Below are 57,671 nucleotides of genomic sequence, written 5' to 3'. Positions count from 1 at the left end.
CATTGACTCGGCGGGACGCCACCAGGCTGGAAAGAGCTGACTCACTTTGCGGTCGGCGAATCGATCGTCGATCAGCATCACCACACCGCGATCACTCTGACTGCGAATGACCCGCCCGGCTGCCTGTATGACCTTCTGCACGCCGGGGTACAGGTAGGTGTAATCGTAGCCAGCGCCGAACAATGCCGCCATGCGCTGCTTGAACTGTTCATTGACCGGATTAAGTTGAGGCAACCCCAGCGTGGCGATGAACGCTCCGATCAGGCGTGCGCCGGGCAGATCGATGCCTTCTCCAAAGGCACCGCCCAGCACGGCAAAACCGATGCCTTGACTGTCTGGCGTAAAGCGATCGAGGAACACCTGCCGCTCGCTCTCGTCCATACCCCGTGCCTGTTGCCAAAGCGTGATGTGCGGATGGGTGAGCGCCATGAGTTCGGCGACCTGTTGCAGATAATCGAAGCTACTGAAAAACGCCAGGTAATTGCCCGGCCGCGCCTGAAACTGCCTGGCCATCAACTCGACGATCGGCGCCAGCGAGGCCTGACGATGGGTGTAGCGGGTGGAGATGCGGCTCACAATATGCACCTCCAGCTGTTCGTGGTGAAACGGTGATTCCACGTCGATCCACACCGTGTTGTCCGCAAGACCGAGCAGATCACGGTAGTAATGGCCCGGGGTGAGCGTGGCGGAAAACAGCACGGTACTGCGTGCCGCCGTGAGCCGCGGCTGAATGAAGCGCGCCGGAACCACGTTTCGCAGGCTCAGACGCGACAGACTGCCTTTGCGACCCGCCTCACGCTTGGCAACATCGAACAGAAAGTGCTCGTCGAACAGCTCGGCGATCCGGACGAACCCGATGGCTTCCAGATAGAAGCTCTGCAACGCCACATCGATAGCATGCGGGTGCTCGTTGAAATGATCGCCAATGGCCGACACGCAGAGGTTGAGGCTTTTCAGAAACTTGTCCGGCAAACGAAGGTAAGCCTGATAGACGCCCGCCTGCTCCTTGTGCAGTGCGCTCCATTGCCGATTCAGCCGCTGAAGAGCTTTTTTCACCGGCTCCGGTACCGTCTGGACCAGCGTCTTTACGGTGTTCTGGTCGAGGCTGGCGCTGTACATCTGCCGCGCACGCTCGACCATGTTGTGCGCCTCATCGACCAGCGTCGCCACGCGCCACTGGTTCAACTGGGCGAGACCGAACAGCAACGCGCTCAAATCGAAGTAATAGTTGTAGTCGGCGACCACCACGTCAGCCCAGCGCGCCAGCTCTTGACTCAGGTAATAAGGGCAGACTTGATGCTGCAGAGCGACCTTCCGCACGCCAGCCTGATCCAGCCAGGGCGTGGTGAGTGCAGCCGAACGGGCTTGGGGCAGACGGTCATAAAAGCCTTTGGCCAAGGGACAGGAATCGCCATTGCAGGCTTTGTCGAGATGCTCGCAGGCCTTGTCGCGTGCCACCAGCTCCAAAACCCGCAACGCTAGAGTCGGCGCGCTGGCGCCGATGACCTGCAAGGCGTTGAGCGCAAGTCTGCGACCGGGTGTCTTGGCGGTAAGAAAAAAGACCTTGTCGAGTTTCTGCACAGGCAGCGCCTTGAGCAATGGAAACAGGGTGCCGACGGTCTTGCCAATACCGGTCGGCGCCTGGGCCATCAGACAACGCCCGGTGCTTACGGCCTTGTAGACTGACTCCGCCAGCATCCGCTGCCCGGTGCGAAAGGCTGCATGAGGAAACGCCAGCATGGTCAGCGACTGATGCAGCGTCTGGGTGTGGCTCAGTTCCTGGCGCGCCCAGCTGAGAAACACCGCGCATTGCTGCTCGAAAAAAAGCTGCAATGCCTCAGCACTGAAGCGTTCGTGAATCAAGGTTTCCTGCTCGCTGACAATGTTGAAGTACACCAGCGCCAGCGTGACGTCTTGCAGATCAAGCTGGCGGCAGAGCAGCCAGCCATAAACCTTCACCTGCGCCCAGTGCAATTGCCGATGGTTGGCAGGCAGGGCGTCCAGCTCGCCGCGATAAGTCTTCACTTCTTCCAGTTGGTTACGAACCGCGTCATAGCCGTCCGCCCTGCCCCTGACCGTCAGTTCGTGGTAGTCACCACTCAACGCCAGCTCGGCCTGATAATCAGCACCGCGACGGGATGCCACGGTGCGATGACCCGCGATACCCTCCTGAGCGGTCGGCGACGGAGTGAAACGCAGGTCGAGATCGCCGACCTTGGCCGTGAACTCGCACAGCGCACGCACCGCCACCGTATAACGGGCAGGTAACGGGCTTTCAGACGTGGGCGATAACGCAGGTGTCGCGGGAGATATCGGGGTCACTGCGGGAGAGAGCCGTTGGTTACGAATACTGGACAGGCGTACAGATAACAGCCTATTGCCGGGTATGGCAAATACAAATGGATCGACGGACGCTTGAGTGTTCGTTGTCAGCCCGTTACTTCTTCAAGTGTTTCTCGCAACGCGATCAGCATTCGGTCGATATCCAGGCCTCGATCGAGGGTGCAACTGATACGCAGGAATTGCCGGTGCCAGCCCTGGGTGCTGAACAGTTCTCCGGGAGAGATCACAATGCGCTTTCGCCGCAGAAGATCGAATACGCGACGCATATTCACCGGGTTAACGCTCTCAGCCCAGATTCCGCTGCCCCCAGCTGCTCTTTCATAGCGCAATGTCTGTCCCAGATGACGGTCAAGTGCCTCGCTCACCTGCTGCATTCGCTCGACGAGCCCAGTAACGGTGTGAGTCAAATGCGCGCTCAGGCGTCCGCTGGCGTACAGCCTGGCAATCGCCTTTTGGCGCAACGGCGACAATTCGAACGCCCGCAATAGAAAATGATGCTGCCATTGAGACCGGGCGGCCTTGCACAGCAGGTAGCCGTAAGGCGCATTCGGTCCGAGGACTGGTGCGAATGACCCCATGGTGATAAGACGCTCGGGATCGACCAGATCGCGCAGCCGGACAGGCGCGCAATCAAACAGCAGGTCGCCGTGACTGTCGTTTTCCAGTACCCAGATGCCCTGCCGATTCAGCCGCTCGGCAACCAAGCGCGTGTTGCTCAAAGGCCTGGCGCTGCCTCGAATCGGGTTCAACGCCGACGACAACAGTGCCAGGCTGACGCGTTGCCCGGTTAACGCTCGATCCAGAAGTTGCATATCGATGCCACCCGTTTCGTCCAGCGGCACTTCGACGATCCTGATATCGAACGCCTGAAACCGTTGCAGCAGCGACCATGGACAGGGGGACTCCACCAGCACAGTCTTAGCACGCAGGCACAGGGTTTCGATCACCGAGTCGAGCATCGCCGCAAGATCGGGACCGATGCACACGTCGTCGGCAAACCAGCCATGCTCGGCATCCCGGGTATAGCGAGCGGACAACGCTGCCCGCAGTTCGGGATCGCCCAGCGGCTGAAAGCCGCCATTGCCTGGAAGCGGATAAAGCCGCGCCAGCACTCGCTCCATCGCCAACACGGCGCTTTCCTGCCCCGGCAAAACCGCCGGCTCATCGCTTCCCAGCCAGCACATTCCTGGACGAAGACGGCTGCGGCAGAATACTTCGAGCAATTGACTGTCATCCCCGCCCGCGATGTCGTCATCGCAGTGGGTGTCAGGCATCGAGTAATAGCCCGACTTGGGCACCGAACATACTCGCCCTTCTTTCTCCAGCAGGGAATAGGCACTTTGCACGGTGGAGATCGATACCTGAAGACGTTGCGCCAGGTGGCGCAGCGACGGCAGTCTGCGGGGTGACGCGGCCTGCGCCTCATTGACCAGACGCATTAGATAGCGATACACCGCCTGATAGGCGAAGTCGGTTTTGCATTTCATGGAAGGTGTACCCGGATCAGCCAAAGAGAGGTGCCAGGCCGTCACGGCCGCGACACTGTCGGACGCTGGCCTTGCGCATGCCAGCAAACAGCCTCATCGGCCAGACACAATCTGTACCACCGACTTGCCCGTTGCAGGGTCGACCGTCGTGATCCGGCGTTTGTCAGGGTCGGCGGCGCGTATTCTGGCGATGATCGAGCGCTCATCGTCGAAGTCCACGCGGTGCTTGCTATAGAGACTGCGCAAGCCTTCGATGGTCAGACCGCTGTTGTCGGTCAGCCAGTGCATCACTTGATCCGACGCGGTCGCGCCGGACAGCACCCGGTGCAGGTCGGGCAACGCGATCAGCATTCCAGGATGATTGCGGCGCAGAAAATCTTCCAGACCCCGCCCCTCATCGACAAAGGGCGAAAACAGCATGCAGATCAGCTGTGTTTCGTTGAGGCCATAGCCTTCCTGCGCAAAGGTCGCTGCCAGTTGACGGCGGCTTTCGATGCGCTCATGCCCGGCATAGGCGCTCAGGGCCTGGTCGATCAGACGACCCGGCATCTGCCTGGCGCGCATCAGCGATGTCGCCAGCCCCAAATACTCGCTGATTCCGTCCGCATAGCTGCGATTCTGTACGTACTGCGCGCCAAGCCCGCGCATGTGCGCCATCAATAACGGGTTGGCGCAGTCTGACTCGCTGAAGTTGAACGACAGATCATCGAAGCGAAAGTCCAGAAACTCGGTCAGCAATGCCCAGTGCTCGTCAGCCTTGCAACTGACAAGGTCTGCGATACCGATCAGCGCCGGCAGGCTGGACTTTATCGGCGAAATCGAAGGTTTGGCAGGCTTGTCACCCGCTTCTTCCTCGCCATACAACTCCTGATGAAACGCGTTAGCGAGAGTGTCGAGGGTTCTGAGCGCGCCGTTGAAACTCTGGTTGTTCCACGGCCCGCTCTTCTGCGCCGTGGTCTGCCCTGCCTGCTGACGAGCGTCCGGGCCGGTGTTCCGGGCCAGGCGCATGAGCCAGGTCATGTACTGTTTCTGCTCCTTGCGGGAGTCTCCGCTGACCAGCGCATCCACGCCTTTGCCCCAGGAGGAAGCCCGCCCAATGAAGTCAGCCAGCCCCAGGTAGCAACTGTTGCAGAACGTGGTGCGCGCATCGCCCGCCGACAGGTGACCGGCCAACAGCATGTCGGAGCGATTCTGCTCACGACCGGCGCTGGAAAATGGCAGGTCCGGCTCGAAGGGCTGGATGTACTTGTTGTCGAACACCAGCATCTCGACTCGGGGATCGTCGTAGAGGAACAGTGCACCATAACTGCGGTTGATGTTCTCCATGACCGCAGGCGTCATACCGGCATGCCGTCGGCTGGCCACTCGCAGGTTGAAGGTGCCGGGGGCCCGACAGGCGATACTCAGTTGCGCCGCCCGCACGAACGCCAGGGTGTAGGCACTGTCCTTGCCGCCGCCAAACGCCACCAGCACCTTGAAGCTGGAAATCCGCTCGATGCCCCCCGCCGCCACGATCAGTCGCTGTATCAGCAACTGCAGCGCCGTGCGCTCGGCCCGCGAGAAGTAACTCAACAGGCGTTGCAGCACCTGTTGATACACATAGTTCATTGCCTGTTCATGGATGGCGCTCATTGTATGCTCCCTGCCCGCTCACCCCGGCACAACACCGTACTGGCACGGCATTTAACAGCGGGCTGACGACCGAATCTATAATCGACCATGACTCATTCCCTGAGTAATAATTACCCAACTATTATCAGTATCCTTAAAACAATTACAAGGCACAGATGACGTTTGAAAATACGTGCAGCCACGCCATACTTCCGACCTCTTTAAACACAGTGTTTATTGATTAATACCTTGTTACGCCAGCCGCATAGCATCATCAAACCTGTGCCTGTGCGCCAGCACCCTTGCAGCACGGCGCTTTCCTGCTACACCGGGTCACAACCGTACTTTTAAGGGCGCATTGGGACGTAGGAAAAATTAGTTGCGAAGCGGCCTTTCTGAAAGCCGGATTAAACAGAATTATTCACCAGAAGTACCCGAACAGCTTTAGTACACTGCAAATAAATCCTGCCGCATTGATTCCGTTCAGATTGATGCACTCTGCACCGCGTTAGTTGGCGATGATTAAGATGAGAAATGCCTCAGACGGGTCTGATCAAAACGTCCGCAGAATGTTCACTCGCTCAGGCGTATCCTGAACGCAGAAACCATTTCCAGACAGCCTTTTTTGACCTGCAACAAAAAAGCCTTCCACAGTGGAAGGCTTAATGGGGAGCACCAGCGTACCGATAGGAAAATCGGTCAGACCGATTCGATTTCAAGAACCGCCCGGCCACCGATAGGGCACGTGTCCATGTAGCGATGCGCCTGCACCACGTGCTCGAATGCAAAGCTTCGGGTCTGCAACGGCGCCAGCACGCGATCGGCGGTGAGCTGGTTGATGTCGCGCAACGCCCGTTGCAGTGCTTCCTGATCCTGAGTGATGCCCAGTTCAGGCTTGCCGGTGAAGTTACCCAGACAATGCACGTAGAACTGGATGTTCTTCTGAAATGCCGCACAGGCCGGAAACGGCGTCTGGTTGCCACCTTGCAGGCCATACAGCACCAGGCTGCCACGCGGAGCCAGCACATCACCCATCAGTGACATCTGCGGACCACCCAGGCCATCGAACACAGCGTCGACACCACGGTTGTCGGTGTACTTGTTGATCGCCATGAGCAGGTCCTGCTCTTCGGTCACCACAACCTTGTCGGCGCCCAGCGACAGCAGGTAATCACGTGCATCGGCGGTCTTGGTGGCCGCGATGACACGCACGCCCAGCGCCTTGCCCAATTGCACGAACGACGGCCCGGAGCAATGGCTGGCGTCGGTAACCAACACCGACTGGCCAGGCTTGACGCGTGCCAGATCGACGTAGGCAAAGTACGCCACCAGATACGGCGTGTAGTGCACGCTCGCCTGAACCGGTGTCAGCACATCGGGATAACGGACCAGCGCCTTGCGTGGCAGCACGATGGATTCGCCATACACCGGATGCTCGTTGGCGTCGGCTGCCGGAAAGCTGGCAACGTTGTCGCCCACGTTCAGGTCATCGATACCTTCGCCCAGCGCAGTCACCACGCCCGCCATTTCGTAACCCAGACCAGCCGGCAGGCGAGCATGGGTGGAAGCCAGATTTTGTCGCCAGAGAACGTCATACCAGCTGACGCCGATCGCCTGGACGCGCACTTGCACCTCACCGGGCGCAGGCAGCGCGACGGGATGCTCTTCGATCTTGAGCACCTCGGCCGGGCCAAACTGGTTAAAACGGATCATGCGGGACATTGAGAACCTCGCCTCGTAAACCTTGATGCCACAAACTTTATCCGGGCATTGCCGGTAACACTATCAGTGGCTATTAATAGTCGACATGCCTGCCATCGATTGTCCCTCGCAAGCTGCACGGCTTGCCACACAAGACCTGTGCGCCGATGCGAAGACCGGCGGCCATTGTTCGCATGTCCACCAGACATTGCAACCCGTATGGGCATTTAACCCAGGTCAATGATCTTTCTGTAAATTTTTGATTCGTGAAATCGGCATTTGCTCGTACTATCCCACCCTGCCCGCTTTCCATCGACACATGGCCCGAGACCCCCGGTATGAATCGCAACGACCTGCGTCGCGTAGACCTCAATCTGCTCATTGTCTTTGAAACCCTGATGCATGAGCGAAGCGTCACGCGTGCCGCGGAGAAACTGTTTCTGGGGCAACCGGCGATCAGCGCGGCATTGTCACGCCTGCGTGGGTTGTTCGACGATCCGCTGTTCGTGCGCACCGGGCGCAGCATGGAACCCACTGCGCGCGCCACGGAGATCTTTGGCCTGCTTTCCCCGGCGCTGGACTCCATCTCCACCGCCGTCAGCCGTGCTTCTGAATTCGACCCGGCCACCAGCACCTCAGTGTTTCGCATCGGCCTGTCCGACGACGTCGAATTCGCCCTGCTGCCCACCCTGCTCAAACGCCTGCGCTCCGAGGCACCGGGCATCGTGCTGGTCATCAGGCGGGTCAATTACATTCTGATGCCGCCCCTGCTGGCCTCCGGCGAAATCTCGGTCGGCGTCAGCTACACCCAAGACCTGCCCGCCAACGCCAAACGCAAGGTGCTGCGCAGAAGCAGGCCCCAGTTGCTGCGCGCCGACTCGGTCCCCGGCCGCCTGAGCCTGGACGACTTCTGCGCCCGTCCACACGCGCTGGTCTCGTTTGCCGGCGACCTGAGCGGCTTCATTGACGAACACCTGGAACAGATCGACCGCAAGCGCCACGTAGTGCTCGCCGTCCCACAATTCAACGGCCTAGCCACCCTGCTGACCGGCACCGACATCATCGCCACCGTGCCGGACTACGCCGCACAGGTCCTGACTGCAGCGGGCGGCGTGCGCGCTGAAGAACTGCCGATTGAAACCCGTACGTTCGAACTGCACATGGCCTGGCGCGGCGCGCAGGACAATGATCCGGGGGAGCGGTGGTTGAGGTCGCGGATACAGATGTTTTTTGGGGACCCCGATAGCCTGTAATGGAGTTCCATTAAATTCCATAAAACCTTCTCATAACAACAAGTTATTGATTATTTCAGTTCGTTGCCGCCTGTCTTAATTCAATGGATTCCACGACTCATGGGGGCATAATTGGGGGCAAATTCCGGTTCCTTAATAAAGGATGCCCCATCGATGCCCCAAATAATGCAGGCGTTTTCAAACGAAAACTCAGCGATGTCTTTATCCGCTCGCTGACCGAACCAGGTAAACACGCCGACGGCGAAGTTCCTGGCCTCTACTTGGAGGTAAGGGCGTCGAGCAAAGTGGACAAGTCCCTTTCCAAGTTCTGGCGCCTGAAGTATCGGCTGCATGGCAAGGAAAACCGCTTCTCAATCGGCGCTTACCCCGAAATCGGCCTGAAAGAAGCGCGCGACATTGCCCGCGGCGCACGCCGCGACATGGCTAATCACACCGCTCCGCTCAAGGTCAAAACCGCCAAAATCGAGGCACAACTCCTCAACGAGATGCGCACCTTCGAGTATGTCGCCAAGCAACGATTGGCATTCAAGTCTGCCGGACTGGTGACTAAATCCATCTCAGGGTTTAGCGGAGCGCTGAACAACCACGTTTTGCCTGCCATTGGTAAAAAGCCGGTCACCGAGATCAAGCTGGAGCACATCACCACGATCATTACCGAGCTACGCCGCCAGCGCACAATGGCGATGGCCCGGCGCGTACGCACCATCATCCTGGCAGTCCTGGGGTTTGCTGAGGGGCGCGGCTGGGTTGAACGCAACGTAGCGCTCAGTAACATTGAGGAATTGAAGATCCGCCATGTCGTCACCAGCAACCCGGCCATCGAAAGGCCAGCCGACCTCGGCAGATTTCTTCTGCGTCTGGACGACTGCAACGACGGCAGCGTTGCCTTCGCGATGCGCCTGCTGATTATGTTGCCGGTCCGTCCAGGCGAACTGGTGCAGATGCGCTGGGAAGATGTCGACTTGGTGGGCGCCGATTGGCGTTATGTGGTGAGCAAGACTAAGCATCTGGATAAGGGCAAGCACATCGTTCCGTTGCCTGAGCAAGCCTTGGTTCTGTTGCGCGAGCTACATAAAACCCGCGTGGTGGATTTTCTCAGGATCAATTTTCGGCAATACATCGCTATCAGGCTCATCCTTCCGACTGAATAGTTGGACAATGAAAGCCAAGAGCTTTCGAACGAAACTCATTTATTGAACCGCAAAAGGTTAGACATTGGGGGGTATGCAGGGATAGATGAGCACTAGGCTGGCGCCAAATTAAGCGCACAGAAATAGGTAGCGTGTCGCGGCCATCCCTGCGCCGGCATCGAGTGATGGCCAAATAATGCCAATGCGCACAGATAAGGGCAACAAGTCAGTACAGAATTGTATTATTTTGGACAAATGGTCAGCGCCGCTGATTGGCACATTGGGATACCTACCCTCGCATGGCTACCCAACGATGCAGGAACATAATATGTCGCAAAGGCGTGTTTGAGGTTCGCTTCCGATCCAACATTCGTGACTTCGGATCAGAGCTGGTGTTTGCCAAGGAGTGAAGCGTCAACGGTAGCCGCGACGCTCACCGTGTGTACCAAGGCGATATCCCAACTCAATCAGGTGAGTTTAAGGCTCAAATCAATACCAAGCCTTGGTCATCCGGCAACACCCACGTCTTCGGCGGCCAAAGCCCTACGTGCTTGAGGCACACGGCAGCATTGATTATGAGAGTCGCCCGCTCCTCCCGATCTTCAGCGGCGACCGCTGCCCGCATGACCGCTGTGTAACCGAGCTACGTTCTGATCGATGCGGCCTTGGATCGTGCGCAAGGTGTCTCGAGTAATAACCTGTGCGTATAGGTTCTCGGCGATGCTTGCAAACCGGCTCGCCACATCGCAAATGCCGTCAATCATTCTGCCGGCAACGTCCGGGGGCACCTCGGCTTCCTCGGCAAGCCGAAGCATTTGCGTGCGAGAAATCGACAGGGCTTCCCCCATCACATCCATTTGGTGATATCCACTTGGCCCCTCGCAGAAGGTCACGTCGTAAGCCGGCGACAGTCTCCACTGACCGTCTTGCGACATGATGTAGGCAAAGTTCTTGGGATGATCGTCTCTGTTGTTGAACGCAACATTGAAGACGGCACGTTCGAAGGCCACCGCCATCTCTCGCACGTCGTTGGTACACATCTGTGTTGCCCGCAAGAAGTTGACGTAGTCCAACACCCCCGGAGACCGGTAATTTGCCCCCGTAAAGGCCGCTAGGCTTTGCATGGGTACGCGCAGTCCATCCCGACGGTCAAATCGCTTACTAGCAAACGCCGCTAAGCCATTAGGCAAACTGAAGTACTGCGTGTCAGGGGTCTCGATACCGCACATGCGCAGGCATTCGGCGTAGACCATTTCGATAGCGCACACCTCGGCATGTTCTTCTTTGGCCGGGAACTTAATCAACCATGCTTCAAAGCCCGCCGTGACGGCAGTGGTAAACCGGCCAGTTTCGGGATCGCGATAGACGAGGGCCTTAGGCCTTGCACCTTGAGGCGAGCCGCCCACCAGCAGCAACGTATGCAGGAACTCGCCACCGTCTCCATGGAGCACTTCCTGCACTTCGGCGGCAAGCTGCTCCAGCGGGATATGGACTTCAGACTCCTTCCCTTCTGGTGCCACAGGCTCAAACGTTATGGCCCCCATTGCATTGCTGCCGACGTAGGCTAGCCGTTCCAGTGAGCCGATGCGCGCCGTGGTGAGCCCGCGGCGCCTGAACATACGGTCCATCAGTAACATGCCCCACCCATCGGGCAAGGAGTCGTAAACAGGCCCTGGCAAGTACAGTTGGTGGTCTGGAAAATCTTGGCGCAACTGAGCCCCCACCAACGGGAGCGTGTAGGAGGACAGTTCCAAGCCCCTTTGCCTGGCTTCATTGCTGTACTCGAACACGATCAGCGGGCGACCGGTCAAGGCGGTCGTGGAGACCAGTGTCCCCCATTGCCATCGCTCACCCCAGCCCTCGTAGAAGACGTTCACCTGCTCAAGCATTACCGGACTTCCTTTTTGTACGGAGACGATTGGCGCTGTTTTCGTAGCGCCGAATATCCTCGATGGTGTCCAGCTTTGGCAGGAACAAGCCTTCAAGTTCCTTGGTTCGGCCAAGAGCCATCGCTACCCGAACGACGTTCTCGAATCCGACGTTGCGCCCGGCTTCAAGATTGGACACTGTGTTTGTGCCGATGCCGGCACGCCCGGCCAAATCGGCTTGTGTCATGTCCAGCGCCAAGCGCTCCGTGCGCAAGCGATCGCAGAGGCGCTTGACGACTTCGCTCGGCTTGCTGAAGCTTAAATCCAACATAGTGTGTACCTAGCCCATTCTGTGCCAGTTAGTTCCCAAAATTATAGAATTAACGTATAGCCCTATCAAGCGACTTAATTCCCTAAATCTGTGCCTTATCGCTTAATTTCTAGCTTTAGCCACAATTTACTGGACTTATCTACCATAAAGCCAAGGGTCAGGGAGAACTATTGGGGCCTGCTCAGAACCGTATTTCGGATGAGCGCTTGACTTCCGCCAGAGCCCGGTGAGCGTTGGGGGCCAAAATGGGGGCAAGCTAAAAATTTCTGGACCTGAAACCGCCGTCCCAGAGCCATGTCAAAATGTTTTTGGGGATCCTGACAGTCTGTAGGCGTGGTCAGCAGCAGCTTTTCACAGAAGTGATTGACGACGACGTGGACAACGGAGTCCCCACGAGCGAAAAATATGTCGGGCGGCGTCGAACAGCGCCTGCTCAAGAGCTCTCCAATTCATCATCAAGTCCTTGCTGAGTTCAGCCAAGCAGTTCGATCATGCCCTCAAGAGTGCTTTCCAGACAGGCTAACTCGATTTGAGTGCCATCGCCGAGTTCGGCGGTGCGCAGCGCACATTCAATAATCACCGTGAGCCCCAGAGGTGCCCGGAGGCCGGGGTGTTTTCGCAGTTTGAGTTCGACACGGGTCGGACTCAGCCACGTGCCGAAGTCTGCTGACCATCGAAGATCCTCGAAGCCGAACACCATGTTCCCGTTTTGGGTATCAATGATTTGCGGCGGGAACAGCCAGTGCGTGTTGCCTGCTTCCCACGGGATCGCCTGGACTTGATAGCGACCATCTGGAGACAACGACAGTATTTCAATGTCGCTCATTCTATTTCTTCGCCACTCAGCCATTGTGTAATTTAAGCACTTCAACGCTGTCGCCTCTCGTGACTGATCAGCCAGTACACACTGCAGATCTTTGCACGCGCCTGTCATGGACTCAGGAACCGGTTGTAGTTCTTTGCATGCATGTTTTAAGCACCCAAAAAAATCTCCAGCGGACGCGAAAAACGTGCTCACCCACTCACATGCTGAGCACTCACGCCTCCCCTTCAGCCCAGCGCCAAAGCCCTGAAACCGCGCTGCAAGTCTTCGATCAACGCAGCGACGTCCTCCAGACCGATGTGCAAGCGCAGCACCGGATTCAATGAGCGATCCGTCGGGCTTTTGCGGTCTTTGAGATCCGCAACGGTGATCAAGCTTTCATACCCGCCCCAGGATGCGCCCAGGCCGAACACCTCAAGCGCATCGATGAAGCGCGCCAGGTTACCCGCGTCCATGTCACGCAGTTCGAACGAGAGCAGCCCGTTGCTGCCTTTGAAGTCACGTTGCCAAAGCGTGTGACCGGGATGATCCACCAATGCGGGATGGAACACTCGTTTCACCTGACGTTGAGTCTGGAGCCAACAGGCGATTTCCAGCGCATGGCGTTGGTGTGCATCCAGGCGGGTGGCCAGGGTTCGGGCGCCGCGTAGCACGAGGTAGGCGTCGTCGGGACTGACGACGTTGCCGAAGCTGTCACCCATGGCCGCCAGCGGTGACCAGACATCCTGATGAGTACAAACGCTGCCCATGACTACATCGCTATGGCCGCTCAGGTATTTGGTCAGCGCCATGATCGAGATATCCGCGCCCAAGGTCAGCGGCCGGTACAAGTAGCCGGAACCCCAAGAATTGTCCACCGCCAGCAAAATGCCTCGCGACTTGCACAGGGCGGCGATAGCCGGCAGGTCACAGAGCTCATAAAGCAGTGAGCCGGGCACTTCGGTATAGACCATTTTGGTGTTGGCTTGCAGCAGCGCTGACAGGTCGCTGCCGTCCGGCGCGAAGTAGCTGACTTCAATGCCGAACGACTGAAGAAACTCACGGGCGAGGCGTCGCACAGGCAAGTACACCGCGTCGGTGATCAGCACATGATCGCCGGGGCGCAGGTAGGCCAGAAAGGTTTGCGCCACCGCCGCCAGGCCGGTGCCGAACAGGCGCGTGCGGTAGCCACCTTCGAGTTCGGTCACCAGATCCTCCAGGGCGAACGCCGTCGGATTACCACGTGCGCCATAGCTCAGTACACGCTCGTGGTCACGCCGGGCACGGGCATCCTGCATCTGCGCGAGGTTGTCGAACAGAACCGTGCTCAACCGCGTAACCGCAACGTTGACGCCGCGTGCACCGCTGCCTTTTTCAGGACGAGCGCAGTGGATCAGCCGGGTGCGAACGCGGTCATTCTGAGTGCTCAGCGGCTTGAATGTGGCGATCTCATCTTCGCTCAGTTGTGCCAGTAAACCGATCTCCCAGGCCAGGTACTGCCGCGCTGCGTCTTTGTTGCCGGAGTGACGGTCGTGGGTGAAAAACAGGAAATCGATGCACTGCTCATCCGGCAGTGTGCCACCGCCTCCCTGCAGCGCGAGACCTGCCGCGCCCCCGCCACGGTCCAGCAACCGGGTCTGTTTGCGCTGATGCTCGGGCAATTCCAGCGCTGCGAATGCTGCCAACCGTGGATCATCCGCCAGCAGGACCAATGGCCGCGATTCCCCTGCCACCTGAGCCGCCAGCAGTGAGCGGATAGACCAGCGCGCACCGGCGATGTGCCCTTTGCGGTAAGTCATGCTCGGACGCAGATCGATCAGCACGACGGCGTCGTCTTTAAGCGCATCGGCCAGCGCCTGCGCCGTGATCGACGGGAGCGCTTCAACACTGACTGCGTCGGGCACCGGCAACGCCAGTGCGCTATCCGTGCCGCCTTCAAGCACATACGCCTCATGCCCCGACTGCCGCAGCCAACTGGCCACGATCGGCGCGCGCACCCCATCGCTGTCCATCAACACCAATCGGGCCTGACGCACACCTATGTAGAGATCCGTCGCTTGAACCAACTGCCCGCCCGGCGTGTGTTGCGCGCCCGGCAGACTGCCAGCGGCAAACTCTTCGGCGGTGCGTACGTCGCACAGAAACAGGCTGCGATCAGCCTCCCGCGCCCACTGCGTCACTTGCGCCGCCGCGACCGTTTTCACGCCAGCCTTGTCCGCCAGTTGCCCGGCGGCCAACCGCTGAGCCGGCAAAGCCCCGGACGACACCTCATCGACATAACGCCGAGTGCTGCCATGCTCGAGCTGCAAATCTTCCAGATACCAGCCCTGCGTGCCGTTTTCAAGCGCGTAGACCGGGTTCTTTACACCCAGATCGATCAGGGTCTGCGCACCAATGATGCTGCGCGTTCGACCGGCGCAATTGACCACAATCGGCGTGCTGGCGTCCGGCACCAGATCGTGCACGCGATAGCCCAGTTCGCCGTTCGGACAGCACACCGAGCCGGGAATGGTCATCTTGCGGTATTCATCGAACGGCCGACCATCGAGCACCACCAACGGTTCACCCCGGGCTTGCCACGCTGCCAGCTCGCCAGCAGTGACATGCGGCGTATGGCTGAGCGCCTCAACCCGCTCGCCAAACGCCTTGGACGGCACGTGCACGCCGGCAAACAATTGAAAACCGGCCGCCCGCCAGCCATCGGCACCGCCCTCCAGAATATGCACGCCCCCATAGCCCAACACCTGTAAACGTTGAGCGGCACGCGCCGCAACCCCGGCGCCATCCTGGTCATAGATCACCATGCGCACACGCAAATTAGGCGCCAGACGCCGGGCCTCCAGCTCCAGACGGCTATACGGCAGGTTCACCCCGAAAAACAGATGCGCTTCGCCGTATTGACCGTGCTCACGCACGTCAAACAGTGCAATCTCCTGCCCATCGAACAGCCACTGTTGCAGTTGCCCTGGCGCTACGTTCTGGCTCATGGAAGTCCCGCATGAAAAGTAAAAAAATGTGTTGAAAGGCAGGGGAGCGCTCATTGGCATGCCTCGCCTGTTCCCGCTCACCTGCATGGATAACGTTCAGTGTGTGCGATCGATCAGGCATAGGCCTTGATTGAAGGGGCCATTTGCGAGGCGTTGTAATTGAGAATTCGCCCCTCTTCGTCGACACCGTAACGGCCGTTCAGGGATTCCAGGGGCAAACCGTAGAGATGAAAATGCAGGGTCGCAGACTCGCCCTCGACACGAATGCCGTGTAGATCCTCGCCAAGGAACGAGATCGAAGTCCCAGGCTGCACAACCACTTCCTTTTCCAGGTGCAAGGTGGTGAATCCCGGCTCGCGACCTTCGTCGTTGCGACCATAGACGTAGTTGATTTCCTGGCCTTCCACAGCGCTGATGATTGCCCAGGTTTCGTGGTTGTGCGGCAGCGTGCTTTTACCCGGCAGCAACGAGTTCAGGTAAAGCGTCGGCGTGTCGCCGTCGTCATTGAGCCGATAGCGGAAGGCGGTACTGCCCTGCCCCGGCACGGGCGCGGGGAACGCGTCGAAATTGAACAGATCGCGTCGCTCGGCCAGGCTTTCGAGCAAGGCAACGATTTCAGCCAGTGCGGCGCGGTCAACGCCGCGTTGATTGATAACGCGGATTTTCCTCAGGAAATCCTCAATGACGACGGCACGGTTATCGGTACTCATGAATTGCTTCCTCGGTCACACGGACAGGCTGTAGCGGCTCAGGTTGGTCAACAGGTAAGGATCATTCGCGTTGATCGGGCGGCGCGCCGGATCGCCCAAGGCATGACGCAAGAATGCTTGGGTCCGCTCGCTGCCCGGGTGTTGAAAAATCTGCGCGGCGCTGCCGTGCTCGACGATCACGCCGTTTTCGGTGAAATAGACGATGTCGCTGATTTCTTCGGCAAAGCGCATTTCGTGGGTAACCAGCACGCAGGTCATGCCCTCTTCGGTCAGTTCGCGAATCACTGTCAGCACCTCGCCGACGGTTTCCGGATCGAGGGCGGAAGTCACTTCATCGAACAGAATCAGTTCCGGGCGCATGGCCAGGGCACGGGCAATCGCCACGCGCTGCTGCTGCCCGCCGGACAATTGCCCCGGGTAAGCGTCAGCCTTGTGCTCCATACGCACTTTGGCCAGCAGCGTTCGGGCGTCCTGCTCAGCATCGGTTCGGCTGCGTCCCAATACTTTGCATGGCGCGATCACCAGGTTTTCCAGCACTGACAGATGCGGGAACAAATTGTATTGCTGGAACACAAATCCCACTCGTTTGCGCAATTCAATGCGCTGCGCTTCCCTGAGCAAGGAATCCACGTGCGTGCTGCCAATGCGGATGCTGCCGCGTTGAGGCTGCAAAAGACCGGTGATGCAGCGAAGGATGGTCGATTTGCCGGAGCCGGACGGGCCGATGATCGACACCGCCTGACCGCGGTAAACATCCAGGTCGATGCCGTTGAGCACTGTGCTGGATCCAAACGAAAGGTGCACATCGCGCAGGCTGACCAAGGGCTCGGCGACGGTTTCAATAGAAGGCATAACGTCGCTCCAGGTATTGGGTCAGTCGGGAAATCGGGTAGCAGTAGGCAAAGAACAGCACCAGCAGGCTCAGGTAAATCACCACCGTGAAGCCCGTCATGTTTACGGTGTTGCTGGCAATCTGCGCGGTGTCGATCACGTCATGCACGCCAACCAGCGAGGCCAGCGCAGTGCCCATGGTGATCACCGCGTAGAGGTTCATCCATGGCGGCAACATCCGTTTGAAGCACTGCGGCAGGATGATCGAGCGGAAAATCTGCCCACGAGTGAAGGCCAGGGAGCGCGCGGCTTCCCATTGGGTGCCGGGGATCGAGCCGATGGCGCCACGGAAGATTTCCGCCACATTGGCGCTCGCAGGCAACGCCAGGCCGAGGGTCACTTTCACCCAGTCCGGGAACGCGACGTAGGTGTTGCCCAGCTTGATCTCGAACGGAAACACGTAGGTGGTGAAGTAGATCAGCACCAGCCATGGCGCATTGCGGAAAATCTGCACCCAGACCTGCGCCGGCACGCGCAGAAGTCGCAGCGGCGACACCGCCAATGCGCCCACCAGCAACCCCAGCAACGACCCCAGACCGATCGCCACCAGGCTGATCAAAATGTTCTGGCCAAAACCGGCGGCGAGGGCCGGTGACCATTGCAGCAAGGCATTGAATACCGGACTTTGTGGGGCGAAACACAGTACATAGAGCGCAGCGCCAGCCAGGAGCAACAACTTGCCAACATGTCGGCGCGGCCAGGCCAGTGGCGCATTGATCGACGATTCAATGGCCATAGCCAGGCATCCTCAGGCGCGCTTCAAGCAGGCGCCCCGCACAATTGACGATAAAACTCAGCAGACCAAAAAAGCTCAGAATCAGCATCATCAGCTCCAGCACATTATCGCTCTGGGTCCAGATCATGATTGCCGCGTAAGTGATGTCGCCCACAGCAATTGCCGAGGCCACGGCGGTCATTTTCACCAGATCGATCAGGTTGTTGATCAGCGACGGCAAAGCAAAGCGCAACCCCAAGGGCAGTTGCACGTTCCAGAGCAACTGGCGACTGCTGAACGCCAGGGAACTGGCCGCCTCCAGCGTCACCGACGGCACCGCTTCAATGCCAGCACGCAGTGCTTCAGCGTGAAATGCGCCCTTGTGCAGCGAAATCACGATCACCACCCAGGCAAACGGCGTCAGCGGGTTGGCCGTGCCGACGGCCTGGGTCAGCAGCATGTTCAGCACCAGGAATGCGCAATACAGTTGCACCAGCGTCGGCGTGTTGCGGGTGACTTCGATAAACACACGGGCCGGTTTGGCCAGCCACGCTTTGTTCGAGGTCAACATCGCCGCCAACCCGACCCCTGCCAGCAAACTGCCCACGATGGTGAACAGACACAGCAGCAAGGTGGTCAGCGCACCTTGCACCAGACTGCCGCGCTGGTAGGCGTCCAGCAAGAAGTTGTAGTTGAGACCCAACCCGGCGGTCCCGTGGATGAACAGCTCCAATAGATGACTCATGCTTGGCCCCGCAACTGGCTACAGGCATGGGCGATACGGCGTCCGGCTTCGACAACGCTGTCGGTTGCGGTGGCAATGGACAGGCGAAACCACGGGGACAGGCCGTAGGCGCTGCCGGCAACACCGGCCACGCCGTTCTCCAGCAAGTAGGCGACGACATCGGCATCGGTTTGCAGGCGCTCACCGTCCGGACGATAATTGCCCACTAAACCATCGCAGCGCACAAAAACGAAGAAACCGCCCTGAGGTTCCAGTACGTCGAGACCATGTACAGCACGCAACGCGCTAACAAGCAAATCCCGACGCTGCCGATAGGCCGAGACCTGAGCCGGCAGAAAATCCAGTCCGCCGTCGAACGCTGCCAACGCGGCGGCCTGCCCCACCGAGGATGCACCGGAAGTCGATTGCGATTGCACCACTGCCATCGCGCGGGTGAGCGCCTGCGGCCCGGCGCCGAAGCCTATGCGCCAACCGGTCATGGCGTAAGTCTTGGACACCCCGCCTACCAGCAGGCAGCGCGGCTGCAAATCCGGCGCGACATTGAGCAGACTCTGCGGTGGTTGGCCGTCAAAGCGAATATGTTCGTAAAGCTCATCCAGCAGAATCAACACCCGCGGATGCCGACGCAGAACCTCGGCCAGCGCCTGCAGTTCTGCAGTGCTGTAGACGGCGCCACTCGGGTTGCCGGGCCCGTTAAGAATCAGCCAACGGGTACGCTCGCCGATGTATTGCTCCAACTGCCCGGGCGTGAGCTTGCAGCCTTGAGCCAACCCGCATTCGATGAACACCGGCTCGCCGTCGTTGAAGCGCACGCTGTCTGGAAACGAGGGCCAATATGGGGTCGGCACCAATACTTCGTCCCCATGGTTCAGCGTCGCAGCGAAGGCGTTGAATATGATCTGCTTGGCGCCATTGGCGATCACGATGGCGTCGAGCGGATAATCCAGCCGATTCTCGCGCTGAAGCTTGCGCTGTATTGCACGCCGTAATGCCTTCACACCGTGCGTTGGCGTGTACTTGGTCGCACCGGCGGAGATGGCAGCGCAAGCCGCTCGTTTAATGTGTTCCGGAGTGTCGAAATCCGGTTCACCCGTTGTCAGGTCGAGAATGTCGAGACCGGCTTCTCGCAACGCTGTGGCGTGGGATCTGGCGGCGGCGTTGGCGGAGAGCGACACCCTCTGCACACGTCTGGACAGAAGAAGACTCATGGATTGGGTACCTCCACGACTTTGCCCGGATTGAGCAGATTATTCGGGTCCAGGGCATGCTTGATACGCCGCATCAGATCGAGCTCTACCGGGCTTTTGTAGCGTTGCAACAGCCCGACCTTGCGCTGACCGACGCCGTGTTCGGCGCTGATGGATCCGCCGTGAGCGTGCGCGCTGTCATGAACCAGCAGGCTGAGTGCCGCGTAGTTGGCCATGTGCGCCTCGACGGTGGAATCCAGCGAATGGGCGACGTTGTAATGCAGGTTGCCATCGCCCAAATGGCCGAAGGTGAAATGACGCACGCCCGGGAAGTGCGTTTGCAGCAGCGCATCGGTATGCGCGACGAACGCCACAATCTGGGAGATGGGCACCGAGATGTCGTACTTCATGTTGCGCCCGGCGCGCTTCTGCGCCTCGCTCATATTTTCCCGCAATTGCCACAGTGCTTCGCTCTGGGGCAGGCTTTGGGCGATCAGCGCATCGGCCAGAAGCTCTAGCTCGAAAGCCGAGCCGAGCACCGCTTCGAAGGTTTCGCGAGCGTGATGTTCGCTGTGGTTGTCAGAGAGCTCCAGCAGCGCGAACCACGGTTGTGAAGCGCCGGGAAAAGGCTGGGGCCCGTGAGGAAATTGCTCGCGCAGCAACGCCAGGCAATCGGCGCTGAGCAATTCGAACGCGGTGAGGCTTGCGCCGAAACCGGCTCGGGCATGGGACAGAAATTTAACGGCCTGGGCTAGAGAATCAAAGGCCAACAGCGCAGTGGCCTGAGCCTTGGGCAGCGGGAACAGTTTGAGGGTTGCGGCAGTGATGATGCCGAGGGTGCCTTCGCTGCCGATAAACAGGTCGCGCAGGTCGTAGCCGGTATTGTCCTTGCGCAACCCGCGCAGACCATTCCAGATGTCACCCTGAGCGGTGACCACTTCCAAACCCAGGCTCAGCTCACGGGCATTGCCATAACGCAGCACCGCCGTGCCTCCGGCGTTGGTGCCGAGGTTACCGCCAATCGTGCAACTGCCTTCGGCACCCAGACTCAGAGGGAACAGGCGTCCGGCATCACGCGCCACAGCCTGCACAGTGTGCAGAATGCAGCCGGCCTCGACGGTCAGGGTGTCGTTATCGGTGTCCACGCAACGCACCCGGTTCAGGCGATCAAGCAGCACCAGCACGGCGCGGCCACTGGCATCGGGGGTTGCGCCGCCCATCAAACCGGTGTTGCCGCCCTGCACCACGATCGGCGTGTCATTGGCCACGCAGACGCGAACCACCGCCGCGACTTCTTCGGTAGTGGCCGGGTGCACGGCGGCAATCACCTGACCGACGTAACGGCCATGTCTGTCAGTCAGATACGGGGCGGCCTCTTCGCTGCTTTGCACATGACCGGCGCCGAGCAACGTCTGCAATGTGGCGAACAACCCTTGGCTCATGGCTGAGCCGCCAATGGCGCGGCGCTACGGTATTGTTCGTGCAGATCACGCAAGGTCTGGGACGGCGCCATGCCGGTGCGCTCGCCCAGGGCGATCAACCAGCCACTACGGTGCCAGTCGCGAACGATGGCATCCAGCCTGGCCTGGGTGTCGTGCTCGCCCTTGCGAATCCAGATCACCGAGTTCGACGGTATCAAATCCCCAGGCAGCGGAATCTCATAGCCGGACCATTCGGCATCGCTTAACAACGTGTGCATGGTCGGGCTGACATGCACCGCCGCCACGCAACCATTGCCTCGCAGGGACAGCAGCGACTCCGACTGACTGCGAAACGCCTTGATCTCGGCACCATAGGTTTCCTGCAACGGCTTGATGAAGTTGCTGCCCTGAGACACACACACCGGTTTGCCCTTCAAATCAGCCCACTGAGTGATGCCCGCGCCTTTACGAATCAACGCTGCGCCACCGACTTCTTCATACGGTGTGGGCACGTAATCGAGAATCTCGGCACGTTCCTCGGTGAACTGCATGTTGGCGATCAGAATGTCGACCTTGCCCTGCTGCAGGAACTGCACGCGGTTGGGCGCCAGCACTGAAACGGTTTTGGCTTCGACGCCGAGTGCCTGACCGATGCCCTTGGCCAGTTCGACGTTGTAACCCTGGTGCTCGCCGGTTTTCGGGTCGATAGTGCCGAACGGCGGACCGCTGAGAATCACCCCGACGCTGACGGCGTGGCGCTGCTCGATCCTGTCCAGCGTGGCGTCGGCCTGAGCCATGTTGGCGGCCAGCGTGGTACATCCGGCCAGGCACAACGCGGTCAGGGTTTTAGCGGAAAAAAGTGGTTTCATGCACGGCGTCCTTGAGCGATGTCGTCTGGATACGTTGAGCCGGCTCAAACGCCATCGGCCTGGAACTGCTTCTGCAACTCGACCAGCGCCGCAGATGCCGGGGTGATTTGGTTGCGGGTCTGGGCCTCGATCAGCCAACCGCTGCGATGCAGCTCTTTGATGATGGGGTCGAGTCTGGCCTGCGTATCGCTTTCGCCACGCCGGGTCCAGATCACCGAAGGCGCCGGGTTGAGTTCCGGCTCGAGGGCGCGATAGCCCTGCCACTCCGTCGTGTCGGCGATCAGCGGATTGATCAGCGTGGCGTCGTGCACAGCCGCAACGCAGTTGTTTCCACGCAACGCCAGCAAGGATTCGGAAGAGCTCTTGAACGCCTTGATTTCGGCGCCCAGGCTGGTCAGCGACTTGACGTAGCTGCTGCCCTGAGAGGTGCAGACCGGCTGGTTTTTCAGGTCTTCCCAGCGGGTGATCTTGCTGCCCTTCAATACTGCGGCAGTGCCACCGACGCGATAGAACGGTGTGGGCACAAACCCAAGAGTTTCGCCGCGTTCAGCGGTCCATTCCATGTTGGCGATCAGCAGATCGACTTTGCCTTGTTGCAGGAATTGCACGCGGTTGGCGGGCAGTACCGGCACCAGTTGCACCTCGGCTTTAAGTTGCCGACCGAGCTCTTCGGCAAGGTCCACGTTGAATCCACGGGGTTTCTGGCTGACCGGATCAATGCCGCCAAACGGGCCACCAGACAACAGCACGCCAACCACCAACACGTGGCGCTGTTGGATCTTGTCCAGCGTCGCATCAGCCTGAGCCGCCGTGATACCGGACAGTGAAATCAAAGCGCCCAACAGGGCGGGTAAAAATCGTTTGACGGGTGAGCGCTCAAGCAACATGGATTTTCCCTCATGGAAGATCGGCGTACCCCGACCTGATGAGTGGCATCCTAGGTACCGCATTCGGGCAACGGAAATGCAAATATCTAATATCGTTATAACTTGCATGCAAAGTGTTTCGGAGAAAGCCCTCATCTCTCCGTATTTACAGGGCGTTAAGGCACACCAGAAAAACTTACTTCTTAAAAAACATAAAACTATGTAATGTTTAAATTCGCACCCTTGATGTAAAAACTGCCATGTCGACCCTTGATCTCGAATTACTGCGCACCTTCATTGCTGTCGTCGATCACCACAGTTTTGCCGAGGCCGGCGCCCACCTGGACCGCACGCAGTCGTCGGTCACCCAGCATATGCAGCGTCTGGAACAGCAGGTCGGCGTGAGCCTGTTCGAAAAACGCGGGCGGCAAAAGCAGCTCACGGAAGCGGGCCAGCAATTGCTGAGGCATGCGCGGCAGATGCTTTCACTCAACGACGACGCACTCAACTCGCTGCGCGAAAGCAGCTTGAGCGGCGTGCTGCGTATCGGCTCGCCCCATGACATCGCCGACACCATTCTGCCGCCACTGCTCAGCCACATCGCCCGGTCTGCACCCCGTCTGCGCCTGGAGATCGATGTCGGGCGCAGCCCTTTTTTGATGGACGATCTGCATCGGGGCAAGGTGGACATGGTGATTTCTACACGCCAGGACCCGGACCTCGAAGGCTTCGCCCTGCGCACCTCGCCGGTATGGTGGATTTGCTCGGCGCAGTACATTCACACCCCCGGCGAGCCTTTGCCACTGATTCTGGTGGATGAACCGAGCATTTATCGTCGTTATGCACTGCAAGCTCTGGAACAGGCGAACATCCCCTGGCGCCAGGCGTACCTTGCGTCAAACCTGATCGGCATCAAGGCAGCGACGCGCGCCGGTTTGGGGGTAACGCCGAGAAGCATGGAAATGCTCGGGCCAGACATGCGGGTGCTGGGAGAAAGCGATGGCTTGCCCCTGATGCCGGACGTCACCTACCACCTCTGGATTCGACCCAACACCCTCAACCCTCTGGTGCGTCGGGCTTATGAGCTGATACGCAGCAGTCGCGGGCATTGATGATCAAAAACGGTCGGCAGCACTCGGGTTACGACTGTCTTGCAAAGATTGAACAGGACTAGACCAGTTCGGCCAATGAGGCGGGATTGAATCCACCGAGAAGTGCGAACTCCCCTTTTTCCACTTTGCTGACCCAGTTCTGGTCGCTCAGCAGAACGCGACCGACCGCGATCAAATCAAACTCCTCACGCTCCATGCGCTCGACCAGCCGTTCCAGACTCGCAGGGGCTGAACCCTGGCCAGCGAAGGCGTGGGTCACGTCGTTATCCAGACCGACAGACCCGACCGCGATGGTGGCCGCACCGGTCACTTTCTTGGCCCAGCCGGCGCAGCTCAACCCGTTCTCGCCATCGATTTCCGGGACCTCAGGTTCCCAGAAGCGTCGCTGCGAGCAATGTAGAACGTCCCCCCCCGCCTCTACCAACGGCAGCAGCCAGTCTTCCATCAGTGCAGGCGTTTCGGCGAGGCGCACGGTGAAGTCCTGTTGCTTCCACTGACTGACACGCATGATGACGGGGAAGTCGGGGCCGACCGCATGCCGAACGGCAGACACGATTTCTGCGGCGAAACGCGAGCGCTCTTTGATCGTCGGGCCACCGTAGCGATCGGTGCGCTGATTGGTGCCCGCCCAGAAGAACTGATCGATCAGATAACCATGAGCCCCGTGGACCTCGACTGTGTCGAAACCAAGACGTTTGGCATCCGCCGCCGCCTTGGCAAACGCAGCCACGGTATCTGCAATGTCCTCTTCGCTCATCGCCCTGCCGCGCGGATCGTGTGGCGAGTCCAGGCCCGATGGGCTTTCAACCGGTGCATCGGGCTCCCAGCCGCTGGCGTCACGCACAGCACCGGTGTGCCAGAGTTGCGGCCCCATACGGCCGCCAGCGCTGTGAACGGAATCGATCACATTCTTCCAGCCCGCCAGCGCGGCCTCGCCATGAAAAAAGGGAATACCGGGACCATTGCGCGAAGCGGGACGATCAACGACAGTCCCCTCCGACAGGATCAACCCGACCCGTCCCTCGGCACGACGCCGATAGTACGCAGCGTTGCCCTCGCCCGGGATGCCCTGCGGCGAAAATTGCCTCGTCATTGGCGCCATGACAATCCGGTTTTTCAGTTCAAGCGATCGGATCGAAAACGGACGAAATAAAGTACTGGTATCTGGGTACGACATTGGATGGACTTCCTTTGCTTTCGGAAGCCATATAAGTATATTTTGTAAACCAAATGTCAATTAGGCACCTGGAGTCGCCCAGGTATATACGAGGAAACTTCGATGCTGGAATTAAAGCCGCAATGTTTTTCGTCGGAGTGCCCTAGCCGGGCGCTGTTCGATCAAATCGCAGACAAATGGTCAATGATGGTTATGGCGGTACTTGATGACGGGCCGCATCGTTTCAATGCCATCAAACGCCGTCTTGAAGGTGTCACTCAAAAGGCGCTCACCCAATGCCTGCGAAGGCTTGAACGCAATGGCCTGGTTTCGCGCAAGGTCATTTCGTTCTCGCCCGTGGCCGTCCAGTATGAAATCACTCAGCTGGGCCGCACACTCCAGCAACCGTTTCGCGAACTGCATAAATGGACGCTTGATAAATTGCCTGAAGTTGAATCGGCCCGATTGAAGTTCGATCAGGCCTCAGACGTGAACGCATGACATAAACGTCCAACCCGACCATCACGTCATGTACCGATAGGACGGGCGAATGTCTCGCCTGTGGCACCGGCTGAAGACAGGTTTACGACTGACTGCAATACGCCACAGTACTACCAGGCCAGCAGATGCAGATCGGCAGGCGGCTTGATCGCATGTTCAATGACTGCGTTTCGCGAGAATCTCGACGTTTTCGAAAAATCGCTGCGGTCATTACCTGGCATTCACATTTGAAACTTACGCGACAGGCTGCTGACCATGAGAACACTCAAACATCCGGAAGCCCGAGAGTTCGTTCTTGAGCGTGTTCTCTATGCCCTGAGCGACCCGGTACGTCTGGAGATCATTCACCATCTCGCAGACGTGGCCGAAGCGACCTGCGGAGAGTTGGACGGAGGCCGCCCCAAATCAAGCGCGTCTCACCACTTCAGGGTTCTGCGGGATGCGGGATTGATGCGCACTCGTACCTTGGGTACGACCCATATGAATTCCCTTCGCAGGGATGAGCTTGAAATGCGCTTTCCAGGGCTGCTCGATTCCATACTCAGGCACTTCACGCCACCAGACTGTCACACAGGATAATCGTTTTGTAAGCCATGTGAGAACGCACGCCTGACGGGCTATGGCTCACCAAGAAAAAGACCCATCATCAGACCGCTGACCCGACAGTTGCCTTGAAAAACACGCTCGACTGCACTTTGTTCAATAGGGGTTCACCCTCAGGACATGATTCTGATCATGGCCTCTATTCTCAACAGGAGATGCGAACATGGCGTATGTCACTACGCAGGACGATGTCGAGATCTTTTACAAAGACTGGGGGCCAGCTGACGCCCCAGTGATTTTCTTTCATCACGGATGGCCACTCAGTGCGGACGACTGGGATGCCCAGATGCTGTTTTTCCTGGAGCACGGCTATCGGGTCATTGCACACGACCGTCGCGGGCACGGCCGATCCAGCCAGGTGTGGGACGGGCATGACATGGATCACTACGCAGATGATGTCGCCGCCGTGGTCGACCATCTCGGGATAGACAGCGCAGTCCATGTGGGGCACTCCACCGGCGGCGGCGAGGTGATCCGCTACATTGCTCGTCACGGCGAAGATCGGGTTTCGAAGGCGGTCATCATCAGCGCTGTGCCGCCACTTATGGTCCAGACCCCGGACAACCCGGGCGGCCTGCCGAAGTCGGTTTTCGATGACTTTCAGGAACAGGTCAAGAGCCATCGTGCACAGTTCTATCACGACATCCCGGCCGGGCCGTTTTACGGTTACAACCGCCCCGGAGCAACGCCCTCCGAGGGCATTATCCTGAACTGGTGGCGACAAGGCATGATGGGCTGCGCCAAGGCGCATCACGATGGAATCGTGGCCTTTTCCCAGACTGATTTTACCGACGATCTGAAAAGCATCACGATTCCGGTACTGGTGATGCACGGGAATGATGATCAGATTGTGCCCTATGAAGACTCCGGGCCGCTGTCAGCCGGGCTGTTGCAGCAAGGCACCCTGAAAACATACGCGGGCTACCCGCACGGAATGCCTACCACCAATGCCGAGACCATCAACGCAGACTTGCTGGCTTTCTTGAGGGGTTAGGCATATGCAGGGGCAGGTGCGGGACCTGCCCCTGCTCAAGAACTCTTGCGGTCAAACCCGTCACCAAGGCCACCTGTGGTTGCTGGCAGATTATCTGCTCGCCCTGAATGATCATCACTGATCAAACACTCAACAACCGCTTCGTCGTCGCCATCGAGGTGTTCAAGGACTGGCCGGTACGCTGCAGTTTGTTCAGCAGGCTCGCGCCCAGCCACAACTGGTAAAGGGTTTCTGCCAGTTGACGGGCTTCCCCGCCGGGCAGGCTTTTCTCGGATTGCCCCTGCTCGATACAGGCCGCAATACGCGACACCACCCGTTCAGTGCCATCGCGCAAGGTGATGCGCATGGTCTCGGACAGGTCAGCCACCTCGGCACTGAGCTTGACGACCAGGCATTCGTCGCCATTGCCGTCCGGCACGCAGCGGTCCTGCCAGCCTTGCCAGTAATCGAGCAATCGCTGGTAAGCGCTCAGTCCCGGCAGCGTCAGACGACGTTCCATGTCAGCGAGATAGCCGACGAAGTAGTCCTCGAGCAGCGCCTGACCGTACAACTCCTTGGACTTGAAGTAGTGATAAAACGAGCCCTTGGGCACGCCTGCGGTTTGCAGGATTTCATTCAGCCCGACACTGGTGAAACCGCGCTCGGCCATCATCCGGTGGCCGGTGTCGAGCAGGTGTTGGCGGGTGCTGTCGTAGGTCGGTTTCATGGGGCAAATTACCAGGCAATAGACCAGTCGTATTCGAAGGCCCGAGAGTTTGCCACATCCTGCCTTGGAAAACCCTAGACAAAAAAAATATAGACGACTGGTCTAATTGGAACCATACTGCGCCCCGTCAACCTTTCCCATGGGTGCCAACGACACGCAAATACGGTGCGTATCGATTGCGCCTCTTCACATTCAAGGGTGCGCTATGAAAATCTTGATGGTCCTGACTTCACACGATCAGCTTGGCAACACCGGCAAGAAAACCGGCTTCTGGCTGGAAGAATTCGCCGCTCCCTATTACGCCTTCAAGGATGCTGGAGCGGACGTCACATTGGTGTCGCCAGCCGGTGGCCAGCCTCCGCTGGACCCAAAAAGTGACGAGCCTGACGCTCAGACGGCCGAAACCGATCGCTTGCGCAATGACTCGGCCGCACAACGGGCGTTGGCCAACACCGGACGTCTGGCAGAGGTCCGCGCTGATGACTTCGATGCGGTGTTCTACCCGGGTGGCCACGGCCCGCTGTGGGACCTGGCTGAAGACAAGCATTCGATTGCACTGATCCAGGCCTTTGATCGCAGCAACAAGCCGCATGGTTTTGTCTGCCATGCACCGGGCGCTTTGCGTCATGTGGTTTCGGCTGATGGCAAGCCGCTGATTCAGCACCGTGAAGTGACCGGTTTCACCAACGCTGAAGAAGCTGCGGTCGGTCTGACCGATGTGGTGCCGTTCCTGATCGAGGATGAGTTTCAACGCCTCGGCGGCCGTTACTCCAAAGTTGCCGACTGGCAGGTTCATGTGGTTACTGATGGCCAGTTGGTCACCGGCCAGAACCCTGCCAGTTCTGCAGCGGTCGCTGAAAAGCTGCTGAAAATGCTTGGCTGATCCCGCGCCCTCTTCCGTAGCCGCTCATGAAACCGTGTGTCTGCCGCACGGTTTTATTTTTACCAGCTTACTAGTTGACTGGTCTATTCAGATCAATATTCAAGGTACACCGATGAACAACAGCAGTTTTTTCACCCCCGTCACACTGGGCTCTCACACCCTGAAGAACCGTGTTGTCCTGCCGCCGCTGACCCGCCAACGCAGCACGCAGCCGGGCAATATCGCCAACGAACTTATGGCCGAGTATTACCAACAGCGTGCCGGTGCCGGTCTGCTGGTCACTGAAGGCACGCAGATCGAACCACGCGGTCAGGGTTATGCGTGGACACCAGGCATTCATACCGCAGAGCAGATCGCCGGCTGGCGCAAAGTCACCGAAGCGGTGCACGCCAAAAACGGCGTGATTTTCGCTCAGCTGTGGCACGTTGGCCGCGTATCCCACACCGCTTTGCAACCCAATGGCGAGGCCCCGGTATCGGCCTCTGCCGTCGCCACCGACCGGGTCAGTGTCTTCATCGAAACGGCCCCGGGCGCAGGCGAACTGGTTCCACCTTCCGCTCCGCGAGCGCTGAGCACCGATGAAGTTCAGGAGCTGATCCAGCTGTACATTCAAGCTGCGCGCAATGCCATGCAAGCAGGATTCGATGGTATCGAACTGCACTGCGCCAACGGCTATCTGGTCAACCAATTCATCTCCGCGCACAGCAACCTGCGTACCGACCAATACGGCGGATCGCTGCAAAACCGTCTGCGCTTTCTGCGCGAAGTGGTGGCGGGTGTTGCCGAATGCATCGGCAAGGAAAAAGTCGGCGTGCGCTTTGCACCGTTGTTCACCACCACTGACGAAGCACGGACCTACCTGGGTATGGTCGAGGAAGATCCGCACACCACGTACATCGAGGCCATCAAGGTGCTTCAAGACGTGGGCATCGCCTACCTGTCCATCGCCGAAGCCGACTGGGACAATGCCCCGGCGATGCCGGAAACCTTCCGCCGCGCAGTGCGCGACACCTTCAAGGGCGCGATCATCTACGCGGGTCGCTACAACGCAGACTCCGGCGCGAAACTGCTCGACTCGGGCCTGGCGGACCTGGTGGCCTTCGGTCGCCCGTTCATGGCCAACCCCGACCTGCCTGCACGCATCAAAAATGACTGGCCGTTGAATGAGCTGAACCCGGCAACTGTCTATGGCGGCAATGCCGAGGGGTACACGGACTACCCTCTGTATCGCGATTGACGGGCTGAGTTGATTGGATAGATGAGCGCTCCCGGATGTTGGGGCGCTCTTTTCGATCATGTCTAGGCTCGCAATCCCGGAAATCGCAATCCTTCAAAGCGAGGATCTATCGTTAACCATCTCCCGGAAACCTGGCGCTTCAAACGCTGGATACTCGTAAAATCCCGAACCCGACTAATCTGGCGCCCACGTCAACCCGATCAAGCGTTCCCCACCATTTGCCACAGCGATGCGCCCACTCCGGTAATACTCTCCCCTGCAATGAGCCCCGCCGCTGCCGTAATTGCAAAGCGTTCGGTCAGGCTCGCCCAGCGGCAGCTCACCAGCCAGGTCAGGATCGCGCCTAGCGCCATCATCATTGACACCGACGCGGGCAACACAAACGCCAGACCCAGTGCTGCGGTGCTGGGCAGAAACCTGGCGCGGCGCGCAGGCAGCACGCTGTCGAGAATCCCCAGCAACAGGCCGGCCAGGCCGCCAATGAAAATCGCCCAACGAATGCTGGTCGATAACGATTCCAGACCATGAGTCAGGGTTTGCGCCACGGCTTTCCAGGTGGCGACCGCGGGTGCCGGCCATTCTTCGGTGAGCAGCATGCTCTGCGGATCGGGGATCAGCGCCAGGTACGCGAATACGCCGACGATGCTGCCGACGAAAATTCCCAGCGTCTGCGCGATCAGCTGTTTGCGCGGCGTTGCGCCAATGGCCTTACCGACTTTGAAGTCGTTCATGAGATCAGTGCACTGCCCTGCTGATCCGCCCGCCGTGTTGGCGCTCATCAGGTTGATCGGCACCTGCCCCGGCGCGACGATGCCGAAGCTCAATTGGGACAACTGACCGATGGCACCGATAGGCGGAATCCCCGTCGCGCCCACCACCCGGGCGGCAACGGCGGCCAGACAAATCGCCAGCGGAATGGTCAGCAGCGCCATCCATAGATTGATGCCGAACAGCATGCCCTGAAGACTGACCACCAAAACGATTGCCAGCAGAAAACCGGCGGCAGGACCGATTTTGGGGAACGCCCACCGCGTCCCGCCTCCGTCCTTGTTGGCGCGATACAACGACCACAGACGAATCGCCAGCGAAGCCAGCGTCGAGCAGACCATCAGGCTCACGCCCGGCCATAACAACCACTCCACCAGCGCGGCGAATTGGGGACCGCTGCTGTCGGGCGCAAGGCTCACCAGGCCCTGCTCCAGCAGCCAGGGCGCCAGCCCGCCCCACGCCAGCACGGCGCCGAGCAGCAACGTGAGGCCGACCCGAATCCCGATGATCGCGCCAAACCCGACCAGCAGCAGCGACGGATCGGCGGTGAACGTCAGGCGCTCCAGTTGAGCAGTCGGTGACCAGCGCGGCAATGCCCACATGAAGGTGTCGACCCACTTGACCGAGGCCGACAGCAATGCAGCGCTCAGCAGCACTTTCAGGCGCGTCGCCGCCTCATGGCCGTGGTTGTAGATGTGCAGGAGGGTTTCCAGCGTGGCCATGCCTTCGGGAAATTTCAGTGCTTTGTCGTTCAGCAGTGAGGGACGTAAATACCAGGCGATCCAGATGCCCAGAAAGCTCACCGAAAACACCCAGGCGATCATCGGAATGGCGTCCAGTTGCTGCCCGGTCAGTAACGTATAAGCAGGGATCGGCGCGACCAGGCCGCCGGAAATGATCGAGGCCGCCGCCGACGCCACGGTCTGGTTGATATTACTTTCGTGCAACGTCCAGGGCTGTTGCCCGGTCCCGCGCCGGCTCAGGCCTTGCCAGATGCCATAACCGATCAACAGCGCAATGATCGACATGTTGAACGACCAGCCGATCTTGAGTCCGGCGTACACATTGGAGGGGGTCAGAAGGATACCGAGCACGATTCCGGTGATGACAGCCCGCAGACTGAGTTCGCGCTCGACAGGTCCGGCCAGCGGAATCGATGGCGAGAGCGGTGACGGAGCTTGAGGCATGCGAATTCCTTATCAGCAATGAGACAGCGCGATCACTAGGCACAACAGGCTTGTAAGAAAAGTTGGCGAACGAAGGTCAGGCAAGGCAATAACAGGCAAGAAAGCGGACTCTACGTGTTGTAAATGAGCATTCCGAACCTGTTTTCAACGCATAACCGAGCGCAGCCACTTTTCGTACAGAGCCTGATAAGTGAGCGCTGTATTGGCGCAAGGTTCACCTCTGGGAGGACAGCTGCTGTGCAAGTTCCAGAAAGCTTTCGGCCTCCCAGTCCCACTCTTGGGCGTAATCGGCGTCAGGCGCAGCTGCTCCGGCGTACTCCATCGGCCGCCGGACAAAAGCCGTCATCAGCCCGCAGTCTCTGGCTGCAGCCAGGTCGCTGTGGTGGCACGCCACCAGGCACAGTTGCTGCGGTTTCAGACCAAGCGCTTCGACCGTCGTGAGGTAGGCAGCCGGGTCCGGCTTGTAGGTTTGCGCCAGTTCGGCCCCCAGCAGCGCGTCCCATTGCAAACCGTTGTAGCGGTTCATGGCAACCATCAGCGCCACGTTGGCGTTGGACAAGGTCACCACCGGGAAGCGCTGGCGCAGCCGCACAAGCCCTTCAGGCACATCGGGCCATGGATCCAGACGACGCCAGGCATGCGCCAGCCGCCACAACGTGTCAGGCGCTATCTGGCTGACGTCCAGGCCGTGGTCGGTCAGCAACTGTTGCAGCGTCTCGTGATGCAGGGTGTCCAGCACGACGAACCCTCGCATGCCGCTGGCGCACTCCCGCATGGCCGGGGCATATAGCTTGCGCCACTGCAAGGCGAACTCCGCCGGGCTGACCGAGGGCAGGTAATCGCAGAGAAAGGTTTGCGTTTCACGCACCATGCCCGCATGCCAGTCAACGACCGTACCGAAGACGTCAAACGCCAGAGCTTGTGGAAGCGTCATTGGGTTCCTCCTCAGGTTGCTGTCGGGAACCACTGTAGTGAGTAAATGCCACTCTGGCGAACGCACATCGCACCTGACCCGGATCGGATGTCATCCGGGCTGGTGCGATGCCCGAACCTGTGCAGGTGATTTGTTTTCGAGTTTCAAGGTCTTGCGGATCGCCGAGTCCAGAAAACCCGCCGGTGCAAAGCGACGCATGAATTGCAGTTGGCTCGCCGCCTTGCCAGCGGTGTAGCGCAGTTTCGGACGCTCGGCGCGGGCGGCCTTGAGGATGACCTCGGCGACGACCTCTGGACCATCGGCGTTCATCATGGCTGTGTTGACCACTTTCGCGACGCTTGTTCGTACCTCCTGATAGAGGTCAAGCTTGGCATCGGCCTCGAGGTTGTTGGTCTCGAACCGGGTCTTGGTATAACCGGGCTCGATGACCGTGACCCTGATGCCTTGGGTGCGCAATTCATGATCCAGCGCCTCGGAATAACCTTCCACGGCATGCTTGCTCGCGGCATAAAGCGCCACATAAGGCACCGGCACGACGCCCAGAATGGAGCCGATATTGATGATCCGGCCCCCACCCTGGTGCCGCATGTGCGGAACGACCGCGCGGGTAGTGCGCAGGATGCCCATGAAGTTGGTATCGAACACGGCCTTGGCCTGTTCGATTGAACTCTCCTCGGCTGCGGCGGGTGCCAAACCGAATCCGGCGTTGTTGACCAACAGGTCGATACGCCCTTCCAGCTTCAGCAATTCCTTGATGGCGGCTTCGACAGATGAATCGTCAGTGACATCCAGCGCCAGCAACGGGAAGTTTCGCTGAGCGCCCTGCGCGCCTTTACGGCTGGTTCCGTACACGATGTAACCGGCTGCAACCAGCCTGTTGGCAGTGGCTTCGCCGATGCCGGAAGAAGCTCCGGTTACCAGCGCTACGGGCTTATTGATCGTCATGGGATGTTCCTTCGCAGGTCGACAGACTGAAAAATGAATGCAGCAATGATGATGCTCATAATCATTGCCGTCAACATTTTTGATGTTGACCAACATCAAAACATATCTTTTCGCATCGCCCCCCACAGGCAAGACATCTTCAGCCGTTATCCGCCGCCACCGCCGGAATTCGTCGCAGCACATCGTCATACGGTGCAAGGTCAAGAAACGCAGTGGCCTCGATGGCCTTGCCGTCGCGCATCAGGAAGATCCAGGCGTAGCTGTTGCGGTAAGCCTGCCCGTCACGCGCCACGCCGACGCCGTCCCATTGAATGATGACGTGATCGCCATCGGCCCAGACCCGCTTACTGACCGGTTTTACCGGGCTGGACAAGCGCGAGACAAAGGGTCGCACCGCTTGCTCGACGAATGAATCGATACCGCGATAGACACCTGCGCTCGGGCCCGAGCCCTTGATCGTCCAGATCACGTCCGGCCATAGCATGTCGCTGAAAAACGTCGTGCCTCCGGCAGCCCATCGATCAAAGGCCTCGGTGACCCGTTGCTTGTTACCCACTTCGGTATCGACCGTGCCAGCAGTGGCCATGTGCGGCAGCAGCCCGATGCCGACCATGGTCACCACGGCCAGCGCGCTTGAACGCAGGGTGTGCAGGATTGACGGAATCATGCCGTGAACTCCTTCAGTCTTCTTGACTGGCAAAGCGGCCCGCCGCCGATAAGCGGGCCTTGCTGGATAGAGGTGATGCACGTCTTTACGTCCGATGTTGCAGTGAAGCGCCACCGAAGATCAGTTGCTGCACCATCGGCCGCGACACGAAGCGTGCCGGGAAGATCGGCTCAGGCGCACTGGCCTGATCCAGCCGTGCGATTTGCTCGTCCGCAAGCTGGATATCGAGCGCCCCAAGATTGTCCAGCGCCTGCGCGAGGGTTCTGGCACCCATGACCGGAGCGACCACAGCCGGATTGAGCAGTGCCCAGGCCAGCGCCACCTGTGAAGCGGTCGCACCGGTTTCCCGGGCGATATCGCCCACCACGCTGGCGATGTTCAGTGATCGCTCGGTCATGTGCCCCGACGAACTGATCACGCCCTTGCGGGTAGCGGACACTCCCGCTTCGCTGGCCTGCTGCAAATCCTCGTGGCTGTACTTGCCGGTCAGAATGCCACCGCCCAAGGGTGACCACGGCAGCACACCCAGGCCCATGGCATTGGCCATCGGGATCAGCTCGTGTTCGACGCTGCGCTCCACCAGGCTGTATTCGATCTGCAACGCGACCAGCGGCGACCAGCCTCGCAAGGTGGCCAGTGTCTGCATTTCGGCGACTTTCCATGCCGGTGTGTTGCAGATGCCGAGATAGAGCACTTTGCCCGAGCGCACCAGATCGTCCAGCGCGCGCATGACCTCGTCGGCTGAGGTGGTGAAATCCCAGGCGTGCAGATACAGCAGGTCAATGCGGTCGGTGTCGAGCTGTGTCAGGCTGGTCTCGACCGAGCGCATCAGGTTGAAACGATGATTGCCACCTGAATTGGGGTTTCCCGGATCGCGGGCCATAGTGTATTTGGTCGACACCACCAGGCGTTCGCGCTTGCCCTTGAGAAACTGACCCAGAATGCGCTCCGACTGGCCATTGGTGTAGTTGACGGCGGTGTCGATGAAGTTACCGCCCTTGTCGACGTATGCATCGAAGATGTGTCGCGCCTGATCCTGCGCGGCGCCCCATCCCCAATCGGCACCAAAGGTCATGGTGCCGAGGGCCAGTGGCGAGACGCGCATACCTGATCGTCCGAGCAGACGGTAGTGGTCGAGAGCGAGTGCAGCGGGCATGATGGCCTCCTTACAGACATGAGATTCAGATGAACAGGAACTCAGTCTGCCGTGCGACCCCCGCGGACTTGTAGCAGGATTGTCCCGCGTTCTTGCACGATTATCCGGAGCAGGCGGTTACTGAATGCCGTCGTGGCAAGACCAAGGAGCGCGCATGGACTCGCTGGAAAAACTGATTGACCTCATCAAACGTCACGCCAGGACTGACGGCATGCATGCCACCGCTATCGAGGGTGTCAGCCTGGTTCGTTCGGCAATGCCCACCGTGCCGATGCCGGTGGTCTACGAGCCCACGCTTTGCCTGATCGTCCAAGGGCGCAAACAGGTCGCCGCCGGCACCCTTTCGTATGTGTACGACGCGTCCACGTATCTGGTGGCGTCCGTCGACATTCCCGTGATGGGCTCGGTGATCGAAGCGAGCGAGGCGTCTCCTTATCTGTGCCTGGTCCTCGATCTGGATATGGCCGCGCTGAGTGAACTGGCCCTGCACCATCCCGTGGCACACGAAAACAGCGAATTGCCAGGCCCAGGCATCGAACTCAATGCCACCACCCCCGAACTGCTGAACGCTGCGCTAAGGCTCGCCAGCCTGCTGGACACGCCGGATGACATCGAAGCGCTTGCGCCACTGATCGTGCGCGAGATTCTGTATCGGCTTCTGACGGGGCGCGGTAACGGCATCGTTCGGCAAATGGCCCGGGCCGACAGCCGCCTGCGGCAGATCGCTAGAGCCATTGCCTGGCTGCGCGAGCATTACAGTGAACGTTGTCGGATCGATGACATCGCCGATATTGCTGGCATGAGCCGCTCGACCTTCCATGCACACTTCAAGGCTGTCACGTCGATAAGCCCGCTGGAGTTTCGCAGTCAGTTGCGGCTGCAGGAAGCCCGCCGACTGATGGTGGCCGAAGCAGTTGACGCGGCAGGCGCTGGGTATCGGGTGGGCTACGAAAGCCCTTCACAGTTCAGCCGCGATTACGTGCGCCTGTTCGGTCTGCCGCCCTCGCGGGATGCGGGACGTTTGAGAGGGTCGAGCGCGGTGACCTGATCAAGCCGCCCGCCCCACTGGATCCGCCCTCCGGTACCAGGTCCGCCATTCATCCAATGCCACCCTGAACCGCACCGCCGTCTGCCACTGGAGAACCTGACGGCTCATTCTCATCATTCCCGATGATAGTAACCTTCGATTTATTCGATTCGTTAATAACACCCCCCGCGCAACAGAATCCGCCCATCCTTTTACTACCGGCGGAACTTCTCATGTCCCAGACACTCGCTCATCTGCGCTATCCCCTGACCGCCCTGGCCTTGATTGTGATCAGCGCCTGTGGCCGTGCGCCTGAGGCGACGCAGGCACCGGCCGCCGCCAAGGTCAGCGTTGCCAAGGTGCTGGAACAGCCCGTCAATGAATGGGATGAATTCACCGGCCGCCTCGAAGCGCCGGAAACCGTTGAAGTCCGACCACGGGTGTCCGGGCAAATCGATCAGGTGGCCTTTACCGACGGCTCTCTCGTCAAGAAAGGCGACCTGCTGTTCCAGATCGACCCACGCCCTTTCCAGTCCGAAGTGCGTCGCCTCGAAGCCCAGTTGCAGCAGGCCCGTGCTGTGGCCGTGCGCAGTGACAATGAAGCCCAGCGCGGCGAGCGTCTGCGCACCAACAACGCCATCTCTGCCGAACTGGCCGACTCGCGTACCACCTCGGCACAGGAAGCCAAAGCCGGTGTCGCAGCCATTCAGGCGCAGCTGGACCTGGCCCGTCTGAACCTCAGCTTCACCCGTGTCACTCCCCCGATCACGGGTCGTGTCAGTCGCGCCGAAATCCCCGCGGGCAACATCGTCACCGCCGATGTCACGCCGCTGACCAGTGTGGTGTCCACCGACAAGGTCTACGCCTACTTCGACGCCGACGAGCGCGTGTTCCTCAAGTACACCGAACTGGCCCGCAAAGGTCAGCGCGGCCAGACCACGCCGGTCTATCTGGGCCTGTCCAACGAGAACGGCAACCCGCACCTGGGCCAGATGAACTTCGTCGACAACCAGGTCAATCCGCGCACCGGCACCATCCGTGGTCGTGCGGTGTTCGATAACACCAACGGCAGCTTCACGCCGGGTCTGTACGCACGCCTCAAGCTGGTCGGCAGCGGCACTTACTCGGCGGTATTGATCAACGATGAAGCGGTGGGCACCGATCTGGGCAAGAAATTCGTGCTGGTGATGGACAAGGACAATAAGCCGGCCTATCGCCCGGTCGAGCTGGGTCCGAAAATCGAAGGCCTGCGCATCGTGCGTAACGGCCTCGGCAAGGACGACACCATCGTCGTCAAAGGCCTGCAGCGTGTGCGTCCCGGCCAGCCTGTGGACCCTGAAGTCACGCCAATGGCCAGCGCCGACACCCTCGCCCTGCTTCTCAAACAACGCCAGGCCCTCGAAGCCAGCAATCCCCAACAGTCGGCGCCCAATGCGACCGTCAAACTCGCCAGCGCCACCGCGCCTCGCGGCTAAGGGAATCGAGCGATGAACTTCTCCAAATTCTTTATCTCACGGCCGATCTTCGCCGCCGTGCTGTCGTTATTGATCCTGATTGCAGGCGCTATCTCGCTGTTCCAGTTGCCGATCAGCGAATACCCGGAAGTCGTGCCACCAACCGTTGTAGTGCGCGCCAACTTTCCCGGCGCCAACCCCAAAGTGATCGGCGAAACCGTGGCCTCGCCACTGGAGCAAGCCATCACCGGTGTGGAAAACATGCTGTATATGTCGTCGCAAGCCACGGCCGACGGCAAGCTGACCCTGACCATCACCTTTGCGCTGGGTACGGACCTGGACAATGCCCAGGTACAGGTGCAGAACCGGGTGACACGGACCGAGCCGAAGTTGCCTGAAGAGGTAACGAGGATCGGGATCACGGTAGACAAGGCCTCGCCGGACCTGACCATGGTCGTGCACTTGACCTCGCCGGACCAGCGCTACGACATGCTCTACCTGTCCAACTACGCAGTGCTCAACATCAAGGATGAGCTGGCGCGGCTGGGCGGCGTGGGCGATGTGCAGTTGTTCGGTATGGGCGATTACTCGCTGCGCGTATGGCTGGACCCAAACAAGACTGCGTCACGCAACCTGACCGCGACCGATGTGGTCAACGCGATTCGTGAACAGAACCGTCAGGTCGCCGCAGGCCAGCTGGGTGCGCCACCCTCCCCCAACGCCACCAGCTTCCAGATGTCGATCAACACGCAGGGGCGTCTGGTCACTGAGGAAGAGTTCGAGAACGTAGTAATCCGCTCTGGCGCCGATGGCGAAATCACTCGCTTGAAGGACGTCGCACGCGTCGAACTGGGCTCCAGTCAATACGCATTGCGCTCGCTGCTGAACAATCAGCCCGCAGTGGCGATGCCGATTTTCCAGCGTCCCGGTTCCAACGCCATCGACATCTCCAACGATGTACGGGCCAAGATGGCCGAGCTGAAAAAGGGTTTCCCCGAAGGCATGGACTACAGCATTGTCTATGACCCGACGATCTTCGTTCGCGGCTCGATCGAGGCGGTGATTCACACCCTGTTCGAAGCCCTGATCCTGGTCGTGCTGGTGGTGATCCTGTTCTTGCAGACCTGGCGTGCGTCGATCATTCCGCTGGTCGCTGTACCGGTCTCGCTGATCGGCACCTTTGCCGTGATGCACCTGTTCGGCTTCTCGCTCAACGCCCTGTCACTGTTCGGCCTGGTGCTGGCCATCGGCATCGTGGTGGACGACGCCATCGTGGTGGTGGAAAACGTCGAGCGAAACATCGAGCTGGGGCTTGAACCGGTGGCCGCTACCCACAAGGCCATGGGCGAAGTGACCGGCCCGATCATTGCCACGGCGCTGGTGCTCTGCGCGGTGTTCGTACCGGCAGCATTCATCTCCGGCCTTACCGGTCAGTTCTACAAACAGTTCGCGCTGACCATCGCGATCTCGACGGTCATCTCGGCGTTCAACTCGCTCACGCTGTCACCCGCACTGGCCGCCGTTCTGCTCAAGGGTCACGACGCGCCGAAGGACCGCTTCTCGCGTTTCCTCGACAGGCTGCTGGGTGGCTGGCTGTTCCGTCCGTTCAACCGTTTCTTCGAGAAAGCCAGCCATGGCTACGTCGGCACCGTGGCGCGCGTCATCCGCAGCAGCGGCATCGCCCTGCTGGTGTATGCAGGCCTGATGGTGCTGACCTGGATGGGCTTTTCCAGCACGCCGACCGGTTTCGTACCCAGCCAGGACAAGCAGTATCTGGTAGCCTTCGCGCAGTTGCCGGACGCAGCGAGCCTGGATCGCACCGAAGACGTCATCAAGCGTATGTCAGACATGGCGTTGAAACAGCCGGGCGTGGAAAACGCCATTGCGTTCCCGGGTCTGTCGATCAACGGTTTCACCAACAGTCCGAACAATGGCGTGGTGTTCGTCGCGCTCAAGCCTTTCGATCAGCGTACTGACCCCAGTCAGTCGGCGAACGCTATTGCCGGAGCCTTGAACGGGCAGTTCGCTTCGATTCAGGAAGCCTACATGGCGATCTTCCCGCCGCCTCCGGTACAGGGTCTGGGCACCATCGGCGGTTTCCGCCTGCAGATCGAAGACCGTGGCAACCTGGGCTATGACGAGCTGTACAAGGAAACCCAGAACATCATCGCCAAGAGCCGCAGCGTGCCGGAACTGGCCGGTCTGTTCACCAGCTACACCGTGAACGTCCCGCAGGTGGACGCGTCTATCGACCGCGAGAAAGCCAAGACCCATGGCGTGGCGATCAGTGACATTTTCGACACCCTGCAGGTTTACCTGGGTTCGCTGTACGCCAACGACTTCAACCGCTTTGGCCGCACCTATCAGGTCAACGTTCAGGCCGAACAACAGTTCCGCCAGGACGCCGACCAGATTGGCCAGCTCAAGGTGCGCAACAATCTGGGTGAAATGATCCCGCTGGCGACCTTCGTCAAGGTCAGCGATACCGCAGGTCCGGATCGGGTGATGCACTACAACGGCTTCATCACTGCCGAGATCAACGGCGCTGCTGCGCCGGGCTACAGCTCGGGACAGGCACAGGCGGCCGTCGAGAAGCTGCTCAAGGCCGAATTGCCCAATGGCATGGTCTACGAATGGACCGATCTGACCTACCAACAGATTCTGTCGGGCAACACCGCGCTGTTCGTTTTCCCGCTCTGCGTACTGCTGGCGTTCCTGGTGCTGGCTGCTCAGTACGAAAGCTGGAGCCTGCCACTGGCGGTCATCCTGATCGTACCGATGACCCTGCTGTCGGCTATTGCCGGGGTGATGATCGCTGGCAGTGACAACAACATCTTTACCCAGATCGGCCTCATCGTGCTCGTGGGCCTGGCGTGCAAGAACGCGATTCTGATCGTCGAGTTCGCCAAGGACAAACAGGAAGAAGGCATGAGCCCACTGGATGCAGTGCTGGAAGCCTGCCGCCTGCGTCTGCGCCCGATCCTGATGACCTCGTTCGCTTTCATCATGGGCGTGGTGCCCCTGGTGCTGTCCAGCGGTGCCGGTGCCGAAATGCGTCATGCGATGGGTGTGGCGGTGTTCTCCGGGATGCTCGGTGTCACCTTCTTCGGCCTGCTGCTGACCCCGGTGTTCTACGTGCTGATCCGTAACTTCGTCGAGCGTCAGGAGGCCCGCAAGGCCGCCCGGGCGCAGCGACTGCAAACCCTGCCTGCGGAGACGCATTGATGAGCGCGCTTAAACTGTTCGTTCCTGGCCTGCTGGTCCTGGCGCTGGCAGCCTGCGCCGTCGGCCCGGATTACAAGGCCCCTGACACTGCGCCAGCGAAGCTCGCCTCCGCCGCGCAAGGCAACTATGACCGGACCAAGGCTGACGCCCTGTGGTGGAAGCAGTTCGACGATCCAACCCTGGACAAACTGGTCAGTCAGTCACTGAATGGCAACCGGGACCTGCGTGTGGCATTCGCCCGCTTGAAAGCAGCGCGGGCAATTCGCGATGACGTGGCCAACGACGCCATGCCCGTAGTGACCAGCCGTGCCAGCAGCGATCTGGGCAAGGGTCAGCAACCTGGTGTGACCGACCGACGCGTCAACAGCGAGCGTTACGACCTGGGCCTGGACATGGCCTGGGAGCTGGACCTGTTCGGCCGCATCCAGCGTCAGCTGGAAGCCAGCGATGCCGACGAAGCGGCCGCGCAAGCCAACCTTTATCAGTTGCAGGTCACGCTGATCGCAGAGGTGGTCGATGCCTATGGACAATTGCGCGGTGCACAGTTACGTGAAGCGATTGCCCGGGACAACCTGAAAAACCAGCAGAACTCGCAGGGTGTGACCACTCAACTGCGCGATGCCGGTGTCGGCAACGAACTGGACGTGGTGCGCGCCGATGCGCGGCTGGCGGCCGTCGAGGCCACCGTTCCGCAACTGCAGGCCGAACAGAACCGTCAGCGCAACCGCATCGCGACCCTGCTGGGTGAGCGGCCGGAAACACTGAGCGTGGACCTGAGCCCAACCCGGCTGCCTGCGATTGCCAAGGCGCTGCCGATCGGCGATCCGACCCAAGTCCTGCGCAACCGTCCTGACGTACTGGCCGCAGAACGGCAGTTGGCGGCGTCCACTGCGCGCATTGGCGTCGCGACCGCCGACCTGTTTCCGCGTGTCAGCCTGAGCGGATTCCTGGGCTTCACCGCCGGGCGCGGTTCGCAGATCGGCTCGTCAGCGGCAAAAGCCTGGTCGCTGGGGCCGAGCATCACCTGGGCTGCCTTCGATCTAGGCAGTGTGCGAGCGCAGATCCGCAGTGCCAATGCCGATGCCGAAGGCGCGCTGGCCAACTATGAACAGCAAGTTCTGCTCGCGCTGGAGGAGTCGGAAAATGCGTTCAGCGATTACGACAAACGTCAGCAACGGCTGCTGTCGCTGATCCGGCAGAGTGAATCCAGCCGCGCGGCGGCGCGACTGGCGTCGGTGCAATACCGTGAAGGCACGGCGGACTTCCTGGTGCTGCTGGATGCCGAGCGCGAGCGTCTCGCGGCCGAAGATTCTCAGGCTCAGGCAGAGATCGAGCTGTATCGCGGCATCGTCGCCATCTACAAAGCACTCGGCGGTGGCTGGCAGCCTCAGGCCTGAGGCCCATCTACGCAGTCGGCATGCCCCGCTTCCTCAGGAAGCGGGGCATTTTTTTGTCCAGTCGATGAGATTCGAATACGCTTGCCGTTTGACACTGCCCCATCACTCCACGAAGCTGCAAGCCGTCAAGCAATGGATATCGGTATGCCCAACCAGACCTCGAAGGGCTCATCGCCTCAACGTCGCAATCGTCGTCGCTGGATGATCGGCATCGCGGCCTTGCTCGCAGTCCTGACGCTCTCGGCGCTGTTCTGGAGCTGGCGCAAGGTGCCTGCGCAGAGCGCCCCCGCCGACTTGACCCACACCTACACTCAAGCGTTGCAGCAGGCCCATGACGGTAAACCTGGCGCGGCGCGCGTGCTGTACCAGCAACTGGCGCGTACGGACCTTTCTGATACTCATCGAATCAGCCTGCTGGCCGAATTGAGTAATTACCCTAGCCCTCAAGCACTGAAGCTGCTCAACGCCAGCCTCAAGGACGAGTCGGTGCCGGTACGCCAGGCCGCCATCGCCACCAGCGTGAAACTGGTGCCGTCCAGCCAGCGCAGCCTGCTGTTGGGCCCGATGCTCGATGACCAGGAGCAATCCGTCCGGTTCGCGGCGACCAGCGCCCTGCTGGGTCTGTCTCCCGATGATCTGGGGCTTTATTTCGCGGTGCTGCAACAAAGCGCTGAGGCTTTTCAGGAAGCACTGAAGAGTCAGCCCGTCAGTGTTGAAAATCAGCTGCAACTGGCCAGGCTTTATCTGCAAACCGGCGATCTGGAGCCCGCTCTGGCCGCCCTGCAACGCGCCACCACGCTGGATCCGGACAATATCGAAGCCGCATTGGCGCATATCGAACTGCTGGACAAGAAAGGTCAGGCCGAGCAGGCACGCAGCCTGTTCGCCGGACTTCTGGAACGCCATCCTCACTCCTCCTTGCTGCAGCACGCTCTGGGCATGTGGTTGCTCGATCATGGCCAGGGCGAGTTCGCTCTCCTCGGCCTGGCCAAGGCATCGGAACTGGCACCGCAAAACAACGACTATCGCTACGACCTGGCCGTCGCCCTGCACGATCTGGATCAAGTGGAAGCCGCGCAGAAACAACTGGTACAGATTGTTCAGAACGACCCGGCCAACCGTCAGGCGCGCGTTCTGCTGATCCAGTACTGGAAGGAAACCGGTCAGTTGCAGAACGTCCAGATCCTCTTGGCGGAGCTCGAACAGCAGAACCCGGACGACCCCGCGCTGCAGCAGGGCCTCTAGAGCGGACAGCCCCAATCGCGGCAAAGGGCCATGCAAGTGATTGCTCTGGGCCTTTTGCTGCGGCGCTTTCAGACAATTCCTACACTTCACTTGCCAACTCGTATTTACCTGTCAGGCATTTCGCCGACCGCGCTCGTCAAGAATTCGGCGGGCATTTTCTGACGACCTGTAATATCGGAAATAACTTACACATCGCTTCATCGGATAACACACTCCGGGCCTACGACAAACAACTGCTGTGCGCAGACGTTTTAACCAATTTCAACAAGACTATTTTCTAACTGAGAAAAAAGGTGCATCATTTGTCCGCCACTGAGTTGTAACTACCCTTTATCTGCGGTTCGGCCAGTCAGGAAGGCTTAGTTTTTTGCAAGTGACAGCACGGGTAGTGGGTAGAGACCGTATCAACGGATCGGCCAAACAGTTTTGTCTTATCGTTTTATTGGGCTGGCAACAGCCATGACATTGTCGGAGTGTGTTATTTGTCCAGACTTGCCGAGTTTAGAGCAGCAGAAAAAGCCCTTCAGGAACAGCTGGCACAGCTGGAAGCCCTGAAGAATGACGCCGGCCTGAAGAAGGAGATCGAATTCGAGCAAAAGCTCCAGGAATTGATGGGTAGCTACGGCAAGAGCCTGCGCGACATCATCGCGATCCTCGACCCTGCCAGCTCCACCTCCGTGGCTGCACCTGCCGGTCCCAAGCGCCGTCGCGCACGCGTCGTAAAGGTTTATCAGAACCCGCACACCGGCGAGCTTATTGAAACCAAAGGCGGCAACCACCGCGGTCTGAAAGCCTGGAAAGAGCAGTATGGCGTAGACACTGTTGATTCATGGCTTCGCGCCTGATCACAACTACGTATTTGAAGCCCTGCACTTGCAGGGCTTTTTATTACCTGACAAGCCGCCGCTGCTTATTGGCAAATGCGGCCATGAGCATTCGGGCTTTTGCGTAACGGACTTGTCACATGGCTGAACCGGGCTATTCATTGACCTGAATCACTGAGCGAGCCAGCCTCTATATAAGCCAGTTTGGCGCTCGGACAGTAAAAATAATGACGCCAATATTTCTACGGCAGCTCATACGATTCAGCTCACCGTTGCAACTGCAGGAAATCGAGTATTTGTTCAGCTAACTGTCAGCCTTGAATGCGCAGAATAGTTAATTATCCTAAGGTTCTTTTTGTCGAGCGGGAGTGCCTGCGCTTTGCGGACGATATGCCCACGAAAGGTTCACACATTTTTCACATGCACTCTTCCATAGTGAAGGCCGCTAAAGGAATAGCGCCCCATGCCCGCCTCGGCGGGCTTCTTTTTGCCTGAAGAAAAGTCAGCCTTCACGGCGCTGCATCCAGACGCAGCGTATCCCGAATGCGCAGCACCTCGTCCTTGTTGGCCACGTAACCTTCTGCCGACCCCGCGTATGACAGTGACCAGGCCTTCTGTTTATCCGCTGCGGCCACCAGTGTCTGCGTGAGAACGTGTACGCCGTTCTGAGTGACGGTGCAGGTGGTTTCAAGCGCAGGCACGTCGCTCAATTGACCGTCTTTCACGTGGGTGCAGACGCTCTGAAAACCGCTTCGTGCGAAATTGACTTGAATCGCTTTGCGCATTTCCAGCAGCACGCCCTGCACGTTGACGTCATGCCCGGGCGTCAATCGCGTCTGAGTCAGCTCCATTACCATCAGCGGATTACCCGACTGATCGTTTTTGACCGCACGCTGTCTGACCTGCACGGATGGTTGGGCAGGCGTATCCGTCGCTGTCGGCAAGGACTCGACCTCCCAACCTGCGGGCCAGATGATCATGACATCGGCGCCATGCGCCTGCGCGGCACCCATCAACAGGCACAGGCTCAAGAGCGAGCGTCGGTATTGCGAGAGAATCATGGTGATCATGGCCATCGGAACAATTGGCCGGAAAGTCTGAGCCTCTCGCCCGCTGCTCGCAAGTGGCCTGGGTCTTTTATAAGGGCAGGCGTTTGGCACAGGCCGACCCGCTCCGTATCATCTGCCACCATTCATACCTCTGTTGGAGACACACATGAGCCTGCAAGACCTCAATTCCATTCCAGGCGTAACCGCCGAACCCGAAACCGCGACGCGGCAGTTCGTGTTCAACCACACCATGCTGCGTGTCAAAGACATCACCGCATCGCTGGATTTCTACACCCGCGTGCTGGGTTTCAGCCTGGTCGAGAAGCGCGACTTTCCAGAAGCCGAGTTCAGCCTTTACTTCCTGGCATTGACCGACAAGAAGCGGATCCCGGCTGACGATGCCGCGCGCAGCGAATGGATGAAATCGATTCCGGGCATTCTGGAACTGACTCACAACCACGGCACCGAGAACGATCCGTCAGCCGTTTATCACGATGGCAACAGCGATCCGCGTGGCTTCGGTCACATTTGCGTGTCGGTACCGGACGTCGTTGCAGCCTGTGAGCGCTTCGAAAGCCTGGGCGTGAAGTTCCAGAAGCGTCTGTCAGACGGCCGCATGAACAGCCTGGCGTTCATCAAGGACCCAGACGGTTACTGGGTCGAGATCATCCAGCCAACACCGCTGTAAGCGCGACCTTCGCCACAAACGAAAAAGCCCCATGATCGCTCATGGGGCTTTTTGCTTGCCGCCTGAGTATCAGGCTGGCGCGGACGTGCGAATCAGGTGATCGAAGGCGCTCAACGATGCCTTGGCACCTTCGCCCAGGGCAATAATGATCTGCTTGTAGGGCGCTACGGTTACATCACCAGCTGCAAAGATGCCAGGAATCGACGTTTCTCCACGCGCATCGACCACGATCTCGCCACGCGGCGACAGCTCGATGGAACCCTTGAGCCATTCGCTGTTAGGCAACAGGCCGATCTGCACGAAGATACCTTCCAGCACTACAGTGATTTCTTCGCCCGTCACACGGTTCTTGTACTGCAGACCGTTTACCTTCTCGCCGTCGCCTGTCACTTCAGTGGTTTGCGCACTGGTGATGACCGTCACATTCGGCAGGCTGTGCAATTTGCGCTGCAACACGGCATCGGCGCGCAGTTGAACATCGAACTCCAGCAGGGTCACATGCGACACGATACCGGCCAGATCGATTGCCGCCTCGACGCCCGAGTTACCGCCGCCAATCACGGCAACACGCTTGCCTTTGAACAGCGGACCGTCACAGTGCGGGCAGTAGGCCACGCCCTTGTTACGGTATTGCTGCTCACCCGGCACATTCATTTCCCTCCAGCGTGCGCCGGTGGCCAGAATCACAGTCTTGGCTTTGAGGCTCGCACCGCTGGCGAACTTCACCTCGTGCAACTCGCCCGCCGCGCCAGGAATCAGCTTGTCAGCGCGCTGCAGGTTCATGATGTCGACTTCGTACTGCTTGACGTGCTCTTCGAGCGCAACAGCCAGCTTCGGTCCTTCCGTGTGTTGTACCGAAATGAAGTTCTCGATGGCCATGGTGTCCAGCACCTGACCACCAAAACGCTCGGCTGCAACGCCAGTACGGATGCCTTTACGCGCTGCATACACAGCCGCCGCCGAACCGGCAGGGCCACCGCCGACCACCAGAACGTCGAAGGCTTCTTTAGCGTTGAGCTTCTCGGCCTGACGCGCACCGGCACCGGTGTCGATCCTGGCCAGAATTTCTTCCAGCCCCATGCGGCCCTGACCGAACAGCTCGCCATTCAGGTAAATACTCGGTACCGACATGATCTTGCGATCGGTAACTTCGTCCTGAAACAGCGCACCGTCAATAGCGACGTGCTTGATGTTCGGGTTCAGCACTGCCATCAGATTCAACGCCTGGACCACGTCCGGGCAGTTCTGGCAGGACTGCGAAAAATAGGTCTCGAACCTGAAATCGCCCTGGAGGGCGCGAACCTGTTCGAGGGTCTCCGCACTGACCTTGGGTGGGTAGCCGCCAACTTGCAGCAACGCCAGGACCAGCGAGGTGAATTCGTGCCCCATCGGGATACCGGCGAAACGCAGGCTGATATCGTGACCAGGGCTGTTCAGCGAGAACGACGGCGTGCGCGCGTCCGAACCGCTGTCGTTCAAGGTGACGTCTTTGGAAACACTGATCACATCGTTGAGCAGTGCGAGCATTTCCTGAGACTTCGCGCCGTCATCAAGGGACGCGACGATCTCGATGGGGCGAGTGACCCGCTCCAGGTAGGATTTCAACTGGGCTTTAAGATTGGCGTCCAACATGTGGCGGCTTCCTTTGACAAAAATGGGCAGAAATATTCAGAGACTTGAAATAAAAACGCCCAGGCGATAACCGCCCGGGCGTTTTATGGGGCGATGCGGTTTACGTGCTCAAGAGCTCAACGCCCCCAGCCGATTCATGCGACTCAGATCTTGCCGACCAGGTCCAGAGACGGAGCCAGAGTGGCCTCGCCTTCTTTCCACTTGGCAGGGCAGACTTCGCCCGGGTGAGCAGCGACGTACTGAGCAGCCTTGATCTTGCGCAGCAGCTCGGAAGCGTCACGGCCAACGCCGCCATCGTTCAGTTCAACGATCTTGATCTGGCCTTCAGGGTTGATCACGAACGTACCGCGGTCAGCCAGACCGGCTTCTTCGATCAGCACGTCGAAGTTGCGGGAGATGGTCAGAGTCGGGTCGCCGATCATGGTGTACTGGATTTTGCCGATTGCAGGCGAGGTGTTGTGCCATGCAGCGTGGGCGAAGTGGGTGTCGGTCGAAACGCTGTAGATTTCAACTCCCAGCTTCTGAAACTCAGCGTAGTTGTCAGCCAGGTCTTCCAGCTCGGTCGGGCAAACGAAGGTGAAGTCGGCCGGGTAGAAGAATACGACAGACCACTTGCCTTTGAAGTCGGCATCCGAAACGTCAACGAAAGAGCCGTTCTTGTAAGCGGTTGCCTTGAACGGTTTTACCTGGCTGTTGATGATAGGCATCGGTACATCTCCTGATGGGTTGTTAATTCGATGAAGTGGAGCTTACGCATGATGGATGACATTGGCTCATTGGCAAACCTGATGTCACTGATTGGTTTTCACTATGAGGGCAGCTTATCAATAGAAGAAACCTTCAAACCGATCTGCCCCTCGGAAGCGCTCGAAAACGGCGAGGCTACAATGTAACGCATCGCGGACTTCATGTCCCTCCAGCCCACATAGGCCATTAGCGACTTGAGATCCCATCCGTTACGCTGCGCCCAACTTGCAAAACCGCGCCTTAGCGAATGACTGGTGTAGCGTTCGGCAGCGATACCGGCTCGCATCAGGGCCTGGCGCAACAGAGGAATGACGCTGTTGGCATGCAGTCCCTCCTCGCCCAGATTGCCCCAGCGGTCCACCGACCGAAACACTGGCCCGCGTACCAGGGCGGCACAACTGATCCAGTCGATGTACGCCTGCACCGGGCACAGGCGCTGTAATGCGGGGGTTTGATAAGTCCTGCCGACGTTGTCCCGATCCCCCTTGCTGCGCGGCAGGTATAGGCTGATCCCTGAATCCGCGACAGCCTTGACGTCCTGCACTTGCAGGCGACACAGCTCATCACTGCGAAAGCCGCGCCAGAACCCGAGCAGGATCAGCGCCAGGTCACGCCGACAACGCAGCACGCCCGGTTGATCGTAACGGGCCCGCGCCTCCTGCGCCTCGTTTTCAAGCCATGCCACCACCCGCTCCAGATCGTGCAACTGCAATGGCTCGGCCTGCTTCTCCTGAACCGGATGCACAGCGCGAATACCCTTGAGCACTTTGCGCACCATGGGCGAACGCGTTGGATCGACGAAGCCCTGACTGGCATGCCACTGCGCCAGCGCCGAAAGACGCGACTTCAACGTATTGACCGATAACTCCCCGGCATAACGCGCCAGGTAGCGCGCTACACCCTCGCTGGTCGCGGGCAGAAATCCGCCCCAGGTCACCTCGAAATGCTCGATGGCAGCCCGGTAGCTGCGCCGGGTGTTGTCGCGGGTCGCCGCCTCGAGGTAGCGATCGACATCATTCATGGGCAAAGACCTGCAGTTGTGTACTGAACACATGCGCATTCGAGCGCAAAAAACCATCTGACACGGGATAATACGCCATTATCCCGCTTGATAAAATTCAAATAATGCCGGATTCGGTTAACTCGTATAGTATGTAATTACAGGGTACATACCACAGTACGTAATCGTAGGAGCGACCATGGCGCGGGGCGGTGTAAACAAGGCGTTGGTGCTCAAAGCGAGGGCTTCGTTGCTGGCACGCGGAGAGAATCCAAGCATTGACGCAGTACGTATCGAAATGGGTAACACCGGATCGAAAACCACGATTCATCGCTACCTCAAGGAACTCGATGCGAGCCATGTGCCCGCGCCGGACATCAATGAAGAGTTGACGCATCTAGTGGCGCAACTTGCCCAGCGCTTGCAGGGTCAGGCGCAGGAGCGCATCGATCAGTTGCGCACGGAGCACGCCTCGACGTGTGAAGACCTGCAGCACGCGCTCTCGAACGCCCGGCAACAGGTGCACACTCTTGGCGAGCGCACTCAGCAGCAGGATCAGGCTCTCGAGCGACAGTCCACAGCCCTTCTCGATCTTCAGGAAACACTGCACAACGCGCGCAACGAAAACACCCGACTGACCCAGGCACATTCGGATCAGGCAGCGCGCCTGGAAGACAAGAACGAGCAGATTCGCTCACTGGAAGACAAACACCGGCATGCCCGTGACGCGCTGGAGCACTACCGCAACGCGATTAAAGAACAGCGCGAGCAAGAGCAGCAGCGTCATGAAAGCCAGATTCAGCAGCTACAGATGGAACTGCGCCAGGCGCAGCAGAGCCTGAGTATTCGCCAGGAAGACATCACTCAATTGAACCGTGACAACGAACGACTCCTGGCCGAGACCCGCAGCACACAGCGCGACCTCAATACCCAGAAAGATCTGACAGACAAAGCCAATGCCCTCGCCACCTCATCCGCGAGGGATCATCAGCACGCTCAGACCCAATGCGCCCTGCTGGAAGAAAAGGCACGAAGCCTGACGGACGATAACCTTGACCTCGAACAACACCTCAAGGATGCACAGCAACAAAGCCGGATGCTGGAACTGCTGCTGATCAAAAAGGAGGCTGCACTCGAAGCCTTGAAGCCCTCGGGCGAGCGAGCCTCAAAAACCAGATCGCCGAGAAAGAAACCGGACGCCCGGCAGGGCTGACGCCGAGCACGCGAGAGCGCCCTCTTTCATTCAATTGATCGCATCCACCTCGCAGGGCAGGTACAAATCGACGCGAGTACCCAGCCCTTGAGCGCTTTCAATCTGCACGTGCCCGCCGGTCTGCCTGATGAAGCCGTAAACCATCGACAACCCGAGCCCGGTACCCTGACCGACCGGCTTGGTGGTAAAGAACGGATCGAATACCTGATCGATCACTTTCTGGTCGATCCCACAGCCATCATCTTCGACACTCAGCACCACATACTCCCCCGGCGTGAGCGCGCCTTGCGTCGTCATGATGCTTGACGGACGCGTGACGACCCGAAGCTGACCACCCTCCGGCATCGCATCGCGCGCATTGATCACCAGATTCAACAGTGCGTTTTCCAGCTGATGCTCATCCGTGCGCACCACACGCACCGTGTCATCCAGTTCGAAATGCAGCACGGTGTGATCCGCAACGGTGCCTTGAAGCAGCGACTCCATGGAGCGAACCATGCGATTGATGTCGACGCTGCGGGTATCGAGCGCCTGACGCCGGGCGAAGGTCAACAATCGCTGGGTTAGCGCGCCAGCACGATTGGCCGACGCAATGGCAGCACTCACATAGCGCTCGACGTCGTCAAGACGCCCGGCCGATGCCCTGCGCTGAATCAGATCCAGCGCCCCGAGCACCCCGGTCAGCATGTTATTGAAGTCGTGAGCGATGCCGCCGGTCAACTGACCGATAGCGTCCATCTTCTGCGCATGGCGCAACACCTCTTCAGCCTGAGCCCGCTCATTAATCTGAATCTGCAGCAGCTCATTGGTGCGCGCCAGTTGTCGAGTACGCTCGGCAACCCTCAGTTCCAGCGTGTCATTGAGTTCGCGCAATGCTTCTTCGGCCCGAACCTGAGCGGTGATGTCAGTGTGCGTGCCCAGCCAATGAGTGATATGACCCAGCTCATCACGCATCGGCAAGGCGCGAGAAAGGAACCAGTTGTAGCTGCCGTCCTTGGAGCGCAACGCAAAGGTGTCCTCCCAGATAGAGCCTGTCGCGAAGCAATGCTGCAAACGCGCCACGACACGGTCCCGCTGCTCGGGATCCAGCACCGAGCGCCAGCCCAGCGCACGCATGGCTTCCAGCGATGCGCCGGTATACAGATACCAGCGCTCGTTATACCACTGGACACGGCCTCGCGGATCCGCCGTCCAGGCCAGTTGACTCATGTTGTCGGCCAGCAACCGGAATTGCCGCTCACTTTCGCGCAGCACGTCGATCTGCTGCATAGAAGCCTGTTCATGCCCGCTCGAATGCAAAGGCATCACGGCGGTTGGTTTTTGCCTGTTCACTGGCAGGGTCCTTCCCTCAGTCCATGTTTATCCCGGGACTCATCCTGAGTCCCGAGCCTTACGCGCTCTAACGCTCGACCGGTGTACGCATGGTAACGAACTCTTCGGCGGCAGTGGGATGCACACCGATCGTATCGTCGAACACTTGCTTGGTGGCGCCAGCCTTGATCGCGATCGCCAGGCTCTGCACAATCTCGCCCGCCTCCGGACCAACCATATGGCAGCCCAGCACCTTGTCGGTCTTGGCGTCGACCACCAACTTCATCAGGGTGCGCTCCTGATCGTCGGTCAACGTCAGTTTCATCGGCCGGAAGCGGCTTTCGAAAATCTGCACCTCATGCCCCGCCTCGATGGCCGCTTCCTCGGTCAGCCCGACAGTGCCGATGTTCGGCAGACTGAACACCGCTGTCGGAATGTGGTGGTAGTCCACCGGACGGTACTGCTCAGGCTTGAACAGACGACGCGCCAGCGCCATCCCTTCGGCCAGCGCGACCGGCGTCAGTTGCACGCCGCCAATCACGTCGCCGATTGCCAGAATGGACGGCTCGCTGCTCTGGTAGTTTTCGTCGACTTCGATATAGCCGTGCTTGTCCAGCTTGACGTTGACGCTGTCCAGCCCGAGATTATCAAGCATCGGGCGGCGACCCGTGGCGTAGAACACGCAGTCGGTCTCAAGCGTGCTGCCGTCTTTCATGGCCAGGTTGAGCGTGCCATCGGCCTGCTTGTCGATGCGCGCGATATCGCTGTTGAAGCGGATATCCATATGCCGCTTGAGCAACTCCTCATGAAGGTGCGTGCGCACACTGCCGTCAAACCCGCGCAAGAACATCTCACCCCGGTAAACCAGCGTGGTGTCCGAGCCGAGCCCGTTGAAAATCGACGCGAACTCCACTGCGATATAGCCACCACCCACCACGACGATACGCTTGGGCAGCGCCTTGAGAAAAAACGCCTCGTTCGAGGTGATGGCATGCTCACGTCCAGGCACATCGGGCACCTGCGGCCAGCCACCGGTCGCGATCAGAATGCGCTCGGTGGTGTAAGTCTTGCCGTTGATTTCAACCTTATTGGCGCCCACGACTTTGGCGTGACCTTCCAGCAGTGTTACGCCGCTGTCGACCAGCAACTTGCGGTAGATGCCGTTGAGGCGATGGATCTCGCGATCCTTGTTGGCGATCAGCGTCGGCCAGTCAAAACCGGCTTCGCCCAGCGACCAGCCAAAGCCCTTGGCATGCTCGAAATCTTCGGAGAAATGCGAGCTGTACACCATCAGTTTCTTGGGTACACACCCGACGTTGACACAGGTCCCGCCCAGGTAACGGCTCTCGGCGACCGCCACCTTCACACCAAACCCTGCGGCAAAACGGGCCGCCCTGACGCCACCTGAACCCGCGCCAATTACAAACAGATCGAAATCGTAAGCCATCAATGTCTCCTTAGCAGAGGCACAGCATAACCGCTTGGCGGTCAGTCAGAAATGACAAAGCCACCCGAAGGTGGCCTTGACTTGAAACATGACAGGCAAATGGATCAGTAAGCCTTGCCAGTCTTGTAGAAGTGCTCGAAGCAGAAGTTGGTCGCTTCGATGTAGCCCTCGGCACCACCGCAGTCGAAACGCTGACCCTTGAATTTATAAGCCAGAACGTTGCCTTCTGCAGCCTGCTTCATCAGGGCGTCAGTGATCTGGATTTCGCCACCCTTGCCCGGCTCTGTCTGCTCGATTTTTTCGAAAATGTCGGGAGTCAGGATATAACGACCAATGATCGCCATGTTGGACGGCGCATCTTCCGGCTTAGGCTTTTCGACCATATCAGTGACGCGGAACAGACCTGGTTTGATTTCGTCACCCGCGATCACGCCGTACTTGTTGGTTTCGTTGGGATCGACTTCCTGGATCGCGATGATCGAGCAGCCGTAATGGTTGTGCAGTTTGACCATCTGCGCCAGTACGCCGTCGCCATCCAGATTCACACACAGGTCATCCGCCAGAACAACGGCGAATGCCTCATTGCCAATAAGAGGACGACCACTGAGAATCGCGTGACCCAGACCTTTCATTTCTGTCTGGCGAGTATAGGAGAAGCTGCACTCATCGATCAGCTTGCGAATGCCGACCAGGTATTTTTCCTTATCAGTGCCCTTGATCTGATGTTCGAGCTCATAGCTGATGTCGAAGTGGTCTTCCAGTGCGCGCTTGCCACGACCGGTCACAATAGAAATCTGGTTCAGGCCAGCCGCGAGGGCTTCCTCAACACCGTATTGGATCAGTGGCTTGTTGACCACCGGCAGCATTTCCTTGGGCATGGCCTTTGTCGCTGGCAAAAAGCGAGTGCCGTAACCGGCTGCTGGGAACAAGCATTTCTTGATCATAAAAGTCCTTGATAAGGGCTGTTGGTGTTAACGGCGCAGTCTAATCAGGCGGCGGTCACCTTACAATGCCCGCCACGAGCCGTAGGATGTCATGGTAGAGGGACTGACAGTCAGATAGTTCCGCAAAACGCTCATAGCGCGACCACTGGGCAAGGTCAAAAACAACTATGCCGCGGGCATGCGCCTTGCATTTACTCGGCCGTCGACAGCATTTCGTGTCAAGAATACGCCTGCCATCACGCCTTCTGGCGGCCGACCGGACGCCACCAAGCGTAGTCCACGGATTGCCGGCGTGCCTGGGACTGACCGTTCGCCTTAACGAGTAACGCATAGACATGCGCTCGGGCTACCAGAAAGCGGCACGCCGTATTTATCGTTGAAACATGGCTGAACGATGGCACCGCATATCAGTCCAAACACCGCACTCGCCAGTCCGCTGGCCTTACCATTTCGAAGCGAAAAACATGATCAGACTTTTGTCCATTATTGCAGTGCTGGGCCTCGCCGGTTGCGCCACCGCCTCCAACACTTATCTGAAAAACGGCAAGCAAGGGTTGAGCATCGACTGCTCGGGCGAAGCAATGTCGTGGGCCAGCTGCTATGAAAAGGCCGACGCTTCGTGCGCAGGCACCGGTTACGAAATTGTCGGCACCGATGGCACGCCACAGCCAGCCGAGAGCGAGAAGACGTTGGGCGTCGATGTGGGCAACTACAAGAGCCGCAGCGTTCTGGTGGTTTGCAAGTAAACAGGCGATGCAGCCCGACCCCATGCGGGACGGGCTGCTGCAATCAGCCTGAAATGCAGGCTTCGGCGGCGTGTTGAACGTCACGGAAGCGAATCGGCACGTTGGCAAGGCGCTCATAGACCTTGATCGAGCTGCCTCCCGAGCGTGTCTCGACATCGATGACTGCCGTCGGTGATTTGCTCATCTTCTGCGCTACGATCAGGCGCAGCCCGTCATGACGACTTTCCACGATCGGCTCCGAGCGGCTGCTGCTGATCTTGTCCTTGAAACAGTCAGCGTACTCCTGTGGGTTCTTGCCCGAGATCATGTTCATGGTCGCTGGCGTGTGCTCGATGTCATTCACCGTTGCGCAGCCAGTCATTGCCAATGCCAGGATTACTACTGCCAGTTTCATACAATCCTCCAAATAAAGGTGGTACGACCAGCACCGGCCCGATTAAATCCCCGGCGAGCGATTATTTGCGCAAAAACAGAGCAATTAACCGCTCATCGACGTCAATTGGCGGACGCCGCATGCTATCGTTTTGATTTTTCAGAAAAAGCCAATTCCCCGGAGTTTTACATGAAATTCGTACACCAGCGTGAGCATTTGAATGAGGACGATCTGGTCGTCATCCAGTGCTCACAGCTTTGCAACATCCGCCTGATGAACGATGCGAATTTCCGCAGCTTCAAGAATGGCGGCCGCCACACCTATCACGGTGGCGCGTTTGACACATTCCCGGCCAAGATCGCCGCACCCAGCACTGGCTACTGGAACATCACCATCGATACCACCGGGCGTAAACCGGACGCCACTCCGGGACGCAAGCCGGCGTTTACCCATTCCATCAAGATCGTACGCCGCTCGACTTCCCGCCTGCGCTGATACGCCGATACAAGGAATCACCATGAACAGTCCCGCTCGCACCACCAAGTATGCCGTCAGTTACAAACTCAACGGCGAGCGTCGCTTCGAATTCGCCCAGTTACAGTCCGCCTCGGTCGAAGAAGCGCGGGCCGCGCTGGAAAAAATGCACGGCCAGAGCGATGATCAGATCAGTGATGTGAAGGTCAGCAAAGCTCTGTAGACACTAGCAGGTGTTGAATTAGATCATGCAACGCGAAGGCGATATTCCCGCTACCTTCGATCTGTTTGCCAGTGACGAGCCTCAGGCTGAAATCCGGCAGCCGATAGGCCCGCAATCCTGGTTGCTGCGTGGCCACGCCCTGCCGTGTATCGAGCGCCTGCTGCCCGCATTGCGCAAAACGTTGGCCGTCGCCCCTTTCCGGCAAATGATCACACCCGGCGGATACACCATGTCGGCCGCGCTGAGCAGTTGCGGCCAGCTTGGTTGGGTGACCGACCATCACGGCTATCGCTACAGTGAAACCAATCCGCAGACCGGCCGCGCCTGGCCAGCCATGCCCGATGTCTTCCTTGAGCTGGCTCAGGACGCGGCACAGATTGCAGGCTTTGCGGATTTCGTGCCGGACGCGTGCCTGATCAACCGTTACGTGCCCGGCGCGAAAATGTCACTGCATCAGGACAAAGACGAGCACGACCATTGCTGGCCAGTGGTCTCGGTATCGCTGGGTATAGCGGCCACATTCCAGTTCGGCGGCCTGCAGCGCAGCGACAGACCCGAGCGCATTTCACTTTTTCATGGCGACGTCGTGGTCTGGGGTGGCGAGGACCGCCTGCGCTTTCACGGCATTCTTCCGGTCAAGCAAGCCGTGCATCCCCTGCTCGGCGAACAGCGCATCAACCTGACCTTTCGCAAGGCCGGTTGACGGATTCGGCGCCGCGAGCGGCAGAATCAGACGCTTCCTTCCATCTCGCCCGAAGTCCGCGCCCTGGCCGGGCATACGGTGCGATGAAGATTCAGCGCGGTATTGATAATGCCGATGTGGCTGAACGCCTGCGGAAAATTGCCCAGCATGCGGCCAGCCTGCGGGTCGTACTGCTCGGCCAGC

Annotated in this window: 51 protein-coding genes and 1 pseudogene (1 of these 52 running past the window's edge); 20 read left to right on the top strand and 32 right to left on the bottom strand. The window is 59.1% G+C overall.

The window, feature by feature from the left end; all coding sequences use genetic code 11:
* The 4 genes from BZK31_RS11735 to BZK31_RS11720 all read right to left on the bottom strand — a co-directional run.
* Window positions 1-2,250, bottom strand: partial view of an ATP-dependent DNA helicase gene (locus tag BZK31_RS11735; protein WP_244182668.1) — the 5' portion only. 6 nt of this gene lie to the left of the window's left edge; the window shows 2,250 of its 2,256 coding nt (coding positions 1-2,250); its start codon is at window positions 2,248-2,250; its stop codon lies off the left edge, out of view.
* 179 nt (window positions 2,251-2,429) lie between these two features.
* Window positions 2,430-3,830, bottom strand: a complete 1,401-nt coding sequence (locus tag BZK31_RS11730; RefSeq protein WP_083182817.1) for an aminotransferase-like domain-containing protein — start codon at window positions 3,828-3,830, stop codon at window positions 2,430-2,432.
* 93 nt (window positions 3,831-3,923) lie between these two features.
* A complete protein-coding gene (locus BZK31_RS11725) occupies window positions 3,924-5,462 on the bottom strand; it encodes a hypothetical protein (RefSeq protein WP_083182815.1) in 1,539 nt (512 codons plus the stop codon).
* Window positions 5,463-6,140: 678 nt separating this feature from the next.
* Window positions 6,141-7,163 carry a zinc-dependent alcohol dehydrogenase family protein gene (locus BZK31_RS11720; RefSeq protein WP_083182813.1) on the bottom strand — a complete coding sequence of 341 codons (1,023 nt, stop codon included), beginning with the start codon at window positions 7,161-7,163 and terminating at the stop codon, window positions 6,141-6,143.
* 317 nt (window positions 7,164-7,480) lie between these two features.
* Between BZK31_RS11720 and BZK31_RS11715 the strand changes: the two genes are divergently transcribed.
* Window positions 7,481-8,395: a LysR family transcriptional regulator gene (locus BZK31_RS11715; protein WP_083182812.1), complete on the top strand. Its 915-nt coding sequence runs from the start codon at window positions 7,481-7,483 to the stop codon at window positions 8,393-8,395.
* A gap of 149 nt (window positions 8,396-8,544) precedes the next feature.
* Window positions 8,545-9,486, top strand: a pseudogene (locus BZK31_RS11710) (tyrosine-type recombinase/integrase); the annotation flags it as partial.
* Between the two features lie 641 nt (window positions 9,487-10,127).
* On the opposite strand, the gene BZK31_RS11705 reads toward BZK31_RS11710, so the two are convergent.
* The 12 genes from BZK31_RS11705 to BZK31_RS11650 form a co-directional block, all read right to left on the bottom strand.
* Window positions 10,128-11,414 (bottom strand): type II toxin-antitoxin system HipA family toxin, encoded by a 1,287-nt coding sequence (locus BZK31_RS11705; protein WP_083182811.1) that lies wholly within the window; start codon window positions 11,412-11,414, stop codon window positions 10,128-10,130.
* On the bottom strand, window positions 11,407-11,724 hold the full coding sequence (locus BZK31_RS11700) for a helix-turn-helix domain-containing protein (protein ID WP_083182810.1): 318 nt from the start codon (window positions 11,722-11,724) through the stop codon (window positions 11,407-11,409). The genes BZK31_RS11705 and BZK31_RS11700 overlap by 8 nt, the downstream gene beginning before the upstream one ends.
* A gap of 472 nt (window positions 11,725-12,196) precedes the next feature.
* Window positions 12,197-12,550 (bottom strand): hypothetical protein, encoded by a 354-nt coding sequence (locus tag BZK31_RS11695; RefSeq protein WP_083182809.1) that lies wholly within the window; start codon window positions 12,548-12,550, stop codon window positions 12,197-12,199.
* Window positions 12,551-12,774: 224 nt separating this feature from the next.
* Window positions 12,775-15,513, bottom strand: coding sequence for a cystathionine beta-lyase (metC, locus tag BZK31_RS11690; protein WP_083182808.1), 2,739 nt, complete (start codon window positions 15,511-15,513; stop codon window positions 12,775-12,777).
* 113 nt (window positions 15,514-15,626) lie between these two features.
* Window positions 15,627-16,223, bottom strand: coding sequence for a cysteine dioxygenase family protein (locus BZK31_RS11685; protein ID WP_083182807.1), 597 nt, complete (start codon window positions 16,221-16,223; stop codon window positions 15,627-15,629).
* A gap of 15 nt (window positions 16,224-16,238) precedes the next feature.
* Entirely contained in the window at window positions 16,239-17,075 is an 837-nt protein-coding gene (locus BZK31_RS11680) for an amino acid ABC transporter ATP-binding protein (protein ID WP_083182806.1), read from the bottom strand.
* A complete protein-coding gene (locus BZK31_RS11675) occupies window positions 17,062-17,850 on the bottom strand; it encodes an amino acid ABC transporter permease (protein WP_083182805.1) in 789 nt (262 codons plus the stop codon). The genes BZK31_RS11680 and BZK31_RS11675 overlap by 14 nt, the downstream gene beginning before the upstream one ends.
* Window positions 17,840-18,574, bottom strand: coding sequence for an amino acid ABC transporter permease (locus tag BZK31_RS11670; protein WP_083182804.1), 735 nt, complete (start codon window positions 18,572-18,574; stop codon window positions 17,840-17,842). Before BZK31_RS11670 ends, BZK31_RS11675 begins: the two co-directional genes overlap by 11 nt.
* On the bottom strand, window positions 18,571-19,782 hold the full coding sequence (locus BZK31_RS11665; RefSeq protein ID WP_083182803.1) for an aminotransferase class I/II-fold pyridoxal phosphate-dependent enzyme: 1,212 nt from the start codon (window positions 19,780-19,782) through the stop codon (window positions 18,571-18,573). The genes BZK31_RS11670 and BZK31_RS11665 overlap by 4 nt, the downstream gene beginning before the upstream one ends.
* Window positions 19,779-21,203: an FAD-binding oxidoreductase gene (locus BZK31_RS11660; protein WP_083182802.1), complete on the bottom strand. Its 1,425-nt coding sequence runs from the start codon at window positions 21,201-21,203 to the stop codon at window positions 19,779-19,781. Before BZK31_RS11660 ends, BZK31_RS11665 begins: the two co-directional genes overlap by 4 nt.
* On the bottom strand, window positions 21,200-22,051 hold the full coding sequence (locus BZK31_RS11655; protein WP_083182801.1) for a transporter substrate-binding domain-containing protein: 852 nt from the start codon (window positions 22,049-22,051) through the stop codon (window positions 21,200-21,202). Before BZK31_RS11655 ends, BZK31_RS11660 begins: the two co-directional genes overlap by 4 nt.
* Window positions 22,052-22,095: 44 nt before the next feature.
* Window positions 22,096-22,938: a transporter substrate-binding domain-containing protein gene (locus BZK31_RS11650; RefSeq protein WP_083182800.1), complete on the bottom strand. Its 843-nt coding sequence runs from the start codon at window positions 22,936-22,938 to the stop codon at window positions 22,096-22,098.
* 239 nt (window positions 22,939-23,177) lie between these two features.
* On the opposite strand from BZK31_RS11650, the gene BZK31_RS11645 reads away from it, so the two are divergent.
* Window positions 23,178-24,029 (top strand): LysR substrate-binding domain-containing protein, encoded by an 852-nt coding sequence (locus tag BZK31_RS11645; protein WP_083182799.1) that lies wholly within the window; start codon window positions 23,178-23,180, stop codon window positions 24,027-24,029.
* Window positions 24,030-24,087: 58 nt separating this feature from the next.
* Here BZK31_RS11645 and BZK31_RS11640 read toward each other — a convergent pair whose 3' ends face one another.
* A complete protein-coding gene (locus BZK31_RS11640) occupies window positions 24,088-25,206 on the bottom strand; it encodes an NADH:flavin oxidoreductase (RefSeq protein ID WP_083182798.1) in 1,119 nt (372 codons plus the stop codon).
* A gap of 102 nt (window positions 25,207-25,308) precedes the next feature.
* On the opposite strand from BZK31_RS11640, the gene BZK31_RS11635 reads away from it, so the two are divergent.
* The 3 genes from BZK31_RS11635 (at window position 25,309) to BZK31_RS11625 (ending at window position 27,283) form a co-directional block, all read left to right on the top strand.
* The gene (locus BZK31_RS11635) at window positions 25,309-25,686 is read left to right on the top strand and encodes a winged helix-turn-helix transcriptional regulator (RefSeq protein WP_083182797.1); all 378 of its coding nucleotides are present in this window, start codon (window positions 25,309-25,311) and stop codon (window positions 25,684-25,686) included.
* 255 nt (window positions 25,687-25,941) lie between these two features.
* Entirely contained in the window at window positions 25,942-26,265 is a 324-nt protein-coding gene (locus BZK31_RS11630) for an ArsR/SmtB family transcription factor (protein WP_083182796.1), read from the top strand.
* A 187-nt stretch (window positions 26,266-26,452) separates the two neighbouring features.
* Window positions 26,453-27,283, top strand: coding sequence for an alpha/beta fold hydrolase (locus BZK31_RS11625; protein ID WP_083182795.1), 831 nt, complete (start codon window positions 26,453-26,455; stop codon window positions 27,281-27,283).
* A gap of 121 nt (window positions 27,284-27,404) precedes the next feature.
* Here BZK31_RS11625 and BZK31_RS11620 read toward each other — a convergent pair whose 3' ends face one another.
* Complete coding sequence (locus tag BZK31_RS11620; protein WP_083182794.1) at window positions 27,405-27,989, bottom strand: TetR/AcrR family transcriptional regulator; 585 nt, start codon at window positions 27,987-27,989, stop codon at window positions 27,405-27,407.
* Window positions 27,990-28,194: 205 nt separating this feature from the next.
* Here BZK31_RS11620 and BZK31_RS11615 point away from each other — a divergent pair, with 205 nt between their 5' ends.
* A complete protein-coding gene (locus BZK31_RS11615) occupies window positions 28,195-28,872 on the top strand; it encodes a type 1 glutamine amidotransferase domain-containing protein (protein WP_083182793.1) in 678 nt (225 codons plus the stop codon).
* Window positions 28,873-28,984: 112 nt separating this feature from the next.
* Complete coding sequence (locus BZK31_RS11610) at window positions 28,985-30,109, top strand: alkene reductase (RefSeq protein WP_083182792.1); 1,125 nt, start codon at window positions 28,985-28,987, stop codon at window positions 30,107-30,109.
* A 200-nt stretch (window positions 30,110-30,309) separates the two neighbouring features.
* Here BZK31_RS11610 and BZK31_RS11605 read toward each other — a convergent pair whose 3' ends face one another.
* The 5 genes from BZK31_RS11605 to BZK31_RS11585 all read right to left on the bottom strand — a co-directional run bounded on the left by BZK31_RS11605 (window position 30,310) and on the right by BZK31_RS11585 (window position 35,766).
* Window positions 30,310-32,064 carry an OPT family oligopeptide transporter gene (locus BZK31_RS11605; RefSeq protein WP_083182791.1) on the bottom strand — a complete coding sequence of 585 codons (1,755 nt, stop codon included), beginning with the start codon at window positions 32,062-32,064 and terminating at the stop codon, window positions 30,310-30,312.
* Between the two features lie 214 nt (window positions 32,065-32,278).
* Window positions 32,279-32,998, bottom strand: a complete 720-nt coding sequence (locus BZK31_RS11600; protein WP_083182790.1) for a haloacid dehalogenase type II — start codon at window positions 32,996-32,998, stop codon at window positions 32,279-32,281.
* Window positions 32,999-33,088: 90 nt separating this feature from the next.
* Window positions 33,089-33,943, bottom strand: a complete 855-nt coding sequence (locus BZK31_RS11595; RefSeq protein WP_083182834.1) for an oxidoreductase — start codon at window positions 33,941-33,943, stop codon at window positions 33,089-33,091.
* 139 nt (window positions 33,944-34,082) lie between these two features.
* Complete coding sequence (locus BZK31_RS11590) at window positions 34,083-34,610, bottom strand: nuclear transport factor 2 family protein (RefSeq protein ID WP_083182789.1); 528 nt, start codon at window positions 34,608-34,610, stop codon at window positions 34,083-34,085.
* Window positions 34,611-34,695: 85 nt separating this feature from the next.
* Entirely contained in the window at window positions 34,696-35,766 is a 1,071-nt protein-coding gene (locus tag BZK31_RS11585) for an aldo/keto reductase (RefSeq protein WP_083182788.1), read from the bottom strand.
* Window positions 35,767-35,920: 154 nt separating this feature from the next.
* On the opposite strand from BZK31_RS11585, the gene BZK31_RS11580 reads away from it, so the two are divergent.
* From BZK31_RS11580 to BZK31_RS11555, 6 genes are all read left to right on the top strand, one after another.
* Window positions 35,921-36,814, top strand: coding sequence for an AraC family transcriptional regulator (locus BZK31_RS11580; RefSeq protein ID WP_083182787.1), 894 nt, complete (start codon window positions 35,921-35,923; stop codon window positions 36,812-36,814).
* 212 nt (window positions 36,815-37,026) lie between these two features.
* Window positions 37,027-38,268 carry a multidrug efflux RND transporter periplasmic adaptor subunit MexE gene (gene mexE / locus BZK31_RS11575; protein ID WP_083182786.1) on the top strand — a complete coding sequence of 414 codons (1,242 nt, stop codon included), beginning with the start codon at window positions 37,027-37,029 and terminating at the stop codon, window positions 38,266-38,268.
* Between the two features lie 12 nt (window positions 38,269-38,280).
* Entirely contained in the window at window positions 38,281-41,472 is a 3,192-nt protein-coding gene (locus BZK31_RS11570; protein WP_083182785.1) for an efflux RND transporter permease subunit, read from the top strand.
* A complete protein-coding gene (locus BZK31_RS11565; RefSeq protein ID WP_083182784.1) occupies window positions 41,472-42,869 on the top strand; it encodes an efflux transporter outer membrane subunit in 1,398 nt (465 codons plus the stop codon). Before BZK31_RS11570 ends, BZK31_RS11565 begins: the two co-directional genes overlap by 1 nt.
* Before the next feature lie 144 nt (window positions 42,870-43,013).
* Window positions 43,014-44,114: a HEAT repeat domain-containing protein gene (locus tag BZK31_RS11560; RefSeq protein ID WP_083182783.1), complete on the top strand. Its 1,101-nt coding sequence runs from the start codon at window positions 43,014-43,016 to the stop codon at window positions 44,112-44,114.
* Between the two features lie 482 nt (window positions 44,115-44,596).
* Window positions 44,597-44,959, top strand: a complete 363-nt coding sequence (locus tag BZK31_RS11555; protein ID WP_083182782.1) for a histone-like nucleoid-structuring protein, MvaT/MvaU family — start codon at window positions 44,597-44,599, stop codon at window positions 44,957-44,959.
* A 488-nt stretch (window positions 44,960-45,447) separates the two neighbouring features.
* Here the strand turns inward: BZK31_RS11555 and BZK31_RS11550 are convergent, their stop codons facing one another.
* A complete protein-coding gene (locus tag BZK31_RS11550; protein WP_415639575.1) occupies window positions 45,448-46,014 on the bottom strand; it encodes a DUF4946 domain-containing protein in 567 nt (188 codons plus the stop codon).
* Window positions 46,015-46,153: 139 nt separating this feature from the next.
* On the opposite strand from BZK31_RS11550, the gene gloA reads away from it, so the two are divergent.
* On the top strand, window positions 46,154-46,675 hold the full coding sequence (gene gloA / locus BZK31_RS11545) for a lactoylglutathione lyase (protein WP_083182781.1): 522 nt from the start codon (window positions 46,154-46,156) through the stop codon (window positions 46,673-46,675).
* Between the two features lie 69 nt (window positions 46,676-46,744).
* On the opposite strand, the gene ahpF is transcribed toward gloA, so the two are convergent.
* The 3 genes from ahpF to BZK31_RS11530 all read right to left on the bottom strand — a co-directional run bounded on the left by ahpF (window position 46,745) and on the right by BZK31_RS11530 (window position 50,075).
* Window positions 46,745-48,307 carry an alkyl hydroperoxide reductase subunit F gene (ahpF, locus tag BZK31_RS11540; RefSeq protein WP_083182780.1) on the bottom strand — a complete coding sequence of 521 codons (1,563 nt, stop codon included), beginning with the start codon at window positions 48,305-48,307 and terminating at the stop codon, window positions 46,745-46,747.
* A gap of 143 nt (window positions 48,308-48,450) precedes the next feature.
* A complete protein-coding gene (gene ahpC / locus BZK31_RS11535; protein WP_024687933.1) occupies window positions 48,451-49,014 on the bottom strand; it encodes an alkyl hydroperoxide reductase subunit C in 564 nt (187 codons plus the stop codon).
* A 101-nt stretch (window positions 49,015-49,115) separates the two neighbouring features.
* Window positions 49,116-50,075, bottom strand: a complete 960-nt coding sequence (locus BZK31_RS11530; RefSeq protein ID WP_102136508.1) for a site-specific integrase — start codon at window positions 50,073-50,075, stop codon at window positions 49,116-49,118.
* 178 nt (window positions 50,076-50,253) lie between these two features.
* Between BZK31_RS11530 and BZK31_RS11525 the strand changes: the two genes are divergently transcribed.
* Window positions 50,254-51,267 carry a DNA-binding protein gene (locus tag BZK31_RS11525; protein WP_083182778.1) on the top strand — a complete coding sequence of 338 codons (1,014 nt, stop codon included), beginning with the start codon at window positions 50,254-50,256 and terminating at the stop codon, window positions 51,265-51,267.
* Window positions 51,268-51,297: 30 nt separating this feature from the next.
* Here BZK31_RS11525 and BZK31_RS11520 read toward each other — a convergent pair whose 3' ends face one another.
* From BZK31_RS11520 to galU, 3 genes are all read right to left on the bottom strand, one after another.
* On the bottom strand, window positions 51,298-52,599 hold the full coding sequence (locus BZK31_RS11520) for a hybrid sensor histidine kinase/response regulator (protein ID WP_167377933.1): 1,302 nt from the start codon (window positions 52,597-52,599) through the stop codon (window positions 51,298-51,300).
* A 67-nt stretch (window positions 52,600-52,666) separates the two neighbouring features.
* Window positions 52,667-54,025: a glutathione-disulfide reductase gene (gene gorA / locus BZK31_RS11515; RefSeq protein ID WP_083182777.1), complete on the bottom strand. Its 1,359-nt coding sequence runs from the start codon at window positions 54,023-54,025 to the stop codon at window positions 52,667-52,669.
* A 104-nt stretch (window positions 54,026-54,129) separates the two neighbouring features.
* Window positions 54,130-54,969, bottom strand: a complete 840-nt coding sequence (gene galU, locus BZK31_RS11510) for a UTP--glucose-1-phosphate uridylyltransferase GalU (protein ID WP_004879673.1) — start codon at window positions 54,967-54,969, stop codon at window positions 54,130-54,132.
* 464 nt (window positions 54,970-55,433) lie between these two features.
* Between galU and BZK31_RS11505 the strand changes: the two genes are divergently transcribed.
* Window positions 55,434-55,715: a hypothetical protein gene (locus BZK31_RS11505; protein ID WP_083182776.1), complete on the top strand. Its 282-nt coding sequence runs from the start codon at window positions 55,434-55,436 to the stop codon at window positions 55,713-55,715.
* 43 nt (window positions 55,716-55,758) lie between these two features.
* Here BZK31_RS11505 and BZK31_RS11500 read toward each other — a convergent pair whose 3' ends face one another.
* The gene (locus BZK31_RS11500; RefSeq protein WP_083182775.1) at window positions 55,759-56,109 is read right to left on the bottom strand and encodes a hypothetical protein; all 351 of its coding nucleotides are present in this window, start codon (window positions 56,107-56,109) and stop codon (window positions 55,759-55,761) included.
* A 168-nt stretch (window positions 56,110-56,277) separates the two neighbouring features.
* Between BZK31_RS11500 and BZK31_RS11495 the strand changes: the two genes are divergently transcribed.
* The 3 genes from BZK31_RS11495 to alkB are packed head-to-tail and all read left to right on the top strand — an operon-like array spanning window position 56,278 to window position 57,488.
* On the top strand, window positions 56,278-56,583 hold the full coding sequence (locus BZK31_RS11495; RefSeq protein WP_083182774.1) for a DUF1883 domain-containing protein: 306 nt from the start codon (window positions 56,278-56,280) through the stop codon (window positions 56,581-56,583).
* Between the two features lie 22 nt (window positions 56,584-56,605).
* Window positions 56,606-56,785, top strand: coding sequence for a hypothetical protein (locus BZK31_RS11490; RefSeq protein WP_083182773.1), 180 nt, complete (start codon window positions 56,606-56,608; stop codon window positions 56,783-56,785).
* Window positions 56,786-56,810: 25 nt separating this feature from the next.
* Entirely contained in the window at window positions 56,811-57,488 is a 678-nt protein-coding gene (alkB, locus tag BZK31_RS11485) for a DNA oxidative demethylase AlkB (RefSeq protein WP_083182772.1), read from the top strand.
* Between the two features lie 26 nt (window positions 57,489-57,514).
* Here alkB and BZK31_RS30370 read toward each other — a convergent pair.
* Window positions 57,515-57,671: glycoside hydrolase family 15 protein (locus BZK31_RS30370; RefSeq protein WP_167377932.1), on the bottom strand; the 157-nt coding region annotated here is incomplete at its 5' end.

The organism is Pseudomonas floridensis, from assembly GCF_002087235.1.
GTDB classification, from domain to species: Bacteria; Pseudomonadota; Gammaproteobacteria; order Pseudomonadales; family Pseudomonadaceae; genus Aquipseudomonas; species Aquipseudomonas floridensis.
The sequence above is the reverse complement of the archived record's forward strand: the minus strand, read 5'-3'. Positions and strand labels throughout refer to the sequence as shown.

Coding starts and splice junctions, on each gene's coding strand:
- BZK31_RS11730 (WP_083182817.1), bottom strand. CDS start 3,830: ATGAAATGCAAAACCGACTTCGCCTATCAGGCGGTGTATCGCTATCTA.
- BZK31_RS11725 (WP_083182815.1), bottom strand. CDS start 5,462: ATGAGCGCCATCCATGAACAGGCAATGAACTATGTGTATCAACAGGTG.
- BZK31_RS11720 (WP_083182813.1), bottom strand. CDS start 7,163: ATGTCCCGCATGATCCGTTTTAACCAGTTTGGCCCGGCCGAGGTGCTC.
- BZK31_RS11715 (WP_083182812.1), top strand. CDS start 7,481: ATGAATCGCAACGACCTGCGTCGCGTAGACCTCAATCTGCTCATTGTC.
- BZK31_RS11705 (WP_083182811.1), bottom strand. CDS start 11,414: ATGCTTGAGCAGGTGAACGTCTTCTACGAGGGCTGGGGTGAGCGATGG.
- BZK31_RS11700 (WP_083182810.1), bottom strand. CDS start 11,724: ATGTTGGATTTAAGCTTCAGCAAGCCGAGCGAAGTCGTCAAGCGCCTC.
- BZK31_RS11695 (WP_083182809.1), bottom strand. CDS start 12,550: ATGAGCGACATTGAAATACTGTCGTTGTCTCCAGATGGTCGCTATCAA.
- metC (WP_083182808.1), bottom strand. CDS start 15,513: ATGAGCCAGAACGTAGCGCCAGGGCAACTGCAACAGTGGCTGTTCGAT.
- BZK31_RS11685 (WP_083182807.1), bottom strand. CDS start 16,223: ATGAGTACCGATAACCGTGCCGTCGTCATTGAGGATTTCCTGAGGAAA.
- BZK31_RS11680 (WP_083182806.1), bottom strand. CDS start 17,075: ATGCCTTCTATTGAAACCGTCGCCGAGCCCTTGGTCAGCCTGCGCGAT.
- BZK31_RS11675 (WP_083182805.1), bottom strand. CDS start 17,850: ATGGCCATTGAATCGTCGATCAATGCGCCACTGGCCTGGCCGCGCCGA.
- BZK31_RS11670 (WP_083182804.1), bottom strand. CDS start 18,574: ATGAGTCATCTATTGGAGCTGTTCATCCACGGGACCGCCGGGTTGGGT.
- BZK31_RS11665 (WP_083182803.1), bottom strand. CDS start 19,782: ATGAGTCTTCTTCTGTCCAGACGTGTGCAGAGGGTGTCGCTCTCCGCC.
- BZK31_RS11660 (WP_083182802.1), bottom strand. CDS start 21,203: ATGAGCCAAGGGTTGTTCGCCACATTGCAGACGTTGCTCGGCGCCGGT.
- BZK31_RS11655 (WP_083182801.1), bottom strand. CDS start 22,051: ATGAAACCACTTTTTTCCGCTAAAACCCTGACCGCGTTGTGCCTGGCC.
- BZK31_RS11650 (WP_083182800.1), bottom strand. CDS start 22,938: ATGTTGCTTGAGCGCTCACCCGTCAAACGATTTTTACCCGCCCTGTTG.
- BZK31_RS11645 (WP_083182799.1), top strand. CDS start 23,178: ATGTCGACCCTTGATCTCGAATTACTGCGCACCTTCATTGCTGTCGTC.
- BZK31_RS11640 (WP_083182798.1), bottom strand. CDS start 25,206: ATGTCGTACCCAGATACCAGTACTTTATTTCGTCCGTTTTCGATCCGA.
- BZK31_RS11635 (WP_083182797.1), top strand. CDS start 25,309: ATGCTGGAATTAAAGCCGCAATGTTTTTCGTCGGAGTGCCCTAGCCGG.
- BZK31_RS11630 (WP_083182796.1), top strand. CDS start 25,942: ATGAGAACACTCAAACATCCGGAAGCCCGAGAGTTCGTTCTTGAGCGT.
- BZK31_RS11625 (WP_083182795.1), top strand. CDS start 26,453: ATGGCGTATGTCACTACGCAGGACGATGTCGAGATCTTTTACAAAGAC.
- BZK31_RS11620 (WP_083182794.1), bottom strand. CDS start 27,989: ATGAAACCGACCTACGACAGCACCCGCCAACACCTGCTCGACACCGGC.
- BZK31_RS11615 (WP_083182793.1), top strand. CDS start 28,195: ATGAAAATCTTGATGGTCCTGACTTCACACGATCAGCTTGGCAACACC.
- BZK31_RS11610 (WP_083182792.1), top strand. CDS start 28,985: ATGAACAACAGCAGTTTTTTCACCCCCGTCACACTGGGCTCTCACACC.
- BZK31_RS11605 (WP_083182791.1), bottom strand. CDS start 32,064: ATGCCTCAAGCTCCGTCACCGCTCTCGCCATCGATTCCGCTGGCCGGA.
- BZK31_RS11600 (WP_083182790.1), bottom strand. CDS start 32,998: ATGACGCTTCCACAAGCTCTGGCGTTTGACGTCTTCGGTACGGTCGTT.
- BZK31_RS11595 (WP_083182834.1), bottom strand. CDS start 33,943: ATGACGATCAATAAGCCCGTAGCGCTGGTAACCGGAGCTTCTTCCGGC.
- BZK31_RS11590 (WP_083182789.1), bottom strand. CDS start 34,610: ATGATTCCGTCAATCCTGCACACCCTGCGTTCAAGCGCGCTGGCCGTG.
- BZK31_RS11585 (WP_083182788.1), bottom strand. CDS start 35,766: ATGCCCGCTGCACTCGCTCTCGACCACTACCGTCTGCTCGGACGATCA.
- BZK31_RS11580 (WP_083182787.1), top strand. CDS start 35,921: ATGGACTCGCTGGAAAAACTGATTGACCTCATCAAACGTCACGCCAGG.
- mexE (WP_083182786.1), top strand. CDS start 37,027: ATGTCCCAGACACTCGCTCATCTGCGCTATCCCCTGACCGCCCTGGCC.
- BZK31_RS11570 (WP_083182785.1), top strand. CDS start 38,281: ATGAACTTCTCCAAATTCTTTATCTCACGGCCGATCTTCGCCGCCGTG.
- BZK31_RS11565 (WP_083182784.1), top strand. CDS start 41,472: ATGAGCGCGCTTAAACTGTTCGTTCCTGGCCTGCTGGTCCTGGCGCTG.
- BZK31_RS11560 (WP_083182783.1), top strand. CDS start 43,014: ATGCCCAACCAGACCTCGAAGGGCTCATCGCCTCAACGTCGCAATCGT.
- BZK31_RS11550 (WP_415639575.1), bottom strand. CDS start 46,014: ATGGCCATGATCACCATGATTCTCTCGCAATACCGACGCTCGCTCTTG.
- gloA (WP_083182781.1), top strand. CDS start 46,154: ATGAGCCTGCAAGACCTCAATTCCATTCCAGGCGTAACCGCCGAACCC.
- ahpF (WP_083182780.1), bottom strand. CDS start 48,307: ATGTTGGACGCCAATCTTAAAGCCCAGTTGAAATCCTACCTGGAGCGG.
- ahpC (WP_024687933.1), bottom strand. CDS start 49,014: ATGCCTATCATCAACAGCCAGGTAAAACCGTTCAAGGCAACCGCTTAC.
- BZK31_RS11530 (WP_102136508.1), bottom strand. CDS start 50,075: ATGAATGATGTCGATCGCTACCTCGAGGCGGCGACCCGCGACAACACC.
- BZK31_RS11525 (WP_083182778.1), top strand. CDS start 50,254: ATGGCGCGGGGCGGTGTAAACAAGGCGTTGGTGCTCAAAGCGAGGGCT.
- gorA (WP_083182777.1), bottom strand. CDS start 54,025: ATGGCTTACGATTTCGATCTGTTTGTAATTGGCGCGGGTTCAGGTGGC.
- galU (WP_004879673.1), bottom strand. CDS start 54,969: ATGATCAAGAAATGCTTGTTCCCAGCAGCCGGTTACGGCACTCGCTTT.
- BZK31_RS11505 (WP_083182776.1), top strand. CDS start 55,434: ATGATCAGACTTTTGTCCATTATTGCAGTGCTGGGCCTCGCCGGTTGC.
- BZK31_RS11500 (WP_083182775.1), bottom strand. CDS start 56,109: ATGAAACTGGCAGTAGTAATCCTGGCATTGGCAATGACTGGCTGCGCA.
- BZK31_RS11495 (WP_083182774.1), top strand. CDS start 56,278: ATGAAATTCGTACACCAGCGTGAGCATTTGAATGAGGACGATCTGGTC.
- BZK31_RS11490 (WP_083182773.1), top strand. CDS start 56,606: ATGAACAGTCCCGCTCGCACCACCAAGTATGCCGTCAGTTACAAACTC.
- alkB (WP_083182772.1), top strand. CDS start 56,811: ATGCAACGCGAAGGCGATATTCCCGCTACCTTCGATCTGTTTGCCAGT.